The organism is Pedobacter cryoconitis (genome assembly GCF_001590605.1).
GTDB classification, from domain to species: domain Bacteria; phylum Bacteroidota; class Bacteroidia; order Sphingobacteriales; family Sphingobacteriaceae; genus Pedobacter; species Pedobacter cryoconitis_A.
Window position 1 is genome coordinate 5,650,852 of the sequence record NZ_CP014504.1, and the last position, 57,671, is coordinate 5,708,522.

General features: G+C 38.6%; 51 protein-coding genes and 1 tRNA gene (2 of these 52 only partly in view). 23 read left to right on the forward strand and 29 right to left on the reverse strand.

The genetic code is table 11. The annotated features are described in order from the left end of the window. The 4 genes in view from AY601_RS23925 to AY601_RS23940 are tightly spaced (at most 44 nt apart) and all read left to right on the forward strand, a layout consistent with a single transcriptional unit that may run on beyond the window. Nucleotides 1-1,032: the 3' portion of a RagB/SusD family nutrient uptake outer membrane protein gene (locus tag AY601_RS23925; RefSeq protein WP_157288083.1), read on the forward strand. 402 nt of this gene lie to the left of the window's left edge; the window shows 1,032 of its 1,434 coding nt (coding positions 403-1,434); the start codon falls outside the window, past its left edge; its stop codon occupies nt 1,030-1,032. A gap of 13 nt (nt 1,033-1,045) precedes the next feature. Further along, complete coding sequence (locus AY601_RS23930) at nt 1,046-1,777, forward strand: DUF4843 domain-containing protein (RefSeq protein WP_068406176.1); 732 nt, start codon at nt 1,046-1,048, stop codon at nt 1,775-1,777. Between the two features lie 10 nt (nt 1,778-1,787). Then, complete coding sequence (locus AY601_RS23935; protein ID WP_068406179.1) at nt 1,788-3,212, forward strand: PKD-like family lipoprotein; 1,425 nt, start codon at nt 1,788-1,790, stop codon at nt 3,210-3,212. Nucleotides 3,213-3,256: 44 nt separating this feature from the next. Next, nucleotides 3,257-4,432 carry a TlpA family protein disulfide reductase gene (locus AY601_RS23940; RefSeq protein ID WP_068406182.1) on the forward strand — a complete coding sequence of 392 codons (1,176 nt, stop codon included), beginning with the start codon at nt 3,257-3,259 and terminating at the stop codon, nt 4,430-4,432. A gap of 1,356 nt (nt 4,433-5,788) precedes the next feature. On the opposite strand, the gene AY601_RS23945 is transcribed toward AY601_RS23940, so the two are convergent. Next, entirely contained in the window at nt 5,789-6,238 is a 450-nt protein-coding gene (locus AY601_RS23945; RefSeq protein ID WP_068406185.1) for a VOC family protein, read from the reverse strand. A 568-nt stretch (nt 6,239-6,806) separates the two neighbouring features. On the opposite strand from AY601_RS23945, the gene AY601_RS23950 reads away from it, so the two are divergent. Continuing rightward, entirely contained in the window at nt 6,807-7,463 is a 657-nt protein-coding gene (locus AY601_RS23950; RefSeq protein ID WP_068406188.1) for a hypothetical protein, read from the forward strand. Between the two features lie 282 nt (nt 7,464-7,745). On the opposite strand, the gene AY601_RS23955 is transcribed toward AY601_RS23950, so the two are convergent. Then, a tRNA-Met gene (locus tag AY601_RS23955) sits at nt 7,746-7,819 on the reverse strand. A gap of 104 nt (nt 7,820-7,923) precedes the next feature. Between AY601_RS23955 and AY601_RS23960 the strand changes: the two genes are divergently transcribed. The 3 genes from AY601_RS23960 to AY601_RS23970 all read left to right on the forward strand — a co-directional run bounded on the left by AY601_RS23960 (nt 7,924) and on the right by AY601_RS23970 (nt 11,138). Next, on the forward strand, nt 7,924-8,304 hold the full coding sequence (locus AY601_RS23960) for an START-like domain-containing protein (RefSeq protein WP_041882351.1): 381 nt from the start codon (nt 7,924-7,926) through the stop codon (nt 8,302-8,304). A 39-nt stretch (nt 8,305-8,343) separates the two neighbouring features. Beyond that, nucleotides 8,344-9,780, forward strand: a complete 1,437-nt coding sequence (locus AY601_RS23965) for an LptF/LptG family permease (RefSeq protein WP_068406191.1) — start codon at nt 8,344-8,346, stop codon at nt 9,778-9,780. Nucleotides 9,781-9,926: 146 nt separating this feature from the next. Then, nucleotides 9,927-11,138 carry a bifunctional 3,4-dihydroxy-2-butanone-4-phosphate synthase/GTP cyclohydrolase II gene (locus AY601_RS23970; RefSeq protein ID WP_068406193.1) on the forward strand — a complete coding sequence of 404 codons (1,212 nt, stop codon included), beginning with the start codon at nt 9,927-9,929 and terminating at the stop codon, nt 11,136-11,138. Here AY601_RS23970 and AY601_RS23975 read toward each other — a convergent pair. Beyond that, complete coding sequence (locus AY601_RS23975) at nt 11,122-15,513, reverse strand: translocation/assembly module TamB domain-containing protein (RefSeq protein WP_232324661.1); 4,392 nt, start codon at nt 15,511-15,513, stop codon at nt 11,122-11,124. The two genes, AY601_RS23970 and AY601_RS23975, sit on opposite strands and share 17 nt — an antisense overlap. Nucleotides 15,514-15,641: 128 nt before the next feature. On the opposite strand from AY601_RS23975, the gene tsaD reads away from it, so the two are divergent. Together tsaD and AY601_RS23985 are read left to right on the forward strand one after the other, a co-directional pair. After that, complete coding sequence (gene tsaD, locus AY601_RS23980; RefSeq protein ID WP_068406200.1) at nt 15,642-16,643, forward strand: tRNA (adenosine(37)-N6)-threonylcarbamoyltransferase complex transferase subunit TsaD; 1,002 nt, start codon at nt 15,642-15,644, stop codon at nt 16,641-16,643. A 58-nt stretch (nt 16,644-16,701) separates the two neighbouring features. Next, the gene (locus tag AY601_RS23985; RefSeq protein ID WP_068406203.1) at nt 16,702-16,881 is read left to right on the forward strand and encodes a hypothetical protein; all 180 of its coding nucleotides are present in this window, start codon (nt 16,702-16,704) and stop codon (nt 16,879-16,881) included. Nucleotides 16,882-16,989: 108 nt separating this feature from the next. Here the strand turns inward: AY601_RS23985 and recA are convergent, their stop codons facing one another. The 4 genes from recA to AY601_RS24005 form a co-directional block, all read right to left on the reverse strand. Further along, a complete protein-coding gene (gene recA, locus AY601_RS23990; protein ID WP_183868471.1) occupies nt 16,990-18,003 on the reverse strand; it encodes a recombinase RecA in 1,014 nt (337 codons plus the stop codon). Between the two features lie 124 nt (nt 18,004-18,127). After that, on the reverse strand, nt 18,128-18,796 hold the full coding sequence (nth, locus tag AY601_RS23995; RefSeq protein ID WP_068406206.1) for an endonuclease III: 669 nt from the start codon (nt 18,794-18,796) through the stop codon (nt 18,128-18,130). 61 nt (nt 18,797-18,857) lie between these two features. After that, nucleotides 18,858-19,055 (reverse strand): hypothetical protein, encoded by a 198-nt coding sequence (locus tag AY601_RS24000; RefSeq protein WP_068406209.1) that lies wholly within the window; start codon nt 19,053-19,055, stop codon nt 18,858-18,860. Between the two features lie 186 nt (nt 19,056-19,241). Next, nucleotides 19,242-19,817, reverse strand: coding sequence for an RNA polymerase sigma factor (locus AY601_RS24005; RefSeq protein ID WP_068406212.1), 576 nt, complete (start codon nt 19,815-19,817; stop codon nt 19,242-19,244). Nucleotides 19,818-20,083: 266 nt separating this feature from the next. On the opposite strand from AY601_RS24005, the gene uvrA reads away from it, so the two are divergent. After that, the gene (gene uvrA, locus AY601_RS24010) at nt 20,084-22,897 is read left to right on the forward strand and encodes an excinuclease ABC subunit UvrA (protein ID WP_068406216.1); all 2,814 of its coding nucleotides are present in this window, start codon (nt 20,084-20,086) and stop codon (nt 22,895-22,897) included. 85 nt (nt 22,898-22,982) lie between these two features. Next, nucleotides 22,983-23,603 (forward strand): LysE family transporter, encoded by a 621-nt coding sequence (locus tag AY601_RS24015; protein WP_068406220.1) that lies wholly within the window; start codon nt 22,983-22,985, stop codon nt 23,601-23,603. A 1,166-nt stretch (nt 23,604-24,769) separates the two neighbouring features. Here AY601_RS24015 and AY601_RS24025 read toward each other — a convergent pair. From AY601_RS24025 to AY601_RS24070, 10 genes are all read right to left on the reverse strand, one after another. Continuing rightward, entirely contained in the window at nt 24,770-26,017 is a 1,248-nt protein-coding gene (locus tag AY601_RS24025; protein WP_068406226.1) for a S41 family peptidase, read from the reverse strand. Between the two features lie 214 nt (nt 26,018-26,231). Then, nucleotides 26,232-27,269, reverse strand: coding sequence for a DUF2157 domain-containing protein (locus AY601_RS24030; RefSeq protein WP_068406230.1), 1,038 nt, complete (start codon nt 27,267-27,269; stop codon nt 26,232-26,234). Between the two features lie 92 nt (nt 27,270-27,361). Beyond that, a complete protein-coding gene (locus tag AY601_RS24035; RefSeq protein WP_068406233.1) occupies nt 27,362-29,590 on the reverse strand; it encodes a cation:proton antiporter in 2,229 nt (742 codons plus the stop codon). A 51-nt stretch (nt 29,591-29,641) separates the two neighbouring features. Continuing rightward, complete coding sequence (locus AY601_RS24040) at nt 29,642-29,986, reverse strand: hypothetical protein (protein WP_157288085.1); 345 nt, start codon at nt 29,984-29,986, stop codon at nt 29,642-29,644. A 94-nt stretch (nt 29,987-30,080) separates the two neighbouring features. After that, the gene (locus AY601_RS24045; RefSeq protein ID WP_068406240.1) at nt 30,081-31,016 is read right to left on the reverse strand and encodes a bifunctional riboflavin kinase/FAD synthetase; all 936 of its coding nucleotides are present in this window, start codon (nt 31,014-31,016) and stop codon (nt 30,081-30,083) included. Between the two features lie 11 nt (nt 31,017-31,027). Beyond that, a complete protein-coding gene (locus AY601_RS24050; RefSeq protein WP_068406243.1) occupies nt 31,028-31,891 on the reverse strand; it encodes a YitT family protein in 864 nt (287 codons plus the stop codon). 5 nt (nt 31,892-31,896) lie between these two features. Further along, nucleotides 31,897-32,649 carry a tRNA pseudouridine(55) synthase TruB gene (gene truB, locus AY601_RS24055; RefSeq protein ID WP_420480565.1) on the reverse strand — a complete coding sequence of 251 codons (753 nt, stop codon included), beginning with the start codon at nt 32,647-32,649 and terminating at the stop codon, nt 31,897-31,899. Between the two features lie 24 nt (nt 32,650-32,673). Then, nucleotides 32,674-33,468, reverse strand: a complete 795-nt coding sequence (locus AY601_RS24060; protein ID WP_068406250.1) for an undecaprenyl-diphosphate phosphatase — start codon at nt 33,466-33,468, stop codon at nt 32,674-32,676. 6 nt (nt 33,469-33,474) lie between these two features. After that, complete coding sequence (locus AY601_RS24065; RefSeq protein ID WP_068406252.1) at nt 33,475-33,699, reverse strand: DUF3098 domain-containing protein; 225 nt, start codon at nt 33,697-33,699, stop codon at nt 33,475-33,477. Between the two features lie 6 nt (nt 33,700-33,705). Next, complete coding sequence (locus AY601_RS24070; protein ID WP_068406256.1) at nt 33,706-34,584, reverse strand: cell division protein FtsX; 879 nt, start codon at nt 34,582-34,584, stop codon at nt 33,706-33,708. A gap of 186 nt (nt 34,585-34,770) precedes the next feature. Here AY601_RS24070 and leuS point away from each other — a divergent pair, with 186 nt between their 5' ends. Together leuS and AY601_RS24080 are read left to right on the forward strand one after the other, a co-directional pair. Then, nucleotides 34,771-37,566 (forward strand): leucine--tRNA ligase, encoded by a 2,796-nt coding sequence (gene leuS / locus AY601_RS24075; protein WP_068406259.1) that lies wholly within the window; start codon nt 34,771-34,773, stop codon nt 37,564-37,566. Nucleotides 37,567-37,779: 213 nt separating this feature from the next. Next, on the forward strand, nt 37,780-40,206 hold the full coding sequence (locus tag AY601_RS24080; RefSeq protein ID WP_068406262.1) for an outer membrane beta-barrel family protein: 2,427 nt from the start codon (nt 37,780-37,782) through the stop codon (nt 40,204-40,206). 79 nt (nt 40,207-40,285) lie between these two features. On the opposite strand, the gene AY601_RS24085 is transcribed toward AY601_RS24080, so the two are convergent. Continuing rightward, nucleotides 40,286-41,917: an ABC transporter substrate-binding protein gene (locus tag AY601_RS24085; protein ID WP_068406265.1), complete on the reverse strand. Its 1,632-nt coding sequence runs from the start codon at nt 41,915-41,917 to the stop codon at nt 40,286-40,288. A gap of 45 nt (nt 41,918-41,962) precedes the next feature. Here AY601_RS24085 and AY601_RS24090 point away from each other — a divergent pair, with 45 nt between their 5' ends. Beyond that, nucleotides 41,963-42,418 (forward strand): hypothetical protein, encoded by a 456-nt coding sequence (locus AY601_RS24090; RefSeq protein ID WP_068406268.1) that lies wholly within the window; start codon nt 41,963-41,965, stop codon nt 42,416-42,418. Here the strand turns inward: AY601_RS24090 and AY601_RS24095 are convergent. Beyond that, entirely contained in the window at nt 42,415-42,936 is a 522-nt protein-coding gene (locus tag AY601_RS24095; protein ID WP_068406271.1) for an NADPH-dependent FMN reductase, read from the reverse strand. The two genes, AY601_RS24090 and AY601_RS24095, sit on opposite strands and share 4 nt — an antisense overlap. Before the next feature lie 179 nt (nt 42,937-43,115). Here AY601_RS24095 and AY601_RS24100 point away from each other — a divergent pair, with 179 nt between their 5' ends. Genes AY601_RS24100 through lepB form a run of 5 tightly spaced genes read left to right on the forward strand, consistent with a single transcriptional unit; the run spans nt 43,116 to nt 47,450 of the window. Then, nucleotides 43,116-43,919, forward strand: coding sequence for a ParA family protein (locus AY601_RS24100; RefSeq protein WP_068406272.1), 804 nt, complete (start codon nt 43,116-43,118; stop codon nt 43,917-43,919). Nucleotides 43,920-43,929: 10 nt separating this feature from the next. Further along, on the forward strand, nt 43,930-44,847 hold the full coding sequence (locus tag AY601_RS24105) for a ParB/RepB/Spo0J family partition protein (protein ID WP_068406275.1): 918 nt from the start codon (nt 43,930-43,932) through the stop codon (nt 44,845-44,847). Next, nucleotides 44,847-45,464 (forward strand): DUF5683 domain-containing protein, encoded by a 618-nt coding sequence (locus AY601_RS24110; protein WP_068406278.1) that lies wholly within the window; start codon nt 44,847-44,849, stop codon nt 45,462-45,464. The genes AY601_RS24105 and AY601_RS24110 overlap by 1 nt, the downstream gene beginning before the upstream one ends. A 43-nt stretch (nt 45,465-45,507) precedes the next feature. Further along, nucleotides 45,508-46,248 (forward strand): 4-hydroxy-tetrahydrodipicolinate reductase, encoded by a 741-nt coding sequence (gene dapB / locus AY601_RS24115; protein WP_068406281.1) that lies wholly within the window; start codon nt 45,508-45,510, stop codon nt 46,246-46,248. Between the two features lie 8 nt (nt 46,249-46,256). Beyond that, on the forward strand, nt 46,257-47,450 hold the full coding sequence (gene lepB / locus AY601_RS24120) for a signal peptidase I (protein ID WP_068406284.1): 1,194 nt from the start codon (nt 46,257-46,259) through the stop codon (nt 47,448-47,450). Between the two features lie 68 nt (nt 47,451-47,518). On the opposite strand, the gene AY601_RS24125 is transcribed toward lepB, so the two are convergent. The 7 genes from AY601_RS24125 to rpmB form a co-directional block, all read right to left on the reverse strand. Next, on the reverse strand, nt 47,519-48,601 hold the full coding sequence (locus tag AY601_RS24125) for an Ldh family oxidoreductase (protein ID WP_068406287.1): 1,083 nt from the start codon (nt 48,599-48,601) through the stop codon (nt 47,519-47,521). A gap of 9 nt (nt 48,602-48,610) precedes the next feature. Continuing rightward, entirely contained in the window at nt 48,611-50,197 is a 1,587-nt protein-coding gene (gene bshC / locus AY601_RS24130; protein ID WP_068406289.1) for a bacillithiol biosynthesis cysteine-adding enzyme BshC, read from the reverse strand. Between the two features lie 46 nt (nt 50,198-50,243). Continuing rightward, a complete protein-coding gene (rimO, locus tag AY601_RS24135) occupies nt 50,244-51,578 on the reverse strand; it encodes a 30S ribosomal protein S12 methylthiotransferase RimO (protein WP_068406291.1) in 1,335 nt (444 codons plus the stop codon). Nucleotides 51,579-51,610: 32 nt separating this feature from the next. Then, nucleotides 51,611-52,573 carry a signal recognition particle-docking protein FtsY gene (gene ftsY / locus AY601_RS24140; RefSeq protein WP_068406294.1) on the reverse strand — a complete coding sequence of 321 codons (963 nt, stop codon included), beginning with the start codon at nt 52,571-52,573 and terminating at the stop codon, nt 51,611-51,613. A gap of 73 nt (nt 52,574-52,646) precedes the next feature. Beyond that, nucleotides 52,647-52,808 carry a DUF4295 domain-containing protein gene (locus AY601_RS25465; protein WP_082036098.1) on the reverse strand — a complete coding sequence of 54 codons (162 nt, stop codon included), beginning with the start codon at nt 52,806-52,808 and terminating at the stop codon, nt 52,647-52,649. Between the two features lie 23 nt (nt 52,809-52,831). Further along, the gene (gene rpmG / locus AY601_RS24145) at nt 52,832-53,014 is read right to left on the reverse strand and encodes a 50S ribosomal protein L33 (protein ID WP_008242799.1); all 183 of its coding nucleotides are present in this window, start codon (nt 53,012-53,014) and stop codon (nt 52,832-52,834) included. A gap of 38 nt (nt 53,015-53,052) precedes the next feature. Then, nucleotides 53,053-53,286 carry a 50S ribosomal protein L28 gene (gene rpmB, locus AY601_RS24150; RefSeq protein ID WP_037437638.1) on the reverse strand — a complete coding sequence of 78 codons (234 nt, stop codon included), beginning with the start codon at nt 53,284-53,286 and terminating at the stop codon, nt 53,053-53,055. Between the two features lie 295 nt (nt 53,287-53,581). On the opposite strand from rpmB, the gene acs reads away from it, so the two are divergent. Both acs and AY601_RS24160 read left to right on the forward strand, forming a co-directional pair. Further along, on the forward strand, nt 53,582-55,477 hold the full coding sequence (gene acs / locus AY601_RS24155) for an acetate--CoA ligase (protein ID WP_068407924.1): 1,896 nt from the start codon (nt 53,582-53,584) through the stop codon (nt 55,475-55,477). 77 nt (nt 55,478-55,554) lie between these two features. Continuing rightward, nucleotides 55,555-55,740 carry a CsbD family protein gene (locus AY601_RS24160; protein ID WP_068406300.1) on the forward strand — a complete coding sequence of 62 codons (186 nt, stop codon included), beginning with the start codon at nt 55,555-55,557 and terminating at the stop codon, nt 55,738-55,740. Nucleotides 55,741-55,786: 46 nt separating this feature from the next. Here the strand turns inward: AY601_RS24160 and AY601_RS24165 are convergent, their stop codons facing one another. After that, nucleotides 55,787-55,996, reverse strand: coding sequence for a SymE family type I addiction module toxin (locus AY601_RS24165; RefSeq protein WP_068406304.1), 210 nt, complete (start codon nt 55,994-55,996; stop codon nt 55,787-55,789). A gap of 162 nt (nt 55,997-56,158) precedes the next feature. Between AY601_RS24165 and AY601_RS24170 the strand changes: the two genes are divergently transcribed. Continuing rightward, entirely contained in the window at nt 56,159-56,296 is a 138-nt protein-coding gene (locus AY601_RS24170) for a CsbD family protein (protein WP_232324662.1), read from the forward strand. 62 nt (nt 56,297-56,358) lie between these two features. Here the strand turns inward: AY601_RS24170 and AY601_RS24175 are convergent, their stop codons facing one another. Beyond that, nucleotides 56,359-56,784: a MauE/DoxX family redox-associated membrane protein gene (locus tag AY601_RS24175; RefSeq protein ID WP_068406305.1), complete on the reverse strand. Its 426-nt coding sequence runs from the start codon at nt 56,782-56,784 to the stop codon at nt 56,359-56,361. Next, on the reverse strand, nt 56,774-57,671 hold the 3' portion of the coding sequence (locus AY601_RS24180) for a hypothetical protein (protein WP_068406310.1). Its footprint extends 134 nt past the window's final position; only the last 898 of its 1,032 coding nucleotides appear in the window; the start codon falls outside the window, past its right edge — the gene reads right to left on this strand; it ends in the stop codon at nt 56,774-56,776. Before AY601_RS24180 ends, AY601_RS24175 begins: the two co-directional genes overlap by 11 nt.

A 57,671-nucleotide genomic window follows, 5' to 3' on the forward strand; every position in this document is an offset into this window, starting at 1 on the left:
AATAATTCATATGGACTTCTGCGTGGTGAAGCTTTGGCTTTAAGGGCATTTATACATTTTGATTTATTACGGATGTTCGGGCCTGAATATACTGCGGGTACCAATTTAAAAGCCATCCCTTATAAAAAGGACGTTAATGAAAATGCAATTAAGCCGGCAACAACCGCAGATGTGGTGAAATTTGCCCTGGCTGACCTGAAAGAAGCGGAGAGCTTGCTACTACCGGTTGATCCAATTGTGACCAGCGGTTTACGAACCAGGCGGAATAAGCTTAATTACTATGGTGTAAAAGCACTGGAAGCAAGAATCAGGTTATTTAGTGGCGATAACATCGGGGCTGCTGCCGCTGCAACCGTGGTGGTCAACTCGGCGAAATACAATTTTATAACCCAGGCAGAAGCTAGTAATGTTGGCTCCGGAATAGTTGCGCGTGACCGCTTGTATTTTAATGAACAGGTGTTTATGATCAGGGTGAGGGATATACTAACCAATGTGCAGAGTTATTTTAGATTCAGAGGGACTGCAGACCAGACTCTTACCCGTTCTGAAAGTGACTTTTCTACCCTTTACGAAACCAAATCAGGAGGCGTTTCAGACATCAGATGGGCATACCGCATTGAGCGCGATGCAGGAGTCTTGTTCCCTTCTAAATTCTGGCAGACTTCCAACTCTACAACTACAATCACCGACAATTTACTCGATCAGTATGTACCAGGCATACGTCTTTCTGAGATGTACTATATACTGGCTGAAACTGCGTCAACGCCTGCAACCGGCGTAGACTATTTAAATACGGTACGCCTGAACAGGGGAATTTCAATTTTGCCAAATACGATTACGGCCGATGCGCTTAAAGCAGAGATCACCAAGGAGTATCAGAAGGAATTTTATGCGGAAGGGCAATTGTTCTTTTACTATAAGCGCATCAAAGCCTTAAGAATGCAATTCCGCAGGATAAATATGGCACCAGAGCAGTATGTACTTCCTATACCAGATTCTGAACTTCAATTTAATCCGAATTATGCTAACTAATCAAACTTGTATCATGAAATACTTATTATATGTGACGGCGGTCATCTGCCTTTTTTCCTGCAAGAAAGAAGCGTTAGAAACCTATCAGGGAAAGGATGGTGTTAGTTTCTTTGCCTATACCTACCAACAACTAAATACCACAGCAGTGAGAAGCTACTCTTTTGCTTTACAAAGCACTGAAAAAACAAGGGACACGATGTATATACCCTTAAGGATTACCGGAAAGTTGTCTGATGGCCCGCGTACAGTGCTGCTGAAAACAGCTGAAGGAACAACGGCAACCTCAGGCGTGGATTTTGAATTGAAAGAAGCTATCATTCCACCTGGAGTTTACCTGTTTAATTATCCTCTTGTGCTGATCAACTCTGCCGGAATGGCAAGTAATGTTTATAGAATTGTGCTGGAGCCAGCAGAAACCAAGGACTTTACTTTAGGGACTTTTGGTCAGACTCCTGGCAATGACGAGATTACTGAAGAGAACTTCAGATATTTGAAGGTTGATGTGACCAGCCAGTATATTGAACCTGCTTATTGGGGTAATCTCCTTACGGATTTTGGAGAATTTAGCGCTGTGAAATACAAGTTCATGGTGAAGGTCCTGGGAATAACAGATTTTTCTCTCGAGAAGATAGGTTCTGATGGTTTGCTGAACTACCCGGTTACCTTAAGAAATGCGCTGGCCGCTTATGAAGCTGCAAATGGTCCATTGTTAGATGAGAAAGGTCAACAGATTTCTTTCCCTTAATTTAAATATTATGCATTTAAAATACTTTTTAAAGCTTAGCCTGGCTGTGCTGATCATGCTAACATTTGCCTGCCGTAAGGACAATCAATCGTTTAAATATGAGCAAATCAACGACATTAAGATTACGGATACAAAAACCAGCTTTACGTTACCTCAACTGGATTCGCTGATCATCACACCAACATTAGCAGAAACATTGCCTGCAGGTGATTCATTTACCTACAGTTGGAAGATTGATTCAAATGTGATTGCTGAATCTAAAAATTTGCGTATCAAAGTAACCTTAAGTCCAGGTACCTATCAGATGATTTATAAGGTAACGAGTAATAGAAATGGTATTTTTACGCTACAGCGTTATACTATTATCGTGACCGGAGCCTATCCGGATGGTTGGTATATCGTCAATAACAAGAATGGAAAAGGTAAGGTTTCTTTGATCCGGACGGATGATGTGATTTTTGACAATCCTATGGAAGTGGCCAACAATAAAAGCTATCCGGGTAAGGCATTAGCCTTATATAATTTTGGGAAGGGTGGTTTCTTCTACTACTTCACAGATCAGAATGTGTATCGGTTTAATATGAACGATTGGCTGGAGCTTGGTGATAAAAGTTCGGTACTTCCAGGTTTAGCTACACCACTTCCGTTCAAAACGGCACCAGTATTTATGATGAACACTTCAAAATTTGAACAGTTTATTGTTGCGGACGGTGGTTTGTACGTTGGCGTTTCCGGTACAAACTCTGATAATGTTAAGCCGCTCACCCAACGCATTCCTGGCAGTTATGATTTGTTCCCTGGTGTTTTTCCCAGCACTTTTAACCTGACCTATTTCTATGATAACACCACAATGAGCTTCATGCAGATGGAGATTTTGTCAAGATTTCTGAAATATGCACCTGCAACCACCACACCATCCGACTCTTTTGACATGGCAAATGTGGGTAAAAAAATGATTGCTTATGACCGCGGCGTAACTACGTTAGGCGATGAAGGAATTGAATGGTATTACATTATGGAAGATAATGCCGGTCGCTACTTAATGTCCATCACAAGTGACTCTAACAACAGCGCCACCGGGGTTAATCAAAAAATGGAGAATAGTCCGGAAATTGGTAGCGCAACTAACTTTGCAACATCATCCATCTTAAAACAACTCTATTATACTGTTGACAATAAGGTGTATTTATACGATATGCTTGCGCAATCAGCACGCCTGATTTATACATTCCCCGGAAGCTATGTAATTAAAGATATTGAAATGCTACGTAGCACCAGTAAACAACTGGTGATCGGTGTGAATAATGGTACAGCAGGTGAGGTTTATTATTTCGACATCAATGGACAGGGACAATTCAGCAATAATACTTACACCAAAAAATTTACCGGCTTTGGCGAAATTGTACAAGTTGCCGCTGCCCGTCAAAATCTATAGACTATACACTCAATTTAAAGAAGGTCACTTAATTTTTAATCGAAATGAAAAAACTATCTATACTTATTGCTATCCTGTTTATAGGATGCGCAGCATACAGTCAGCAGGCAGAACCACCTTATAAAGCAAGTCTTGATTCTTTGAAGATGTTAATTGATCTTTCAAAAAAAGAAGCTATTCTTACGCGCCTGATCAAAGCCCATCCGGCTGATAATTTTGACCAGTACAGAGCCACGCTCGTAGATAATTTCGTTATGGCGAAAAACTCAGCGAAAGCTTTATACTATTTTAATCAGATTACAGAAACTGCACGTATCATGTATGTTGGATCAGTTGCAGAGGAACTCATGACCTATGATTTGAAGGCTGCAGAAATATTAATTCAGCAAGAATTAGCGAATAAAACTAATATTAAGGATGACCGGCTGTTCTTGTTAAATGTATATAGCGAGGTGATGGATAGGCTGGGGGACCATAACAAAGCCTTTGCAGCTATTAAGGAGTGCTATGAGCAGATGGCAGGAAAAAGTGCCGGGATGACTGCAAAATACTATTATTTGATGAGTAAAACGGGGCGGTACCAGGAAGCACTTCCAGAGATGGAAAAAACAGTGATAGCAGGTTTAGCTGATGATAATTTTAAGGACGAACTGAAAAATGCCTATTTAAAACTGAACCCTGGGAAAGATGCAAACGCTTACCTCACCGGGTTAACCAGTCAGTTTGAAGAAAAGTTTAAGGGTAAATTAATAGCTAAAATGATAGCCGAACAGGCACCTGATTTTAAACTTAAAGACGTAAATGACAAAGAAGTGTCACTGTCAGATTTTAAGGGGAAAATTATTGTTCTTGACTTTTGGGCTACCTGGTGCGGGCCATGCAAAAGATCTCTTCCGGCAATGCAGCTGTTGGTCAACAAATACAAGGATGATCCGAATGTGAAGTTTCTGTTCATTCACACCTGGGAGCATGTTGCTGATCCTAAATCGGACGCTGTGAACTACTTGTTGACCCATAACCTGGATCTGCCCTTGTATATGGATGTTAAAAATCCGGAGACGAAAAAGAACCCTGTGGTATCTGCATTTGGTGTAGAAGGAATCCCTACAAAGTTTGTAATTGACGGTAATGGTAAAATACGCTTTAAAACAAGTGGATTTGTGTCGCCAAATGAAGCTGCGGTTAAGGAACTTTCTGCCATGATAGAATTGTCCCGCTAATCAAGTCAATATCTGGTTGACTAAATTTACTTTTAAAATTGGAGGCTGGTTTTGTTTTTATAATTAAAACTCACCATTTTTTGGTAATCAGCCTCCTTTTTTATATGCTTTGCGCTCCCTGTTTTCTAATTTTTGTTCCACGGAATTGATTTAGGTCTGTAGCAGTTTTTTAGGGGCGCACATTATTGTGAAGTATTCCCTATTTATTGTTCTGATAAAAACACTGGATCTGAAGTACGATTACGATCAAATTGCTCAAAATATGTTTATTCTGCTTGTTTCTCAGTTATTATACTATATTTGAAATAGGCACATGGTGGTAGATAGCGCACGGAAAAGGAGTATTTGAATACCTTAAGACATAAAAAAAAACCTAGAGTGTTTCATCTAAAAGTTTGATTATCAAGTAGCCGTCACTGGACAGATTTCGAATTTTTTCTTGTCTGATTTGCAGGAATTGGCGAAAGTCGCGAATCATTTTCAAATCTAGAGGTGGGTCGCTGGTCAATTGTCGAACTAGTTTATCTCTCTCAAGAGAGGATATATATGGTGTGATCTTTCAGTTATAAATTTACTCATTTTGAATTAGATATAATTCTTGGTTTATTGGCGGTAAGTAATCGGTGTTTGATTAGGTAACTACCATAAATTGTAAATAGATCAAAAATTGGTAAGTATACCACTTTTCTGATAGACAATTTTTCAAATTTATTTATTGTACTTCACATATGTATCTACTTTAGTGTAAATCATCGTTTTTTGAGACACTTTTCTTGCTCTATTTGGTGTATGGAAATTTACAACTAAATAAAGGCTTGAAGCTAATTTTTCGGGCACACATAACGAAAATAATATTAACCGTTCTTTCTTAATCAGGGTATTATACAAACTAATAATCCAATTTTATTATCAGGACATCACAATCTTTCATATTTTTTTATACTATATAAAAGCGTGTTTTTGAACACAAGAAAACTGGATATGAACACTTGCCATGTAATAAATTGACTGAAATTTACATCATAATTAAATGGTGGAATATTGATATTCCACCAAGGAAATTACTTAGCTCATTGGGTGTCTTCAGCTTTAAGTCAAGGAAAATTAAATTAGCAAAATGTCTTTCGTTTAATATTCTTCAGGTAGCTACTTCTGACTTTACAAATTTCTAAGCAATGAGGGATTTCAGGAATTGGAGAATAGCAGGTTTTAAAATAAAATGCCCAGTCTTAAGCATTCTATTGAAATGTTAGCTCGAAATCTCTCCAATAATTATAATATTTAGGCCGCAGATGGCTGAAGATTTCTAACCAACAAACCGTTCGATTTCAAATTTCTAAGTTTGCGAAATTAATATCAACTCCAGTTTAGGAGTTCTATTATATTCCCGTCCGGGTCTGAGATGTAAATAAACCTAAATACACCGATATTATCAAAATGATGTTCGCTTAGCTCTCCAATTTTCGATGCTCCATTCTTTAATGCTATTGCTAAAACCCCCGCAATATCCTCTACCTTAAATGCGATATGTCCAAATCCTTTTTGATTGGCTAGTTGTCTTTCAGCATTAATCATTTCTGAATACTGATAGATTTCTAATGTGGGTCCATTATCCCCATAGCCAGGTAGCCGTAATTGTACCCCTTGTAAATTCGCACCAAAGACGCCGGTGCCTTTTTCAAGCCACTCCCCTTGATATTTTCGTATAGGTGGAACCGCTATGCAATTAAACACGATTTCATAGAAACGTGCAAGTTCCTTCCAATCCTTTGTTATAATGTTGGTATGCGCATACTTTATGTTCATGATGTAAATTTTGACTTGATTGTACGTAACGGTATTAAAGGTAAGATTTTTTTGCAATTTGTAATTTCCTGGCGTGATAAAATTTTTTGTTCTTTAAGCCATTTAAAAGTATTGTTTTGCCTTCAAATTTCCTGCAATAAACCAACAAGAAATATCAAGTTTATTGCCTATTGTGTTCTCCTGAAATTGCCACCTAAAATAAACTATTCTATATTACCATTAAAAAATGCTAAATGTAGATTACATTTTTTCCTAATTATAATATTCGATTTGTAAACAACTTCTGTCCTGGCCTTATTGATGCATATAAAGTCTCACTTGAAAGAAAAATATCAGATAGGGGATGGATACCTTGGTTCTGTAAGACATTTTCTATCTAGGGCATAATGTGTAAATATACCTTTCAGCTGAAGAAAGGTATATAAAAGGGCATAAGCGACTTTATTAAAAATCGGTTCCTTAATGTTTGAAAGGTTAAAACTGCCTTATTAAGCTTTGACTCAATTGGGGAAAATGGTTCAACTAAAGCTCTTTGGGTTTACTGTTAGCGTACATTTAACAAGCGTAAATGCTATTGCAATTATTTGATCAAGGGCATAGAGCAATAATTTGGAACCTTATTATAGAGCAAGTTCTAACTATCGGAGATTACCATAATGATACTTGGCCGCATCTAAGTGTTACAGATTATGGAAGCGCTATTATTGGGTCTGTAAAACCAGTTCCAAATGATCCTGCTGGCTATTTAAATAGAATAAAAAAAGAAATCCCCGAATTAGATCCTATTATTGAGACATATCTTGCGGAAAGTGTTAGAACCTATAATATTAATCAGTTGTTATCAGCGACGATTACTTTGGGATGTGCATCTGAAAAAGCCCTCTTAATTCTCATAGATTCCTATGTGAATTCATTTCATGATGAATCGGCAAAGAATGTTTCCCTAAAGAAAATAGAGGGAAGATTTATAAAAACACAATTTGATGAATTTGATAAATCGATCAAAAGGCTATTAGTTAATTTGCCCTATTTATTGAAAGATAAATATGCAAATACTTTAATTGGGGTTTTTGAGATGATTCGAAGTAATAGGAATGGTGCAGGACATCCAACTGGGAAATTGGTGGATAAAGAGACCTTATTTGCCAATTTGCAGGTATTCATTACCTACTGTAAATATATTTATGATCTAAAAGAATACCTTGATACAAACAAACATGATTAGTTACTATCAGCCTTTGTCATCATTTTGATATACAGATAACAGCAAAAAACTCTTATTTTGAGTTGAAGTGTCAGGAAGACTATTCCAAACAGAGCATAAGTTCTGCGCCACTTAATGCGCCAAATGAAGGAGATTTAGTTTGAATATCTTATGAAAGATGGTTTGATTTATCTATATTCGTCATGAGCAGACATTTACTGTTAATAATTAAAAACAGCATTTAAACCCATTTAAAAGCAAAAATCCCTTAGATTTTTAAGTCTAAGGGATCGATAATCAAAGTAGCGGGGAGCAGGATCGAACTGCCGACCTCAGGGTTATGAATCCTGCGCTCTAACCATCTGAGCTACCCCGCCGTGGGCTTCTTATTTTTTAAGAGTTGCAAATATAGAATAAAATACTTTTCTTTAGGAAAAAAAATAAAAATAATTTACAAATAACAAGATATAAGCGATTTAAGATGTCAGAAAAGAAAAAATTTACCCTGGAATATGAGTTGAAGTCGTCTCCGCGTATTTTGTTTAGCTTTATAAGTGAGCCAAATGGCTTGTCTCAATGGTTTGCTGATGATGTAGTTTTCCGTGATCAGGTTTATACCTTCACCTGGGATGATGAAGTGCAGAAAGCAAAAATGTTAAGTTTTAAAGAAAATAAGATGGTGAAGTTCAAATGGATTGATGATGAACCACACTGTTATTTTGAAATGGAAATTGTACAGGATGAATTAACGAACGATGTAGCCCTGTCTATTACTGATTTCGCAACTGAAGAAACACTTAAAGAAAGAACCCAGATTTGGGATAACCAGATTACTTACCTCCATAGTGTAATCGGAGCATAGTATTATAGTATTTGAGTTGCATTGCCTACATTTGTAACATTGAAAAAGATACACATACTACTTCTTAAAGCATTCATAAGACCATTTATCGTCACTTTTTTTATAGTGATGTTTATTTTGCTTATGTTTTTCCTGTTCAAATATGTAGATGATCTGATCGGAAAGGGATTTGAATGGTATACGATTGTGGAGCTGATGTTTTATGCCTCAGCTGCAAATGTATCGATGGCTTTGCCATTAGCGATATTACTGTCCTCTATCATGACTTTCGGGACATTAGGGGAGAACTATGAGCTGGTGGCAATTAAATCGGCAGGGATCTCCTTACAAAAGGCTATGCGGCCATTACTCGTACTAATCATTGGCATTGCTTTTTCATCTTTTCTGTTTTCAGAATACATGCTGCCAAAAGCCAACCTTAAATTTGGCTCCCTGCTATGGGATGTCAGGAATAAGAAATTGTCTTTTCTGATTAAAGAAGGTGTATTTAATAATAGTATCCCTGGTTATTCAATTCGTGTAGATGAAAAAGGAGCGGATGGTACCTCTTTAAAAGGGATCATGATATATGACCATACCGGAAATCAGGGTGTAGCAAAAATCATTGTGGCTAAGGATGGCACAATGAATACCACTAAAGACAAACAATACCTGATTTTAAAGCTGAATGACGGGGTCAGGTACGAAGAGTCCAGCGGACAAAATAAAGGGTATGATCCAAGGCAGCAATTAACCAGGATGCGCTTTGGGCAAACAGAACAGAAATTTGATCTGTCCAGTTTTAAAATGAACCGGACAGATGAGAATAGTTTCAGGTCAAATAACCAGATGCTCAACCTTAAGGGGCTGACCCATAAATCAGATTCCCTGACGAAAGAGCTGGATAGTGTAAACCGGTATGCAAGGGTTAATATTGGCAACTACTATAAACAGAACAATTATACTAAAGGTTATACCAAAGCTAAAGTTGCGCCGGCAAAAATTAATGCAGATATCCTGACTGAATTTCCCGAAGCTAAAAGGATGAATATCGTTCAGGCCGCATTAGATCAGGCCAATTCAATTAAACAGACTGTAGAGGGCAAGATTCCGGATCATGAAGATAAGGTGGCAAACCTGATCAGAATCAGAATAGAATACCAGCGGAAATTTACATTAGCAGTTTCCTGTTTGATGTTGTTCTTTATTGGTGCTCCGCTAGGGGCCATTATCCGCAAAGGCGGTCTGGGTTTACCTGTAGTTATGGCCATTATCTTCTTTCTTTTTTACCATATCATTTCTACGGTAGCAGAAAAGTCTGCCAATCAGGGTAATATACATCCTGTGGTTGGTATCTGGATGGCAATTATTGTCTTATCGCCAGTTGGGGCATTTTTAACCTATAAAGCCACAGTCGATTCCGCACTCTTTGATCTTACTTACTATAAGTCACTGGTCATGAGACTTTTCAAAAAGAGCAAGGCCTCCGGTAAATAACAGTTTACAGAATAATAAGCCTTTAATCAGAGTCTTACTTAACGATGATATTTTAAATATATATTATCCGGGGAAGGTTGTAACTTTGTTTATGAATCTCAAATCGGATTTAATTATATATCCTTTGTTGAAGGTCTGATCATAAAATGGAAATTAAACTGAACGCAATAGAAGATGCTGTTGCAGCTATAAAAGCCGGTAAAGTTGTTATTGTTGTTGACGATGAGGATCGTGAAAATGAAGGCGACTTCCTTACTGCCGCTGGTAATGCAACACCTGAAGTTATCAACTTCATGGCAACACACGGAAGAGGCCTGATCTGTGCCGCAATTACTGAAGAAAGATGTGATGAATTAAATCTGGAGCTGATGGTCGGTAAAAACACTGCAGCTTATGAAACTAATTTTACGGTCTCTGTAGATCTGATAGGACATGGTTGTACCACCGGTATTTCTGCGTCTGATCGTTCTAAGACAATCCTGGCATTAATTAATCCTGATACGAACCCTGATGAACTGGGCAGACCCGGACATATATTCCCTTTGCGTGCTAAAGACGGTGGGGTACTGAGACGTGCAGGCCATACAGAAGCAGCTGTAGATTTAGCGAGATTAGCTGGCATGGTACCTGCAGGAGTGCTGGTCGAAATTATGAAAGAAGACGGGGAGATGGCAAGATTGCCTGACCTGATCAAAATAGCAGCACAGCACAATTTGAAAATAATCTCTATTAAAGATCTGATTGCTTATCGCCTGAAAAACGATAGCCTGATTAAAGAAGAGGTTACGATTAATCTGCCTACAGAATGGGGAGATTTTAAAATGACTGCTTATACACAACTGGAAAACAATGCTACGCATTTAGCCTTAAGCAAAGGCGAATGGACAGCAGATGAAGCTATATTAGTCAGAGTGCACAGTTCATGTGTTACCGGTGATATTTTTGGCTCCTGCCGATGCGATTGCGGCCCTCAGCTGCATAAAGCATTACAGATGATTGAAAAAGAAGGTAAAGGAATTGTAGTTTATATGAACCAGGAAGGCCGTGGTATCGGTCTGGTGAATAAACTGTTGTCTTATAACCTTCAGGATGCTGGTTTTGATACCGTAGAAGCGAATATTAAATTAGGCTTTAAAGGTGATGAACGTGATTATGGGGTAGGTGCACAGATTTTAAGAGCACAGGGCGTTCGTAAAATGCGCCTGATGTCTAATAACCCTACTAAAAGAGCCGGGCTGATTGGTTATGGTTTAGAAGTTGTAGAGAATATCCCGATTGAAATTGTGAGCAATTTACATAACGAGACTTACCTGAAAACAAAAAGAGATAAAATGGGCCATACTATAATGAAGGGGTAGTCAATACCGCTTCTTTAAGTAACCTTTTTTGTTCTTCGGTGACCGCATCTTTATTAACAGATTGTTTTTTATGCTGACGCGTGTCATCTTGTTTATTCTTTAAGTTCTTGCGGTATTTTCCCGTAACCTTTTGAACAAACTCTCTGAAATTATCAAATTGCTGTGAATAAATCAGACCGAATGAAGTTACATTCACGTTCTGATTTATTCCAGTATTGACAAAAATACTTTGTTGTGTAGGCGGTTTATTGGCCAGCTTACCAATCAGCGTACCATCCTTGCGGATGAGTGCCAGGACTTCAACCTCACTACCCACGCTATTTCTTGAAAATCCGATAGGCGAGAGATCACTCGTACTTCTGTTATCTATAACGCCTGCATTGACAATGATCCGGTTATTGAAAAACTTGAACGAAGCACTGGCTTCACTGAGTGACCTGATATTAATATCTACAAAATCAAGGTTCAGTGAAGATAATACATTGTTAAACTGGTTAAAGAGCAGTTCTGTTGCAGTACTGGCAACACCAGAAGTTACTTGTTTACCTAAATCTTCTTTACCTCCTCCGGGAGCAAAACTTCTCCTGATAATTAAACTGAATGCCTGAAGGTTCAGATTGTTCGGATCACTAAAGTAAGCCTGAAGCTCTTCTTTAATCGATGGGTTAGAAGGGAAGAAAATATCCAGCTTAATATCTGGTTTCAATAAAAGACCACTTAATCCCATCTCTACTTCTACAGGCACCCTTAATAGAGAGTTACTGCTATTATCTCTGTTGGCAGCAGCATACAGATCAGAAAGACCTGCTCTAAGCTCATAGATCGCCTTAAGCTGTATTTGGGCTTGTGTCGGATTTCCAGTCCACCTGATTGTCCCCCCTTGCCTGATGTTGAATTTCTTATTAATAATCTCCTGAGCGGTAAAATCAAAACTACCCGATTCAATAATATAATCTCCTGACATCTCAAAGTCTCCAAGACTATTGATTTCCAGGTTAAGATCGGCATTCCCTTTTCCACTTAAGTTCCCCAGATTGGTAAACAGGTTAGCCGTACTATTAGGGTCAACCTGTAGTTTAAAGCTCATGGTGATCCCGTCAAAGCTTATTGCTTTCTTAACATTTGCAGTGGTATCCCTGCTCAAAAAGGTAATGAAGTCTTTACTGGAAACGGTTTCTGAACTATTTAATGGAAGATTGAATACTGTTCCTTTTTCTGTTTTGGCATCGATTCCAATGAATAACTTGTTTGTCGGGCCTTTGAAGATGAAAGTACCTGTGGCAAAAGCTTGTCCGAAATAGAGTTCGTTATCTTTGATCGTCGTATTTAAAGCCATGAAGTTTTTGGCTTTAATGTTAATGTCCAGCGTTGGCGTATTGATATTGTTCATATCTACCGAACCTTGAGCGGTTGCAATATTACCGCCGGAGTCTTTTAATTCAAGATCGTCAATGTCGATTACACTTTTATCTACACTCACTTTCTGCGATATCGTATAAGCAGTTTTTAAGTAGTTAACGGTTAATTCTGCTTCATCAAGCGTAATATCCCCATCAATCTGCGGGGAATTAAATGCACCTTTAATGGTCAGGTCAGTAGAAATGTGCCCTTTAAGGTTAGAAACCAGATCACTTACAAATGGAGACAATACAGTCAGTTCGCTTTCATCCATTTTCACGGTAAGGTCTATGTTTTTCTCCTTCAGATCCAGACGCCCGTTCACTTTAAGGGTTTCTTTCCCATCTCTGTTGATCCGCGTAAATACATTGGCAAGATTGGACTCCTGATTATAAGAAGAAGTATCCGTCAAAGAGCCTATGTAAGTATCATTGAAGTTCAGGGAGTCAATTTTAATATCATCATTGATCTTTGGTGATTTCAACAGGCCGTAAAGTTTCGTATTACCGTTTACACGACCAGATAATTGTACACCAATTGTTTTAAGGAAAGGGTTTAGTGTTTTTAAGCTGAAGTCTTTAAACCCTACTTTAACAACATCGTTAACATCTTCGGATAAAATTCCATCAACAGTTAACAGCTGATTGCCATTTCGCAGATCAAAATTACTAATCTCAGTTTTACCATTTTTAAAACCTATTCTTACTTTATCCTGAATAGCCCAATCCTGACTGTTAATTTTTAATATAGAAGGAAGGACACTGATACGGGTTGTGTCTTTTCCAAATTCTACCAGTCCGTTTAAATCCAGCTGATTCGCATCATCTGCATTGGATAGTTTGATGTTGAGTGCAAGACTATCATTACGAAGTACATTTGAAATGTTGACATTTTTGATATATAAACTATCATTTAAGTCTACACGATCGGAAGTAATAATTGCCTGCAACTGATTGGTAGTCGTGTTTTCATCGATAATAATATTGTTAGCGATGACCCCTTTATATTTCAGTTTTTTGATGAATCCGTTCAGTGTGGCTATTTTCTTTTCGGAATCAAAATTTCCTACTAATTCTGCCTGATCTTCTATTTCCAGACCTGGGGCAATTAATTCGGCAACAGGCTCAAAACGTTTGATCTTAAGCTGGAACTTAAAGATCTGGTTTTTGAAATTTACAATGTCTGCTTTAAGAGAAGGGATGTAAGTTTTTGCAAGTGATTTATAATAGGAAGGAAGGGTATTCAGATCATACTGACCTTGAATACTAGCTTCCAGTACGTCAGAATTAATTCTTAACATCCTGTCTGCACCAATTCCTTTTGCTTGTAATTGAACCGAGTCAATGTTATAGATTCCTTTTACATTGTTAAGTCTTATTTTCTCAATCAGTAAATCACCTTGAATATTGTTCAGGTTAGTCCCTGAAAAATTGGTCTGGAAGGTCGCATCTACCATCAATGAGTCTTTAAACAAATGGAGATTACGGAGTTTGGCATTTTTGATAGAAGCCTTAAAGTCGAATACAGGAAGTTTGGGATTTAAGTTGACCCCACCGTCAAAGTCAAGTTTTATATTCTTATCGTCAATACTCAGTTTCCCGTCGAAATATTTTTTGTCAAACTTTCCATCCACTTTAACATTGGTATAACGGTAGTTATTGAAGTCGATATATTTTACGTCGCCATTGACCTGCTCGGTCAGGCTATTCAGTTCTATACCTTTACCTTTCACATAAACCGAGGCGGTTATCTTTCCAATACTATTTTCATCAATCAGGTTTCCTAAATTAAAGTCGTATGTTTTTACATTTCCGGAGTAAGAAGGGACTCCCTGCTTACTGATTTTCATGTTTACATCTGAAACGATTCTGCCTAATTTGGTTTTAAACTCGCCAAAAGCAATAAAGTCATTTTGAAAACCTGTAAAGTTCCCATTGAAATAAATAGTACCGAATTTCTGAACGATCACAGGGATTGCTGTTTTACGATTCCCGGTTATACCAGTCAGCAGTTCATCTAAATCCTTTTTATTAGTGGAAGCCATCTCAACCTTCATCTCCATAAAAGTTTCATCGAGTTCAGGCAGGCCTTTCAGGTTAAAATCACCTTTGATGTAGGTTGCCTTACCGGCTTTAACAGAGAGCTTTTTTGCCCTCAGGTTATTCACAAGTCCAGTAATCTGTCCATCGATGTCAATGTTCAGGTTCATCTTTGCAACTTCAGAAGTGAAATAGGCGACATCTTTTGAATCCAGGTGACTGTTTTTGAAATGAGCCTTCATTCTCACCTTATTTACATAGTCGCTGAAGTCTTCAAAAGCATGGAACTTCATTTCGAAGTAGTCCGACAGATGACTTTTATTGGTCACCAGGGTTAACTTTTTAAGTTCAATACGGTTGGTATCTACCGTCGTAAATGCGGATAGGTTCTTCAGGTAAAAACCACTTTTTTCTTTAAAAGTCAGATTTTTTATATCCGCTTGCATCAGGTGATCGGTCGTATTCAGCTTTTCGAAAATACCGTTCAGGTTCGTCAGTTCCACATCCTCAAAGTTCACCCCGTTCATTACGGTATCGACATTCAGGTTTTTATATTTTAATTGCAGGTTATTCAGGATTATCCGGTTAAAGGTAATCTTGTAAGGCTTCTTTTTCTTTTTAACAGTGGTTGAGGGACCTGAATCAAAATAATCAATGATAAAGTCAAGATTTGTTCCCTTATCTTTTCCTTTATATTTTTTCAGGAAGAAAGAGCCATTATTCAATTGTACTGTATTGACGTCAATGATCCGCTTTTCAAAAGACAGCATGTTGAGGTCTACAATAAATTTAGGCGTACTTAGCAGGGTATCTTTTTGCTGATCAAGTACCAAAAGGTCTTCAATGACCAGATATTTGAAAGGTTTAACGTAAATGCTTTGTAAAGAAATCGTCGTGTTTAATTCTTTAGACAGGTAATCTGCTGCTTTTTTTGCCACAAATGTCTGCACAGGCCGGAACTGAAGCGAAAATAAGATAATCGCGAGCAGCAGCAGAATCGATGCAATAAACCAAAGAAGTATTTTTAATAGTTTTTTGATAGTTTTGTAGCTTAATAATAATCAACGTGTCAGTAATACTTGCTATCGAATCCTCTTGTGATGAAACTTCTGTTGCTATTTGTAATAACGGCAAAATTACTGCCAATGTTATTGCAAACCAAACTATTCATGAAAATTATGGAGGTGTAGTTCCAGAATTAGCATCAAGAGTCCACCAACAGAATATTGTACCAGTAATTCAGCAGGCATTAATCGACGCTAAAGTTAGCAAAAAGGATATAAATGCCATAGCTTTTACCAGGGGACCGGGATTATTGGGATCTTTATTGGTAGGCGTGTCCTTTGCGAAATCTTTTGCACTGGCTTTAGACTTGCCGCTTATCGCTGTGAATCATATGCACGCACATATTCTTGCGCATTTTATTGATGATCCGAAACCTTCATTTCCATTTTTATGTTTAACCGTTTCTGGCGGGCATACACAAATTGTTTTAGTGAAAGACTATTTTGATATGGAAATTGTAGGGGAGTCACTGGATGATGCTGCGGGAGAAGCGTTTGATAAAACTGCCAAGATTCTGAACCTTCCTTATCCTGGCGGGCCACTGATTGATTTGCATGCAACAAAGGGTAATCCGCTGGCTTATAAATTTCCTGAACCTCAGATCAAAGATTTGAATTATAGTTTCAGTGGTTTAAAGACTGCAATATTATATTTTATCAGGGCGCAGGAAAAGATGAATCCTGATTTTATTCAGGAGAACCTGAATGATATTTGTGCTTCTGTACAGCATAGCATTGTACATATTTTATTAAACAAGGTGAAGAAAGCAGCAAAGCAGTATAATATTAAAGAGATTGCAATTGCTGGTGGTGTTTCTGCAAACACCGGGTTGCGTAAGGCGCTGGAAGAGAAATCTGAAGAACTGGGCTGGAAAGTCTTTATTCCTGCTTTTCAATTTTGCACCGATAATGCAGCAATGATTGCGATTGCCGGCCATTATAAATTTATCAATCAAGAGTTTGTTGGTCAGGATATTGCTCCTGCATCAAGAATGGAGTTTTAAGCTGTTACTTCGGGTAACAGGCGTATATTTAATATTAAAGACACTAAAATAATTTGTTATGAATTCAATGAGTTTTTTATTTTTCGGCATGATGCTGATCCCTTTTATTTTGCTTTTGATCTGGATGATCAGACAGGATAAAAATAAGAACTATATCGGTCTTGTCGTACTGGTTGCAGCTATATTTATAGCCGCTTATGTGGCGGTTAACGTGGATATGAAGTTTATGAACCCGTAAGTTATTTTCCGGGTTAAAAAAAAGGTGTGCCCCTGGTCTGCCCAAAAAGTTAAACACTTTCTGAGGCAGACCAGGGGCACACCCTTTTTTTATTTAGTGATGTTGACCTTACAACAATTCTTCTAATTTCTCACCAGTTACTTCTTCTCTGATTTTTCTTTCGATTTCGTCAGCTAGTTCTGGATTGTCTAATAATAACTGTTTAACAGCATCTCTTCCTTGTCCTAATTTAGTTTCACCGTAAGAGAACCATGAACCTGCTTTTTTAACAATATTGAAGTCTACACCTAAGTCAATGATCTCACCAACTTTAGAGATTCCCTGACCAAACATAATATCGAATTCTGCAATTCGGAATGGAGGCGCTACTTTGTTTTTAACGATTTTTACTTTTACTCTGTTACCTGAAACTTCATCAGCATCTTTAATCTGAGAAGTTCTGCGGATATCAAGACGTACAGAAGCGTAGAATTTCAAAGCATTACCACCAGTTGTTGTTTCCGGGTTACCGAACATCACACCAATTTTTTCACGTAACTGGTTGATGAAAATACAGCAACATCCTGTTTTAGCAATTGTTCCTGTTAGCTTTCTTAGCGCCTGAGACATTAAACGTGCCTGAAGACCCATTTTAGAATCACCCATTTCACCTTCGATCTCTGCTTTTGGTACTAAAGCTGCAACCGAGTCAATCACGATGACATCAATAGCCCCTGATCTGATCAGGTTATCAGCGATTTCTAAAGCCTGCTCACCGTTATCTGGCTGTGCAATTAAAAGGTTGTCTACATCTACACCTAATTTCTTTGCATAGAATTTATCAAATGCATGTTCTGCATCAATAAATGCGGCTACACCACCTTTTTTCTGTGCTTCAGCAATGATATGGGTTGCCAAAGTAGTTTTACCAGAAGATTCCGGACCGTAAATCTCGATCACACGTCCTTTTGGTACACCACCAATACCTAAAGCGATATCTAAGGTAATAGAGCCGGTTGAGATAGACTCAATAGATTCGGTAGGTGTATCACCTAATTTCATCACGGCACCTTTACCGTAAGATTTTTCTAACTTATCTAATGTAAGTTGTAATGCTTTTAATTTATCTGGGTTTGGGATCATCTTATTTAATTAGGTCGTAAATATAAAATATTTAAAACTATATACAGTAGTAATTATACTAATTTATTTAGCAAAAATAAGTAATTATTTTCAATAAATAATAAAATATCTTAAAATATTGAATTTAATGCGCTTCCTGGCTAATAGCTTTAGCGGGCTTGTTCAGTTTTTCAAAGTATTTGCAGATCGAAGTGATTTCACAAATATTACATTTCGGGGAACGTGCAACACAAACATACCTGCCGTGAAGGATCAGCCAGTGATGGGCCACATGAATAGTTTCCTGTGGTAAATACTTAACCAGATCTTTTTCTACTGCCAGTGGTGTTTTTCCTGTGGTTAATCCAATCCGATTGGCTACACGGAATACATGGGTGTCTACGGCCATGGCTGGTGCGTTATAGATTACTGAAGCAATTACATTGGCAGTTTTCCTGCCCACTCCGGGCATTTTCTGCAATTGATCGATATCTGAGGGGACTACATTGTTAAATTCGTTTAACAGTATGTTAGCCATACCTACCAGGTGTTTCGCTTTATTGTTCGGATAACTTACACTCCTGATATAATCGAAAACAATATCGGGGGTAACCTCTGCAAGTGCTTTCGCATTCGGAAAGCGTTGAAATAAAGCGGGGGTAACCTGGTTGATTCTTTTATCGGTGCATTGTGCGGATAAAATTACAGCGACCAGCAGCTGAAAAGGATTATTGTAATGAAGTTCTGTTTCAGCATCGGGCTGTTTAGCAGAAAAATAGGCTACAAATTGTTTATACCTTTCTTTTTTAAGCATAGTGGGACAAAGATAAAACAAAAAAAGCTGCCATCACTGGCAGCTTTGTCTTTTAGATTGATTACAGAGACTTGGAATAAGCCAGGATTTTGGAAATAGTTTCCTCATCAGGGTTTCTGTTCAACAAGTCCATCTGAGATTTAATGCTTTCATAAAACATTAAATCAAGGTCGTTGAAAAACTCACTGCTTATATTTTCAGCATGCTGATTTAAGCAGTGGGAATTTGTGATAGGAGTAGAGGTTGTTATCATAAGCATTAAACTGTTTTCGTTTTCTAATTTAACGAAACAATTTAACATTTATTTTCATCAGAGCATATTGTTTTTTCCGTTTGTCTGTTTTTATTGAACTTATGAGCACTACGGGGTTTCAGCAGATTAATTCTGGCCTGATAGGGACGCTGCTAAAACGATAAACACTATAACACTGACTATTTCAGCCGATTAGGTCACTTCCTTCACTTTCATCATTTTACGAAGATTACTCAAGGCATATCGCATCCGGCCTAATGCCGTATTGATACTTACATCGGTAAGATCCGCTATTTCTTTAAAACTAAGGTCTGCATAATGGCGCATAATCAGTACTTCTTTCTGTTCATCGGGCAAAAGCTGGATCAATACACGCAGGTCAGTATGGGTTTGTTCTCTCAGTAATTTATCTTCTGCATTTTCTTCGTGAATTTGCAGCATATTGAGTATATCAGTCCCATCTGCACTGGTAATTACCGGCGCACGCTTTTCGCGTCTGAAATAATCGATGACTAAATTGTGGGCAATACGCATTACCCAGGGTAAAAATTTACCTTCTTCATTGTACCTTCCTGAACGGAGTGTATTGATGACTTTAATAAAAGCATCCTGAAAAATGTCTTCTGCTAAATACTGATCTTTGACCAGTAAGTATATAGAGGTGTATATCTTGGATTTGTATCTGTTCAGGAGTTCTTCAAGAACTGATTCATTTCCTTTCAGGTATAACTTCACTAATTCCTGATCACTATATGATTGTAACTTCATAGGATTATCTAAACTAAATTCCCTTGCTTGGTGTGCTAAAAAAAGATTGAGTAGATGTTTTTGCTATAGTGGTTCTCCTATGTTTTTTAAAAATGGTTATTTAATCGATTGTGTTACAACTCCAAAAGAAGCATTTTTTTATCAGATTACAAGAATAAAAGTAGTAAAAAAAATTAAATTAGTTTAAAGAGCCGTATTTTTGCATTCTCCCTACAAACTAATTTTGTGTTTTTTGGGTTATATTAGCAAATCCTATAAGGAAGTCAATGAGTAAGGAAACGGAGAAAGATCCACATAAAAACATTATTATCAAGGGTGCCAGGGTACATAACCTCAAAAATATTGATGTTGCAATACCGAAAAACAAGCTGGTAGTCATTACTGGGATGTCGGGTTCAGGGAAATCTTCCCTTGCCTTTGACACGCTGTACGCCGAAGGACAAAGAAGATACGTAGAAAGTCTTTCTTCTTATGCCCGTCAGTTTATGGGCCGGATGAACAAGCCGGATGTTGATTATATCAAAGGTATTGCCCCTGCCATCGCAATTGAACAGAAGGTAATTACATCCAATCCGAGATCTACGGTTGGTACTTCAACAGAAATTTATGATTATCTGAAATTGCTTTTTTCAAGAATTGGCAAAACTATTTCTCCGGAATCCGGGGTAGTAGTGAAAAAGGATACCGTAAGTACGGTTGTTGATTTTGTAGCTAAACTTGGAGAGGATAGCGTGGCCACAATTTTCTGCCCGCTTCATCCGCACAATAACAGATCTGTTAAAGAGGAATTGGCTGTATTGCTGCAGAAAGGATTTTTAAGGGTTTATCTTGGAGATACAGTTCATAAAATTGAAGCTGTGCTGGAAGATGAGCAGTTTAAGGATACTGAACTTAAAGATTCTGATACGATCAAGATCCTGATTGACCGGATTGTTTTCCATGACGATGATGAAACGATGAGCCGCCTGGCTGATTCTGTTCAGACTGCCTTTTTTGAAGGTAAGGGTGATTGTTATGTAGAGCATGAGGGGAAAGTCACTCATTTCTGTGATCGTTTTGAGTTGGATGGGATTCGTTTTGAAGAGCCTACACCGAATTTCTTCAGTTTCAATAATCCTTATGGTGCTTGTAAGCGTTGTGAAGGGTATGGAAATGTGATTGGGATTGATGAGGATCTGGTCGTTCCTGATAAGAGCAAGAGTCTTTATGACAATGCAATCGCTCCGTGGCGTGGTGAAAAAATGCGGGAGTGGTTGAATAAGCTGATTAAAAATGCATCGAAGTTTGATTTTCCTATTCACAGGCCTTTCAATGAGTTAACAGAGAAGGAACAGCGGTTAATCTGGACCGGTAATAAATATTTTGAAGGACTGGATGCATTTTTTGAGGAGCTGGAGCAGCAGACTTATAAAATCCAGTATAGGGTGATGTTGTCTCGTTACCGCGGAAAAACTATTTGTCCGGATTGTAAGGGTTCGAGGTTGCGTAAAGATGCTTCTTATGTTAAGATTGGTGGAAAGTCAATTGTAGACGTAGTATTAATGCCTTTGTCGATTATCCAGGATTTCTTTGATAAACTGGAGCTATCTGACACGGATGTTAAGATCTCAAAGCGTTTATTGGCAGAAGTGACCAGCCGTGTGCTTTATCTGAATAATGTTGGTTTAGGGTATTTAACTTTAAACAGGTTATCTAATACACTATCGGGTGGAGAATCTCAGCGTATTAATTTAGCAACTTCATTAGGCAGCAGTTTGGTGGGCTCTATTTATGTATTGGATGAGCCTAGTATTGGTTTGCATCCAAGGGACACGAATAAACTGATTGAGGTGTTGCAGTCTTTGCGTAATGTTGGAAACACAGTGATCGTGGTTGAGCATGAGGAGGAGATGATGAGGGCTGCGGACCATATTATTGATATTGGTCCTGAAGCAGGTACTTTAGGAGGGAATCTTGTTTTTACAGGTACTTATAAAGAGATCATTAAGGATAAAAAGAGTTTGACGGGGAAATACTTGTCTGGTGAAGAAAATATAGTTATTCCTGTGGTGAGAAGAAAGTGGGCTGACCATATTCTGATTAAGGGGGCAAGGGAGAATAATCTTAAGAATATTGAGGTGAAGTTTCCGCTTGGTGTTTTTACGGTTGTGAGCGGGGTTTCCGGATCGGGCAAAACGAGTTTGATCAAGAAGATTTTATATCCTGCGTTACAAAAGGCAATTGGTAATTATGCTGGTGAACAAACTGGTTTATATGATGGGATATTCGGCAATTATGAGCTGATCAGCCAGGTAGAAATGGTGGATCAGAATCCTATTGGCCGTTCTTCGCGTTCTAATCCTGTAACGTATGTAAAGGCTTGGGATGATGTTCGTGCTTTGTTTTCTGCTTTGCCTGCTGCGAAGGCGGCTGGGTTAAAGCCTGCTGCATTTTCTTTCAATGTGGAGGGTGGCCGTTGTGATGTTTGTCAGGGTGAGGGTGAGGTGAAGATTGAGATGCAGTTCATGGCGGATATTTACTTGCCTTGTGAGGCTTGTGGTGGCCGCAGGTTCAAGCAGCAGATTCTTGATATTACTTATCAGGATAAAAATGTGGCTGATATTCTGGATCTGACGATTGATGAGGCGGTAGGGTTTTTCAAGAATGAGCCTAAAATTTTAAATAAGTTGCAGCCGCTTGTTGATGTTGGGTTAGGGTATGTTCATTTAGGACAGAGTTCTAATACTTTGTCTGGTGGTGAGGCGCAGCGGATTAAGTTGGCTTCGTTCTTAATTAAGGGAAATAGTGCGAGTAAAACGATGTTCATTTTTGATGAGCCGACTACTGGTTTGCATTTCCATGATATTAAGAAGTTGTTGATTGCTTTGAATACGTTGATTGAGCAGGGAAATACGATTTTAGTGATTGAGCATAATATGGATATGATCAAGTCTGCGGATTGGGTGATTGATATTGGGCCTGAGGGTGGCGATGGGGGTGGAAATGTTGTTTTTGAGGGAACTCCTGAGGATCTCATTGGTGTGAAGGGTTCTTATACTGCAAAGTATTTACTGCCGCATTTGAAGCCTTCTTTGGTTTAATCATGATTTTTTAAGGGCTGATGTTTGTTCGTCAGCTCTTTTTTTTGATAAATAATACGGATTAATTAAATTTTTATATTAGCGCATGCTTTTTCTAACCTTATTCCTCGGGATAATTCTAAATTCGATAGGGTATATTCCACCTGGAAATATCAACCTTACGGTGGTACAGATTACTATTACACGTGGGATAAAACAGGCTTTGTATTTTATTCTTGCTTTTTCTGCGGTTGAGGTTTTGTTCACGTTTGGTGTAATGAGGTTTGTGCAGTGGTTGTCGAGTGAGATCAAGGTTGGCAATTATATTGATGTGGTGATGATTGTGATGTTCACTGTTTTGGGGGTGATTACGTGGCGTTCAAGGAAGGAAATGCCTAAGGCTGATTATTCGAAGAAGGATAGTATCAGGTATGGGATGTTACTTGGGGTGCTGAATCCGATGCAGATTCCTTATTGGTTGTTTGTGGGGACTTACTTGATTTCTCATGAGTGGATTGATATTGGGTATTTGTCTTTGACGGTGTTTAGTATCGGGTCGGGGATTGGCGCTGCTGTGGCTTTGTATGGTTTTGCAAGGTTTGCGCAATATATTCAAACTAAATTTGCTTTAAGTAGTTATGTGGTTAATAGGGCGATCGCGTTGCTATTTTTCGCACTTTCCGCTTATCATGTTGTTAAACTGGGGCTCGTGTACTTAGGGAAATAAAAAACCTGGTATGTGTTTTCCGACTGGCATTCCCCGAACGGGAATGAGGTCTGGAAAACACATACCAGGTTTTTTATTTTCGAAAAGTAAGGTTATATGGGTTAACAATAGGATTGCGCTACAAGGAAGACAAGCGTGACGACGCGGTTGGTTTGCTTGTTGGAGAGCTATCAGGTTTGCTTGTTTGATCTTTCCTGCCTGCAAGAAATAACTATTTCTTCCTGTTTTCTGATTTCACAGAAAACATCTTTTATACTCCTTTCTGAAATACTTTGTCTTTATGCCTGTTTACAGCTGTTCAGCTGTATTTCTGTTACTATTCAGGTACTAGTCTGCATTCTTTTAAAACAGGTTTTAAGCGGGTTACTGGCTATGTTGTCCAGCAGTTTGAAGCGGGTTTGATACGGGTTTGATACGGGTTTGAAACGCCTCGACCCGTATCAAACCCGTATCAAACCCGTATCAAACTGCAACCAGACACAGCCAAATACCTTGTTGTAATAGGATTCTTTTATAATCAAACTATTATCTGTCTGGTTAGTGTATAAAGTTATTACAGATTTAAAAATCAGAACTATGGTGATATTTAAAGCTCTGATGATAGCTATACGGGATAAAAAGGTAATCGAATTGATTCCTGCCTTTCAAGATTGTTAAGGAGTTTTACCGTTGGATTGCTTTAAGACTTGCTTGTTGGATCGCTATTAGGATTGCTGTCAGGATTGCTTGTTGATCACATTATAAAGTAATATAAAATTGAAATCATCATCACTGTATTAAGTAAGAGATATCTGAGGACATGATTTCTTAAAAAAATTATGGCTAAAGTACTTGATAATAATAGCAGCAAATTGGATTGATGTAATCCTTTGTTTTGTGGATCTTTCGTATAGAGATAGATGTTGAACCATACTAATAAGATTCCAATGATGATTAAAATTCCTAAAACTATATTTTTCTTGTTCATTAAATTTAAAATAATCCATGACCACTAGCAATGACATTACCATCACGATCTACTAATTCAACTATTGCAGTTCCGATTTGTGATGGAACAATATAGCGAATAGTTACAGTACCTTCATAACCAGGATTGCTTGTTGGATCGCCAGGAATATTATTTAATGGCTAACTATCGGGATCGCTTATTGGACTAATAATTTCAATTATTTTTTAGTTAGTTTCAGCGCATAATTTAATTGACTATCTGCTTTCCCGCTGATGTCTTGCTGGATTTTGTACTGGGGTATGATCCCTCTTGCTTTTTTTTTTGCGGGCTTTACTGCCATATCGTATTTGATGGTACCGAAGGAGATTTGGATTTTACTATGAGGGAGTGTAGACTCTATTTGTACACCGGATGTATTGCCTTCGTAAGTGCCGCCGGTCTCTTCTCCGATAAATTTCCCGCGGTTGTTACTGGATACTATAGCACAGAATTCTGCTGTTGTTGAAAATGATAAGCCATCGATTAAGAGCCAAAGTTTTCCTTTGTAGTTATTTGGTTGTGGATGGGTATGCTGTAGGTTAGGGTGAGCTGTGTTTTTTAGCTGATAGTTGTGCGGGCTGGTTTTTAATAACATCTCTTTGTTGAGGTTATTGTAGGAGGATATACTGCTTTTAAATTCATCGTATGGAAGGTCTGTTGTGGCTGCAGTCAGTCTTTTATAATATTGAAATGGTTGTTGTGTTAAGTAAGAATAGAGTAGCGGGCCGTAGGTATCTCTGCCTCCTGTGTTTCCACGTAGGTCTATAATAAGTTTTTTTATTCCTTTTTGATGAAGGGTAGCAAAGGATTTTTTCAGGAATTCCGGGAAGTTTTCTCCGGTTTTTTCCAGTTGTGATTTCTCAAAGCTTTTAAGTGTAAGGATGGCTGTGTTATTGTCTTTGATTGCTAATTGCAGGTGTTTTGCAGGTTTATTCTCATTCTCATCGCCGACGAGCTCTTTTTCTGGCTTCCCAGTAATTTTGATTTGCTTTATGGCTCCGTCCGGGGTTTTGATTTTAATCGCGTAAAGGGATTGTTCACCTTGGGATAAGTAATAGTAGAAGTAAAAGAAGTCATTTAATATTTTTAATTTTTTGGTCTGAATGTTTCCGTCAGAAACGATGTATTCCATTACGTTTTTTCTGATCAGTTCAATTGATTGATTGTTTATGGTCAGGATTTCTGAGCCTGCAGGTATTTGAGCATTGCCAAGGTTTGCCTGGTAGGTATGGTATTCGGTGAAGTAGAGTCTCAGTGGAAAGAATCTGGCTTTTTCTTTACGGTATTTTTGCAGGGTTGGTGGAAGGCTACAGTATAAATGACCGTCTTTAATAGTACTGAGTATCTTTTTTAAGAGTTTATAAAATTCAAAATCTGTAGTGCCTGGTTGAATGGTGTTATAGGTGCTGTCAAGTAGAGCATCCATCTTTGACTGGTTGTTGTAGCGATAGAGGGATGGATAATTGTTTTTTAAGAGCTTAATGAAGATTGTAAAGTCTGTTTTTAAGCTGTCAGTATGTTTTTCCTGTGCGTTTAAGGCAGTTGATTTACTGCATAGGGTTAGGATCAGGCACAGGATGAATAGTAGGGAGGATCTCCTGCTTTTATAAGGACTGGTTATAGGGGGGATTTTCAATGGGTTATTTTTTTAGGAATTCAACGTTCCAGATCTTTTCGGCTTTACGGCCGATCAGCCAGAAGGATGCAGCAAGAACACTAAAGAAAAGGGCTTTATGCCAGCTGTCCCAGAAGTATTCAAAGTAACGGGTGTAGAGGTTGATGAACAGGAAGGTAATTCCGAATTCACGGGCAATGTCGTCACGGTATTTGAGTCCAATGAAAATGCTGGCGACACAGGCAACAGCCGAAATAATGGCCCAGTAGAAAAGGCTGATTTGTTTGATGGCATACCATTTATCGAGGGTGCCGAAGTTACCGAATACAGAGATTAGCCATAGGGATACGAAAAGGTAGACCATACCACAGATGTAGGTGGTATCGTAAAATTGCCTGAAGATTTTTACGTTTTTCAGGGATAAAGAGATTGCTGTCAGGACAAGCCCGAAAGCGACAAAACGCAGGGGATAATTCATGCCCAGGAAGTAGAGGTTGTCACGTGACATGTAGCCGGTTTCAGTTCCAAACCAGGCACCAAGGGAAATTAATACGAAGATCCAGATGAGGCGGGATTTGAAGAGGTAGGCCAATATACCGTAGATGAATACGGAGAGCAAGATCAGGATGGAGAAGTGTCCGTCCCCTTTATCGAAGGTTTTACCGAGGTAGGCAATGGCATTGGCAGTGAGCATGACAGCGGTGAAAATAATGGCGTCATTACTGAATACCTGCATGGGCATGGTCTTCTTTCGGGTAAAGCTTATTTTGTAAAGGATGCCCGCGCCTACGGCAGAGAGTAAGCTGATAATACTGTCGGGGGTATCGTAAAGATTTTTTAAGTAGTCGAGGAATTTATTGTCAATTAAGAGGGCTCCGAGTGAGATGACACCACAGGCCATTGCAACCCAGAAAGAGTATTGTGCCAGCCTTCGCCAATCAAATGACTTCGCCTCATAGCTAGCTTTCAGCTTTTGGATGTCGGCAGGGGTGAGCAGGTTTTCTTCCTGCCAGTGGTCAAGCATTTCATCTAAAAAGTCACTCTTTTCCTGGTCTATTTTCATTGGTTAGTAGTTGAGCCTGAATCCTGTTCTTGAGCAGGAATCAGGCTTAACGAATCTAGTTTTTTAATTGAACAAACGGAAAATTAATTGGTTTAAACTTTCTTGAGCAGGTCGGGGATCTTTTTATTGTTCCCTACAATCCATACGATATCCTCATTCTCAAATACGAGATCTGAATCGGGATTAAGGATCCTGATGCCATTTCTCTCGATGCCAACAACCAGGCCTTGTGTTTTTTCGCGGATACCGGATTCCCGGATGGTTTGGGCAAATACGGGGGAAGAGGCATTGATCACAATTTTCTGAAGTGTCATATCCTTTTTGGGGAATGCGCTTTCCTGGTTATCATTGTTTGTACCCTTAAAGAGCTCTCCGACTGCTGCCAGCTGGTCGTCTGTACCAATCAGCATGACTTTGTCGTTTGGATAAAGCCGCTCATCACGCCCGGGAGTCGGGATCATCATATTGCCTCTCTCGATCAGTGCAATGTTTACACCGTACTTTTCTCTGACTGCTAATTCAATCAGGGATTTTCCAACAAGAGCGGATTCAGGAGCTATGGTCAATTCTGTTAAGTGGGTATCCCAGGGTAATATTTCGGGCTGTTTATTCTGTTCTTCTCTTGCATTCAGGTTGTATAGGAAGCGGTGTTCTAAACGGTCATAAAAAGCTTGTAGTTTCCTGCTGAAAATGATCATCCCGCTAACAATCAGGATCAGGGCAATCACCATAGCGACCCAGGTATTGTAGAATTGGAAGATCAGGAAGCATACGGCAAATATTGCCAGGGCGACTCTTAAAACTTCCAGCGCGATGAGTGGCCCGCGGGTGTATTTTTTATTCAGCCATAAGTGAGAGTGTGCTTTCCTTTCAATTCTCCGGATGGCCAGTGCCCATAAAAAGGGAGCCATGAAGATCAGGGAAATAATCAGACTGATGATAATACCTTTATTGCCGTTAATGAGGTTTTTTGTGATAAAGGGATGCAGATACCGGGAGCCTAAAAAGATAATGGCAATCAAAATTACAGAGTGGATAATTGTATTGAAAGTATATGACTTTAACAATGTTTTCCAGTCACTCATAGTCGTGATCCCAGCAGTACTGGAACTATATCTGTTGATGGCAGCTACCCAGCTTTTTGGAAGGGTACGCTCCAGGAAGAGGTAAAAGGGCTCTGATGCTTTGATCAGGTATGGCGTGGTAAAGGTCGTAATGGCAGAGACAGCTACCGCGATTGGATAGAGGAAATCACTGGTTACCTTCAGGGTAAGCCCAAGGGTCGCGATAATAAAGGAGAATTCACCGATCTGAGCTAAACTCATCCCGGTTTGTACAGATGTTTTTAAGGGCTGTCCTGAAAGTAATGCGCCTAATCCTGAACTTAAGAATTTTCCCAGAACAGTAGCGATCGTGATGATCAGGATAGGTACAGCATAGTCGATCAGGATACCCGGATCAATCAGCATTCCCACAGAAACAAAGAATATAGCTGCAAAAAGGTCTTTTACAGATTTAGTAAGATGCTCAATTTTTTCTGCTTGCGTAGTTTCAGCAAGGATAGATCCCATGATAAATGCACCCAAAGCCGGAGAGAACCCAACTTTAACGGCAAGTAATACCATCAGTAGACATAATGCGATGGAGACAATCAGCATCGTCTCGTCGTTCATGAGTTTTTTTGTGGCTTTCAGGAAGGTAGGAACCAGGAAGATACCACCGATGAACCATAGGATCAGGAAGAACAATAGCTTCAGGATAGAGAAAAACATCTCTGCTCCGGCAAATTGCTGGCTCACGGCCAATGTAGAAAGCAGCACTAGTAAAAGGATAGCAACGAGGTCTTCTACAATCAGGACACCGAAAACCAGGCCGGCAAATTTCTTATGTTTAACGCCGAGCTCTTCAAAGGCACGGATAATGATGGTTGTGGAAGAAACAGATAGAATCCCACCAAGGAAAATACTATCCATTGTTTTCCAGCCCATGGCCTTTCCTGCAACAAAACCGATGAGCAGCATGCAAACGACTTCGACAATAGCGGTAATGGAAGCTGATCCGCCTACTTTAACCAGTTTCTTGAAACTGAACTCCAGCCCAAGACTAAACAGCAAAAAGATAACCCCGATTTCAGCCCAGATATGGATACTTTCATTGTCGGTTACGGTAGGGATAAAATTAATATGGGGGCCAACTAATAAGCCGGCAAGAATATAACCGAGTACGAGTGGTTGTTTGATTTTTTTGAAAAGCAGGGTTGTAATTCCAGCTGCTGCGAGTATTAAGCCTAAATCAGTTATTAATACGGGTAGGTGTAGCATACATAATATTTAATTGTAAAAAAACGGGGTTTTGGTATCGTGACGAAGACGCTACCAGAAAACATGGTTAGGATACAAGAAATCGTATATGAAATTATAATGGAAGCAGGTTTGTCGGTTATAAGCCCGGAAAGGCGTATTCCTGACCGTTTTGCTCTCGGGCAGACGAAACAACTGTAAACTGACTACAGATTGTTTATTTAAGCTTTGTTGTACGACAGTAGGATGTTTAAAATCATCTCCATTTAAGTTCGATACGTCTTCGTGTTGTGTTTTATTGAACTGATGATGAAGCGAAATCGCCTTAATTTCTAAAGCTGGTCTACAGGCAGCCTGAATACGATCAGGCTTTAAGGCAAAGCATAAATTTGTAATGAAAAAGATTGTGATAATCATTAAAAAACGCCTCATTATTGTAAATATACAAAAAAAGAGGCGTTTTCTTTAATGAATTGACGTTTATTTTGAGTAAAGATGACACATATTTGAATTAGCGCTGCTGTGCAAAATAAGCTAATGTATCTTCTTTATCTTGCTGTAGTTGTATTTTAAGCGCTTCCAGTCCGGTGAATTTCACATCATGTCTGAGGAATTCCATGAAGTTCATTCTGATATACTGGCCATAGATTTCCTTGTTAAAATCAAAGATATTGACTTCTATATTCCTGGTCATTCCATTAATAGTTGGGCGCTGACCTATGTAAGCCATTCCTTTATAAGTCTCATTTTCCATTTCAACGGTCACGGCATATATCCCATCGGATGGAATGATTTTATAAGGCTGTTCAATAAATATGTTCGCTGTTGGAAAGCCAATGGTACGTCCTATTTTATCTCCTTTAATTACTGGTCCGTATAAAGAGAAATTATAACCCAGGTATTCTGCCGCTAAACCAACTTGTCCTTCTAGCAATGATTTCCTGATTTTGGTAGAGCTGACAGCAACATCATTAATATCCTGCTCCTTAATTTCTTCAATCTCATAACCATAGGGTTTTGAAAAAGCAACTAAGTCGAGCATACCTCCTGAACGGTCTTTTCCGAAACGGTGGTCGTAACCAACAATCAGTTGCTTGATGCCAATGGTGTCTACCAGGATATTCTTGATATACTCCGCCGGATTCATGTTGGAAAAATCACGGGTAAATGGAGTAATGATCAAATGGTCAACGCCCAGGGCCGCTAATATTTCTGCTTTTTCTTCAATGGTATTGATCATTTTCAGGTCCTGATTTTCAGGATCGATAATCAACCGGGGATGAGGAAAAAAGGTTAAAATTACACTTTCGCCATCAGTATTTTTAGCAAGTTCGCAAAGCCTGTTAATGATTTTCTGATGCCCGAAGTGAACGCCGTCAAAAGTGCCAATGGTTGCAACTGCGTTGTTCAACCTTTTAAATTCGGAAAGGTGGTTATATATTTTCAAAATCTTTAGTATTAATGCAAGGCATGTCGTTTTACTACGCCACCCTTGAGGTCAGAAATCTGCTGCTGCACAATAAAAGCATCCGGATCTAACTGGCGGATTTCATTTTGCAGTTTACCCATTTCAAGTTTTGTAACTACAGTATATAAGATGTCAATTTCTTTTTTCTCTCCGTACCCGCCTTCACCTTTATAAATAGTCACGCCCCTTTTCATATTATTGATCAGGAATGACTTGATGTCTTCTTTTTTCTCAGAGATAATGGTTACTCCAATGTATTGCTCCAGTCCGTTGACTACAAAATCGATGGTTTTGGAAGCTGATAAATAAGTTAGAATGGCATACATCGCTGTTTCTATATCCAGGAAAATTGCTGCAACCCCAAAAATGATAATGTTAAGGATCAGGATAATATTTCCAACAGTCAGCATGCTATTTTTACTGATGTATAAAGCGAGTACTTCTGTTCCGTCAATGACACATCCGCCACGCATAGCCAGACCAATACCTCCGCCTAAAAACAAACCACCAAAAAAAGCGATCAGTAATTTATCATGGGTAACAGGCTGAAAGGGCAGGATAATCAGGAAAACAGCAAGCGTGATAATAGCTAGCGCTGTTTTTATGGCAAACGCTTTACCTATTTGTGAATAACCTAAAATCACAAAAGGAATGTTGATCAGCAGGATCAGATAGGAAAGTTTAAATCCTGTCAGTGTGCTGATCAATAAAGATATACCCGTTACACCGCCATCTATAAACTCACTTGGCATTAAAAAGCTTTTAAGACCGAAGCAGGCAGAAACTATACCCAGTCCGATTAAGGTAAAGTCTTTTAAATGACGTAAGTAAGTATTTTTGAGGTGATTGTGCATGGTCGCTATTGGATATTTGTATCAGCTTGTTCAGCTGCGGCAGCTTCTCTTTTGTTTTTAAGGTATTCAACCAGATCAGTTACTTCAAAAGCGTCTTCTAAGAAGAAATTTCCGCTTCTTGTGCGGGTAAGTTTAGATAAATAGGCGCCGTTTTCAAGATGTTTTCCGAAATCTGAAACCAGTGATCTGATATAAGTTCCTTTACTGCAAACGATTCTGAAATCAACTTCAGGTAAGGCAATACGGGTAATTTCAAAAACGGGTACGGATACAAAACGAAGCCTCAATTCCTGTTCTTCACCTCTGCGGGCTTTAACATATAAACGTTCTCCGTTTACTTTAACTGCGGAATGGGCTGGTGGATATTGTTGTATATCACCGGTAAATGGTGCAGCAGCAGCATAAATTGCTTCTTCGGTTAAATTAGTCAGCGGATATTCCTGATCCACTACCGTTTCCATATCAAAAGAGGGTGTTGTAGCCCCCAGGATCATCGTTCCAGTATATTCTTTGTCTTCTGCCTGAAAGGTGTCGATCTGTTTAGTCAGTTTTCCTGTACATAAAATCAATAAACCTGTGGCCAATGGGTCTAATGTACCTGCATGGCCAACTTTTAACTTCAGGGGTTTTAATGAATTCCTGATCTTCCCTACTACATCAAAACTCGTCCACTTATAGGGTTTATTGATGAGTAATAACTCTCCTTCGGCAAAATTGAAGGTTCTTTCCAGTAACTTTTGTGCGCTCAAAATGGTAATCTAAATTAAGCTGCAATTTACACATTAAATTATTTGCAGGTTATGCCCGCTATATATTAATACAATGATGATCAATCCAGCAATGATACGGTACCATCCAAACACTTTAAATCCGTGTTTGTTCAGGTAACCGATAAAACTTTTAATAGCGAGTAAGGCTACAATAAATGCAATAACATTAGCGATCACAAGCAGTTGAATCTGATCGTGGCTGATGGTATTGCCTTCTTTATAAAAATCAAATAGCTTTTTTCCTGTTGCTGCAAACATAGTAGGGACAGCCAGAAAAAAAGAGAATTCAGCAGCTACTTTTCTGCTTAATTTCATGGACATACCACCAACGATACTTGCACCAGATCTTGATGTACCTGGTATCATAGCCAGACATTGAAAAAATCCGATTTTTAAAGCGGTCAGATAGCTGATTTCTTCTTCTTCGTGGATAGTTGGCTGATTAAACCATTTGTCTACGAAAAGAAGGATTACGCCTCCGGCTACTAATGATATGGCAACTGTCATTGGGCTTTCCAGCATCTGGTCAATCTTCTTGCTCAGCAGTAATCCAAAAATAGCTGCGGGAATAAAAGCAACCAGCAGTTTAACGTAGAAACCAATTGTTTTGAAGAAACGTTTAAAGTATAATACGACTACCGAAAGGATTGCCCCTAGCTGAATGGCAATGGTAAATAATTTCACGAATGGATCGGATGCAATTCCCATAAAGGAAGAGGCAAGGATCATGTGGCCGGTAGAAGAAACTGGCAAAAACTCAGTCAGTCCCTCTATTACAGCGAGAATAATGGCATCTATAAGAGTCATGTAAACTTACTTTTTCAGGATTGCGTAAATACCAAATCCAAATCCAAAAAGCACGACCATTGGCGCAAGAAGGGTTTTTCTAAAATCATAAATGTCAGTTGTTCCAATCATCAGCATAAACCCGGCAATAACAATAGCCATACTGATTAACAACAGCTGATAATTCTTTTTTGTAAAAACCATTTCATTTTTAGGGTCTTGCGTTGCAGGACTAGTTTTTTTCTCGATCATTTGTTATTATCTGTAAAGGTCGTAAATTTTTAAACGTAAATATTTGCTTACTGCAAAGGTTGTACTCAGCGCGGTCAGGAAAATCCCCAGTCCGACCAAACCAAGCAGAACGATACCAAATTCGGTATAATTTCTTAAAATAATGATTTCAGGAATTTCTTTTTGTGCGTAATATAACAGCCCAAGCAAGATCAGGATCGCGATAAATGAAGCAATTAAACCATGAAGCATGGCCCAGAATATAAAGGGTTTGCGAATAAAGTTTTTTGTCGCACCTACAAGTTGCATGCTTTTGATCAGGAAACGCTGTGAATAAATTGCCAGTCTGATGGTGTTGTTGATTAAGGCAACGGAGATCACCAGTAATATAGCCGCAAATCCCAATACAATTAAACCAATGGTATTAATGTTTTTATTCACCATATCAATTAGTGAACTCTGATAGATCACTTCTTTAACTACCGGGTTTTTACTGATGGTAGCTTTCAGTGCATCAATACTTTTATTGTTTGCATAGTCAGCTTTAAGGTAAACATCAACGGTAGAAAGCAATGGGTTGTAACCCAGGAAATTCACGAAATCTTCGCCTAAATCTTGTGTAAGGTTTTTTGCAGCGACTTCTTTGTTCACATATTCTGTCTGTTTAACGGCAGGGTTAGCATCAAGTTCTTTCCTGAACTGAATAACATCAGGTTCTTTTGCGCCTTCGTCAACTATGATATTTAATACAATATTCTCTTTTACATAGTTAGAAAGATTCTTTGCATGCACGAGTAGTAGTCCCAATACGCCAAGCATCAACAAAACCAGGGTTATACTAAATATAGTAGAGATATAAATGGTTTTCGTCTTCTTAGAAGCATCACTAACTTCAAATTCTTCCATATTTTATGAGTTGGGTGTATTTTATGTTCTGCGAAAATAAAAAAATATATGCAAACTAGATGCCTTTTAAACGGGTAAAATATCTTGTTTGGTATGATTATCGTTTATATCGCTAAAGTTCTTTTGATAAGGCTTCTAAAACCTCCTTAATTTCTTTATTTTCGCCGTATATAAAGGATTTTTGTAATGGATTACCAATTTAAAGAAATAGAACAGAAGTGGCAGGGGTTTTGGGCAGCACACCAAACGTTTAAAGCAGAGGCAACATCAGCCAAACCTAAATTTTATGTGCTTGATATGTTTCCATACCCATCGGGTGCAGGTTTACATGTTGGCCACCCACTGGGCTATATTGCCTCCGATATATTTTCAAGATACAAAAGATTAAAAGGTTACAATGTTTTACATCCGATGGGATATGATTCATTTGGTTTACCTGCTGAACAATATGCAATACAAACAGGTCAGCATCCGGCGTTAACAACTGAAGCGAATATCAGTACTTACCGTCGTCAGCTGGATCAGATTGGTTTTTCTTTTGACTGGAGCCGCGAAGTACGTACCAGCGAACCTGAATATTACAAGTGGACGCAATGGGTGTTCATGCAGCTGTTCAATTCCTGGTATAACCTGGAAACAGACCGCGCCGAAGATATCAGCACTTTAATTGAAAAATTCAATGCTTCGGGCAGTGCTGATGTAAAAGCAGCAAGTGATGAGGACGTGAAAAATTTCATGCCAAGTGACTGGGCAAACATGACCGCAGAAGAAAAGCAGGAAGAATTGTTGAAATACCGTTTAACATTTTTGAAGGAAAGTACAGTAAACTGGTGCGCGGCATTAGGAACGGTACTGGCCAATGATGAAGTTAAAGATGGGTTCTCTGAACGCGGCGGTCATCCGGTAGAACAGAAAAAAATGATGCAATGGAGCATGCGTATTTCTGCTTATGCGGAACGTTTGCTGCAAGGCCTGAATACGATTGACTGGCCGGAACCGGTTAAAGAAATGCAGCGCAACTGGATTGGTAAAAGTGTAGGGGCGAGTGTCCGCTTCAAAATCGAAACCGATGCAGCCATCAATACGGATTACATTGAAGTGTTTACCACGCGTGTGGATACGATCTTTGGTGTTTCTTATGTGGTCTTAGCTCCGGAACACGAACTGGTCGCAGCATTGACTACACCAGCACAGGTAAGTGAGATTAAGAATTATATAGAACAGACTAAAAAGAAATCTGAGTTAGACCGTATGGCGGATACTAAAACAGTTTCTGGTGCTTTTACGGGTACTTATGTAGTGAACCCGGTAAGTGGTGAGCGTATCCAGTTATGGATTGCTGATTATGTGCTTGCTGGTTATGGAACTGGTGCAGTAATGGGCGTGCCGAGTGGTGATCAGCGTGACTGGTTATTTGCAAAGCATTTTAATTTGCCAGTGGTTCAGATTCTTGATGCGCAAACAGCTATTGATGTACAGGCTGACAGTACTAAAGAAGGTAAATATATCAATTCTGGTTTCATCAATGGCATGACTTATACGGAAGCGGTCACTACTTTAAATAAGTGGCTGGAAGATCAGGGTGCAGGAAAAGCGAAAGTGAATTTCCGTATGCGTGATGCAATATTTGGTCGTCAGCGTTATTGGGGGGAGCCTATTCCGGTTTATTTTAAAGACGGTCTGCCTTATTTGATCAAGGAAGAGGAATTACCTTTATTGTTACCTGAAGTTAATAAGTATTTACCAACAGAAACTGGTGAGCCTCCTCTGGGCAGAGCCGAAAACTGGACTTACGAAAATCAATATCATTATGAGTTGAGCACCATGCCGGGATGGGCAGGTTCAAGCTGGTACTGGTATCGTTATATGGATTCCAATAACGAAACTGCTTTTGCTGGTAAAGAAGCGATTGAATACTGGAAAGACGTAGATTTATATATCGGTGGTGCTGAACATGCTACGGGCCACTTGCTTTATAGCCGTTTCTGGAATAAGTTCCTGAAAGATATGGGATATGTCAAAGAAGAAGAGCCTTTCAAAAAGCTGATTAACCAGGGAATGATCCAGGGCAGGACTAATTTTGTTTACCGGGTAGCAGATGAATCGGGCAAAGGGACGCATACTTTGGTTTCTCATGGTTTGAAGAACGATTATAAAACTTCGGCATTACGTGTCGATGTCAATATTGTAGAGAATGAAATCCTGGATATTGAAAAATTTAAGTTGTTCAGGCCTGAATTTGCCGACGCAGAATTTATTCTGGAAAATGGTAAATATATTTGTGGGGTAGAGGTAGAAAAAATGTCTAAGTCTTATTTCAATGTCGTGAATCCTGATGTACTGATTGCCAGTTATGGTGCAGATACTTTAAGGATGTACGAAATGTTCTTAGGGCCGCTTGAACAAAGTAAACCTTGGAATACCAATGGCATTGAAGGAGTGTTTAAGTTCCTTCGTAAATTCTGGCGCTTATTTCACAATGACTCCTGGGAATTTACGGTATCGGATGCTGAACCTTCAAAAGCTGAGTTGAAGGCATTACATAAAATTATTAAAAAGGTACAAGATGATATTGAGCGTTTTTCTTTCAATACCTCAGTATCCAGTTTTATGATTGCCGTCAATGAGCTGACAGACCTTAAATGTAATAAACGCAGTATTTTACAAGAGCTGGTTGTTGTTCTTTCTCCATATGCACCGCATATTACGGAAGAATTATGGGCATTGTTAGGGAATACAGAAAGTTTGTCTTATACTGCTTATCCTGAATTCAATCCGGCACATTTAGTAGAAGATGAATTTAGCTATCCGGTTTCTGTAAACGGAAAAACCAGGTTAAACTTAAACCTGAGTTTAGCGCTTGAAGCGAAGGAAATTGAAGAAATTGTATTGGCTGATGAACAGGTTCAGAAGTATCTGGAGGGTAAAACACCTAAAAAGGTAATTATCGTTAAAGGCCGTATTGTGAATATTGTGATTTAATCCAACAGGATATATTATTTATCGAATGGTTATTAAGGTGTAAAAACTTTAATAACCATTTTTTTTAAAGAAATCTTTAATAAATTACCGGTAAATTCCTGCTGTTCACCGGTTATAATTATAATACTGACAAAAAGAATTTTAAATAGCCCGTAACAAAGTTAAATTTGCGGCGACTAAACAACACACACAGAATCACACGACTACTAAACTATGAAAAAACTACTACTACTATTTGTCTTTCTGGGACTAATACAGCAGGTTAATGCCCAATTCACTCTTGGAGGGGGCGCACAAAAGGTCACCATAACCGGAAGGATCAGTGCTGTCATTATTGACTCTGCTACAAAACAACCTGTTGATTATGCAACGATATCCCTGGTGAAGGTTAAAGATAATAAATCGGTTAACGGTGGTGTATCTGATGCTAAGGGGAAAGTTGTATTGCAAAATGTGGCTCCTGAGCAGTATAAATTACTGATTGGTTTTATGGGCTATAAAAGTAAAACGATATTGGTGAAGACTACGCCTGAAAAGCCTGACCTGAATTTAGGGAATATTTTATTAACTGGTACGGAAAGCAATTTGAAAGAAGTCGCTATTGTTGGTAAAACACCGATGATAGAAACTAAAATTGATAAATTGGTTTACAATGCGGAGCAGGATGTAACCACAGCAGGTGGTAACGCGGGAGATGTAATGCGTAAAGTGCCAATGGTGACTGTTGATATTGATGGAAACCCTTCTTTGCGCGGGAGTTCTGCAGTCAGGGTGCTGATTAATGGAAAGCCTTCGGGAACGATGTCAAACAGTGTTGCTGATGCTTTGAAGATGATTCCTGCAGAAGAAATTAAAAGCGTGGAAGTGATCACAAGTCCTTCGGCAAAATATGATGCTGAGGGTGCGGGTGGAATTATTAATATTATCACCAAAAAGAAAACTGCTGAGGGGATAAATGGTAATGCTTCGTTATCAGTTGGTACACGCCAGAATAATGGGAATTTTAGTTTAAATGCTAAAAAGGGACGTTTAGGGATCAGTTCAAGCTTTGGTGGACAATATGCGATTCCTCAGGATACACGGGTTGTTTTAGAAAATGAGGTCTTCAGCCAGCAATCACGTATCTTTCAGGACGGGTTTAGTAAAGCAAAAAGACATGCTTATAATGGAAGTATAGGGCTGGATTATGATATTAATGCTTATAACAGTCTTTCTACGAATATCAAATACAATGATTTTTCGAATGGTGCAAAAGGAAGTTCAAATGTGACCAGCAGTATCATGGATACTATATTGAGGACTTATGTACGTTCTTCTGATAGCAAGAGCAGTTTGAATAACATAGACTGGAGTGCGGATTATAGAAAAACGACCAAAAAAGAAGGAGAAGAATTTACTGTTTCCGGTCAGGCAAGTTTTGGCAGGAATACAACTCAATTCAACACACGCCTGATTAATCCGGATGGATCGGCATTGGCTCCTGATGTCAATGGTGATAACACGGGTAAAAATAATGAGTATACATTACAAACGGATTATGTCTATCCTTTTAGTAAAACAATGTCATTGGAAACCGGTGTTAAAGGAATTCTAAGAGATATAAAAAGTAAGTATCAGAGTAGCGAACAGGATTTTGATTATAAACAAAATGTTGTTGCAGCTTATGGTGTTTTAACCTTTAAACTTGCAAAATTGCTTGATGTTAAAGGTGGTTTAAGAGCGGAATACACTGACATCAGCGGGGTTTCTGGTTCCTCACTTAATTTCAATAATAATTATACGAATTTGTTTCCAAGTATAATCGTCTCCAGGACACTGAAGGGGAATTCTACGTTGAAACTGAGTTATAACACCAGGATGCAAAGACCAAGTTTGTCTTATCTGAATCCTTTCTTAAACAGGAGTGACCCGGAAAATCAGCAGCAGGGTAATCCGAATTTAAATCCTGAAATCAGTGATATTGTGGAGCTTGGTTATTCGACCTTCATTAAAGGATCTGTAATTAATGCTTCTATATTTTACCGTACTACTACGGACGTAATTGAGAGTCTGTACTTTCCTGATCAAAAGCTGACTACTTATGCCAACGTAGGTAAAAATAAATCTTACGGTGCCAATGTGTTTGCGACCTATAATCCATTACCTAAATGGACTTTGATGGGGAATTTTAGCTTAAATACGTATGATTTAAGAAATTCACAGACAAATCAGAGTACTGGTGTATTTGTAAATTACTCGGTATTTGCCAGGTCTGCAATCTCTTTTAAAGGTGGATGGAATACGGAGATCTTCGGGGTGTACAATGCATCAAGAAGGACTTTTCAGGGTACTTCGGGACCAATGGCCTTTTATGGTGGTGCGTTCAAGAAAGAGATCATGAAAAAGAAAGCAACAATTGGTATCAATGTATTGAATGTCTTTTCAAGAGATCTGCATATTCATAATGAAAATACAGGAGCTGATTTTCGCCAGAATATGAATATTTATTATCCGTTAAGATCTTTTGGGGTTAATTTTAGTTACAAGTTTGGTAAGGTTACTTTTTCTGCTCCAAAAAAGAAAAAAGGGATTTCTAATGATGACTTGAAACAGGATGAAGGTGCTGGAGGATTAGGCGGAGGTGCCGGGCCGAAACAATAATCCCCATTTATTATAAAAGAAATAAGGTTAGCTTTTTCAATTTGTAATCCTTCAAAGATTGCGACTGAAAAAGCTAACCTTATTTCTTTTTAACCCGTTTCAGGATCATTACACTTAATGGATTAATTGGATAGCCGCTGATGTTATTTTGAAGCATGGTCACTGACTGATCATATAAAATAGGGACAATGGAGGCGTTTTCTATAACCATGTTATCCATTTTTTGATATAGTATGTAACGTTTTTTTGCATCATTCTCATAATAACTTTGTTCAAATAAGCGATCAAATTCTTTATTGAAATATCCGGTATAGTTAGGTCCATAGGGAACCCGGTTTTTGGAATAGAAAACAGAGAGGTAATTTTCTGCATCCGGATAATCGGCAATCCAGGAACCCCTGAAGAAATTGACTTCATTCTTAGACATCAATTCTCTTAAGCTGGAACTTGGTGTAACGTCAACCTTGATTTTTATGCCCAATGCGTTTAATTCACCCTGTATAAATTCGATCAGATCTTTGTACGTTGTAGAAGTACTCAAGGTGACTTCCGGCATCCCTTTTCCATGGGGGAAGCCTGCTTCAGCCAATAACTGTGCAGCTTTTACAGGATCGTAATGGTAACCTTTTACTTTAATACTGTCAAAGCCAGGCATGCCTTTAGGTACAAAACCAGAGGTTGCAGGAGTCCCTGTGCTATTGCGCAAATATTTGATCAGCTTGGCTTTATCTATGCCATAATTAATGGCCTGCCGTACTTTTTTAAATCTTAAAGGTGAATTTCTGACAATGGATTTTGAGGTGTCTACTAGTATCCCAACATATTCCGTACATAGATAGGCCCCTTTGATTAACTGGAATTTCCCTTTATACTTGCTGGTCATATGGCCGCTTTTGGTTAAAATATCATCACGGTAGCTTCCATCAACACTGTAAAAGAAATCGAGATCTTTTTTGATAAAGGACATGAACGCGCTTTGTTTGTCTGTGATGAACGAGACTTTAACGGCATCCAGGTAAGGAAGTTTTTTTCCTTTGTCTTTCTCCCAGTAATTTTCATTTTTCAATAGCACAAGAATTTCTTCTTCTTTCCAATATTTAAAACGGAAAGGCCCTGTGCCTATCGGATGGCTCCTGAAATCTTTTCCATAATAATCTGCTACTTCATGTGGTATAACTACACAGTATTGTGTAGTCAGGAGGTTGAGGAATGCGGGGAAGGGTTTCGTTAAATGGATAATTAACGTAGTATCGTTGAGTGCCTGGAAGCTGTTTTTGTTTTTCACCTTGTCGCTAAAGATCCAGCCTCCGGAAGAAGCTACTTTAGGATCTGACAAACGGTTAAAGCTATAGGCAAAATCTGCAGCAACAACTTTTCTTCCTTTTCCATGGATGAAAAGGGGATCATCATGAAAATATACATCACTGCGCAGATGAAAAGTATACTGGAGCCCATCCGGGGCTACTTCCCAGGATTTGGCGATTGCAGGAACCGTATTTAGTGCACTGTCTGCCTGAACAAGGCCATTGAAAAGCTGGTTCATCATCCATATTGCAGGCTGATTACGTGCAAAAGCGGGATCTAATGAAGTCAGGCTCTGGTCAAAATTCAGGTTAAAGACTTTTTTATCGTTGTCCTGTGTACCGGAATGGCAGCTATAGAGCGTAATCAGGCATAAAGTGTAAAATATATTTTTTATAATTCGGGGCATCAGATCAGGAATATTACTTTTGCACAAAGTAATAAATTAATCGATATGTCTTTTTTAAATGCACTTATAAATAATGTTGGGGATGAAACGCTGCGCGAAGATTTGCAGGAGCGTGTGGATATTATTCTGCATAAGATTAAATTTATGGACAAAGTGCCCGTCATATGCCTGGATACCAATAATACACCTAACCACGTTTTGAACGTGCTCCTTGAGACTGTTGGTGGCGAAGTGCTTGAAATTGTTGAGCAAGCTAAAGTACTGATCTATCATCAAACCAATACTGGTATGGGGCAATTGATGGGAATGGTACCTGCTCTTTTAGAAAAGGAGTGGCCTGCGGTAGCTTATAACCGCGTTTATCTGATGGAAGACACTTCTGCCTTTTTGAGTGATCCTGTATCCTTTGTAGAGGCTATGGAAGACATGGCAGAAATGCTTTATCCTGGTTATTTTATTTTTGGTAATGAAGGGAAAAACTGGACATCCTTCGCTGTTTAGTAAGCAATAAGCTTGTCTATCTGCTGTCCCGTAAATTTTAAAGTATCTTCTTTATAGAAATTACCGTGCTCGTCCAACTCAGTTTTGATGACCGGAATATGTAAGCGCAGCGGCAGGACGTTCAGGTGCAGATAGCTGCATACGCCGCCAAAATGATCAATTCCTCTGATATTGCCATATTTACCAGATGAAATCCCAACCAGGCAGGCTTTTTTATCATAAAAACTGTCCGGAAAGTCACAAGCATCTATCAATGTTTTCAAAACACCAGGAAAACTTCCGTTGTATTCAGGAATAATGAATACAAATTTTTCTGTTGCCGTAATTTTTTCTTGTATCTTTTTAAATTCCGGAGATCTTTTTCCGTATAAATCGGAAATGATTAATTCAGCGGGAAGATCTGTCAGACTTAGTATATTAGCCTCTTGTCCTTTTTTAGCGAGCGTGTCTCTATAATATTTTGCGACTTTCAGCGTATTGCTATCAGGTCTGTTTGTGCCGGAAATGATCGTGATCATGTAAAAATTGTTAATAAGATGTTTAAAACAGTCTATTGTTTAACACTAATATTGTCATTTAGTTTGTATCTTAGCTAATTGTTAAAAAGCCCCTAAATGTAGGTAAAAATAGCGTTTTATACCTAAAGGATCTAATTCACAAATTCTCAGGAAATAATTGGTAATTATTAAAAAGATAAATGAGTAAAATTATTGCATTGGCAAATCAGAAAGGTGGGGTAGGTAAAACAACTTCATCTATAAATTTAGCCGCCAGCCTGGCCGTATTAGAATACAAAACTTTATTAGTAGACGCAGACCCTCAGGCCAATTCAACTTCAGGAATTGGGTTTGATCCAAGAAGCATCAAAAATAGTATCTATGAATGCATCATTAATGATGTAGAACCATCTGAGGCTATTCAGAAGACGGAAACGCCTAATCTTGACTTATTACCAGCACATATCGATCTGGTTGGGGCAGAGATTGAGATGATCAATCTGACCAACAGGGAGTATAAAATGAAAGCCGTTCTGGAGAAAATTAAAGACCAGTATGATTTTATCATTATTGATTGTTCCCCTTCACTGGGCCTGATTACAATCAATGCTTTAACCGCTGCGGATTCTGTTATTATACCGGTTCAATGTGAATATTTCGCATTGGAAGGACTTGGTAAACTATTGAATACCATAAAAATTGTACAAAACAGGTTAAACCCTGAATTAGAGATTGAAGGTATTCTGTTAACGATGTACGATGTACGTTTACGTTTATCTAACCAGGTTGTAGAAGAAGTAAGAACGCATTTCCAGGAGCTTGTATTTGATACAATTATACAAAGAAATACCCGTTTAAGTGAAGCACCAAGTTATGGGATTTCGGTCATCATGCATGATGCAAATTGTAAGGGAGCAATAAATTATCTGAACCTTGCCCGTGAGATTGTCCGTAAAAACGGATTGGTCAAAGAAAATCAGGGTTTGACTTCTGCAACTATTTAAATATAACTTAATGACATCGTTTCAGCGAAAAACAGGTTTAGGTAGAGGATTAAGTGCTCTTTTAGATGATTCGGATTCGGCTCATCCACAAAAGAATGCAATTAACCCGGTCAGTGAAACTGAACAGAAAACGCAATCAGGTAATATTGGCAATATCAAAATCAGTGATATCGAGACCAATCCTTATCAGCCGCGTTCTGAGTTTGATCAGGTTGCATTAAATGAACTGGCTGATTCCATTAGGGTACAGGGGTTAATCCAGCCGATTACTGTCAGAAAAGCTGCAGCAGGAAATTATCAGTTAATTTCAGGAGAGAGGCGTTTAAGAGCGTCTAAACTAGCTGGGTTGACGGAGATCCCTGCCTATGTCCGGGAGGCCAATGATCAGCAGATGCTGGAAATGGCCCTGATCGAGAATATTCAGCGTGAAAATTTAAATGCAATTGAAGTTGCACTGAGCTTTCAGCGTATGCTGGAAGAATGTAACCTGAAGCAGGAGCAGTTGGGAGAGCGCGTTGGTAAAAACCGGTCAACAGTTACCAATTACCTGCGTTTGCTAAAATTACCCCCTGCAATACAGATCTCGATCCGTGATCAGAAAATCTCTATGGGACATGCACGTGCGCTGATTAGTGTGGAAGAAACAGACAAGCAATTGTTTATCCATCAGGAAATTCTTGACAAGGGGCTTTCTGTACGTAAAGTGGAAGAACTAGTTCGCAGTATCAATAGTCTTCAGCTGAAACCTAAAAATGCAAGACAGCCATCAGGCGTGTCTTTCGAATATCAGAAATTACAAAAAGACCTGGCTTCAAGATTTGCGACTAAAGTGAAACTTAAAGTTGGTGAGAATGGCAAGGGTGCAATTGAAATCCCCTTTGTCTCTGATGATGACCTGAGCAGAATATTAGAATTATTAGATTGGTAATGCCAAAAAACCTACTGTTATCGGTCTTGTTTTGCTGCACTGTTTTTGCAGTTAGCGGACAGGAAAAATTTAGTGTAAAAGGTGATAGTCTTAAACGTACTCCGGTTAAAGCGGATACGGGTTATGTAAATCTTGGCCGTATTGCTGGCAGAAAGGCAGCAATCAGATCTGCACTGATCCCAGGCTGGGGACAGTATGGAAATGGATTAACTGTCTATCGCGGTATAAAAATAGCTGCAATTTATACAGGTGGTACATTACTGGCTATATCTTTCATTCAGAATAACAATAAATATCACGAATACCTGACTGAGCTTCAGTTCAGGGCAGCAAATAATGACCAGCCTACACAAGGTAGCCCGCTTGCGAATATCAGTACTGCGGGACTAATAACCGCAAAAGATGTATACCGGAGAAATAAAGAAGTTATTATTTTCTCTTTCGCAGGTTTATATGTCGTGAATATTGTTGAAGCTTATGTGGATGCAAGACTTTCCTATTTTGATATAGGGGATAACCTGGCTATCAAGATTTCTCCTACTGTAATCGGTACACAATCACTTATGTATGGATACAATGCTTTCAACCCTGGTCTCAAAGTCGCCTTCAGATTTTAATTTCAATATGATTTACCAACCATCTTTTTTAAAATATAAATAAATGAATATAGCTTTAATCGGTTACGGTAAAATGGGTCAGATCATTGAACGTTTTGCTATAGAAAGAGGACATGAAGTTGTCCTGAAAGTAGGCATAGATAACCTGGCCGACCTGACTGTGTCTAATTTAAGAAAAGCAGATGTAGCCATAGATTTCAGTACGCCTGATGCTGCTATTAATAATATATATACTTGCTTTGATGCAAATGTACCTATCGTTGTAGGTACAACGGGCTGGTATGGGCAATTGCAGGAAATAAAGGACGAATGTCTGCGCCGTAACAATACACTGTTATACGGGTCTAATTTCAGTATTGGGGTTAATTTGTTTTTTCATATTAATGAAGTGCTTGCAAAAGTGATGAACAATTACCCGGTATATGAAGTACAGGTAGAGGAAATTCACCATACGCAGAAACTGGACTCACCAAGTGGTACAGCTATGACGCTTGCAGAAGGAATTATCGAAAATATGGACCGTAAATCTGAGTGGGTAAATGAACTGGATGGCAATCCTGCGTTAGAAGTACTTAAACAAGAACAAGTTTTGATCGCTTCGCAGCGGATTGAAAATATACCAGGTACACATACAGTGATTTATAGCTCAGAAGTAGATGAAATAGAATTGAAACATACTGCGCATAGCCGTGCTGGATTTGCATTGGGTGCAGTAGTAGCTGCTGAATGGCTGCAAAATAAACAGGGATTCTATAATATATCTGATATATTTAATTTAAAATAACAAAACATATGAATTGGAAGTTCTGGCAAAAGAATAATACTGAGCCGAAAAAGAAAAAGACCAAAAGCAGAGAATGGTTTGATGCCGTTGTTTTCGCTGTAATTGCCGCAACTGTTATCCGCGTATTTTTTATTGAAGCTTATACTATTCCTACGGGTTCCATGGAGAAGTCGCTGTTAATCGGCGATTTTTTATTTGTAAGTAAAGTGAATTACGGTGCAAGGATACCTATGACCCCGGTTGCTTTTCCTTTCGCACACCATACGATGCCTGTGACGGGAACAAAAGCTTATTATGATGGCATACAATGGAAATACCGCAGACTACCTGGAATGCAGGATATCAAAAGGAATGATGTCGTAGTTTTTAACTTTCCGGATGGTGATACTGTAGCATTAGAGGCTCAGGATAGAGATTATTATGACATGGTACGCGCAGTTGGTAAACAAGCGATTCAGAACCAATATACAATTGTCAGCAGACCAGTAGATAAAAGAGAGAATTATATCAAACGCTGTATTGGTATCAGTGGTGATATCTTAAGTATGTCAAATGGATTGGTTACGATCAATGGTAAAGCTGAACCCATGAAAAATACCGGACAAATCGACTATATGGTGAAGTTTAAAACCAGTGATGTCAATTTCCAGGTATTTGAAGAAATGGGCTTTGTGATTGACAGAGACATCAGTGCTTTATCTCAGGATACCTATAATTTTGTGGGTACACCTATAATGATGGATAAAGTAAAGAAACTTGATTTCGTTGCTGCTGTGAATACACGGACTGCGGCACCAGGAGCAGTTGAAGCGAATGTATTTCCACAAGATCCAAACAGAAAATGGAATGCTGATAACTGGGGCCCTATTCAGATTCCTAAAAAGGGATGGACTGTAAAGCTGGATAGCGTATCTATGCCTTTGTATCAGCGTGCAATTTCTACTTATGAAGGTAATAAAGTAGAGAAAGTTGCTGGTGGATGGTTAATTAATGGGGTGAAAACTGATAGTTATACTTTTAAAATGGATTACTTCTGGATGATGGGAGATAACAGGCATAATTCACTGGATTCAAGATATTGGGGATTTGTACCAGAAGATCATATTGTAGGAAAGGCTTTATTCATCTGGATGAGTTATGACACCAATGGTTCTTTCTTTAGTAAAATCAGATGGGGCCGTTTATTTAATGGTATTCATTAAGCCAGGATTTATAATCAGGTATTAATAATAGAAAGGGTTGCTATGTTTCTGACATGGCAACCCTTTCTTTATAACCGGCTAATTTGTAATTTATCTGCCAGTTCGTTCAGATCGTTTACAATTGGTTCGACTAAAGGAATTCCAGCTATCCTGCGCTCTTGTTCAAATGCATATTCAGGTTCTCCCGGAATAATTACCCGTTTGGCGGGATCGATGGTTTTAGCATTTTGAAAGCGCTCGATCCAGTTATCCAGGTGATCCTTGAAATCTTGTGCAGGACGAAATCCATCTATGCGCATTGCGCCGAAGAAATGACCTAAGCCTTCTCCTACAGGATTTGCTGAAGGTTCAAGAAAAGCTACAAAAGGAGGCACCCACGGGCCATAATTAGCTCCTGAGAGTACTGCTGTTAAAATATCAACAGTTGCACTTAAACCGTACCCTTTATGACTACCATGGTCCTTATCACTTCCCAGTGGCAATAAAGAACCACCATTTTTCAGTGCATTGGGATCTGTTGTTCCCTGACCATCTTGATCTTGTGCCCAGCCATCAGGAATTGGCTGGTTTGCGCGTTGTGCAATTTCCAGTTTTCCATTTGCAGCTGCTGCGGTTGCCATATCAACAACTACCGGAGGATATTTGCCAGCAGGAAAAGCGTAACACATAGGATTTGTCCCTAATAACCTCTCATTGGCATAAGTAGGAGCAACCAATGGACTTGCATTAGTCATACTAATACCGATCATATCTTTTTCTACAGCCAGTAAAGCATGATAGCCGGCAATACCGAAATGATTGGAGTTCTTTACTGCAACCCATCCGCTACCGTATAGCGCAGCTTTTTCCATCGCTATTTTCATTGCGAAAGGAGCAACTACCAGGCCAAGGCCAGCATCGCCATCTACAGTGGCTGTGGTTGGCGTTTCATGTACTACCCTGATATTTGGGGTTGCATTAATTCTTTCTTTCTCCCATAAGCGGATATAACCGCTTAACCGGGCTACGCCATGAGAGTCTATTCCTCTGAGATCAGAGCGTAACAATACGTCTGTGGCGAGATCTGCATCTGTGGCAGAACAGCCCATTCTTAAAAAGACGCTTTTGGTAAAATTCCGTAAACGCGTCTCTGTAAAAGTATGAAAGGTCATTTGATTGAGTTAAGCGTATAAAACCGTAAATTTATAATCGAGCGGTTTGAATGCAGCTAATAAACCCTCAATAAAATCTTCTCCGTAAAGAACATACATCGGTGCAATATTCAGTACACGTTCCTGCAGTACGCCTGATGGAAATAATTTATTTTTTAGGGTATCAATTTGCTGTAAAGAGGTAGTGTGCTTTCGCTTTTCAGCTCTCAAAAGTTTTTTTTCCAGGTTAGTGACCAGTTTTAAAGCTTTTGTTTTAGCAGCTTCGGCAGACATAGAAAGCGTTTTATCTATTTTATAGGAGTTTAACTTAATCTGATCAAAAACAGCTCTTATGGCACGTTGCTCATCGTCCAGACAAAGAGAGTCACCAACATGTGCTTTGATCCACTGGTTTTTCAATTGCTCGTCACTATCAAATAAAGTGATCGGACTGATATCCAGGATTTGCATTTTTCTGGCACTTCTATCGTCTATAACTAACGCTGAATTTCTTAGGATCAGGATAGGATAAGGGATTTTATAGAAATCAAAATTCGCTTTTAATTGTAACCAATACGTCACTTCAGCTCCACCACCAATATAAGCAAGGTTAGGCAGAATTAATTCCTGGTAAACCGGACGCATGACTACATTGGGACTAAAACGCTCAGGATGGTTGTCTATTTCTTGCTTTAAAGTTTCTTTTGTGAAACTGATTTCGGTGTTCAGGACCTTATATTCGCCATTTTCTTCTACAATACGTTCACGAAGCTGGTTGTCCATATAAAAGAAATTGATCTCTCTTGGATTCACCTGGGGTTTATAACCCTTTGCTTCTAAAGCCGCACTGCTTGTATTAATCTGTGCAAAACTGTTTTGCTCAACAATATCCTGGTAGACAATTGGTGAAAACTGCGCTTTTAATGTGGCATCATCCGCATCCACACAAACTAAGCCTTTTTTACCAAATAAGGTATCTACGAGTTCGCGTGTCGCATCAGAAAGCGTTTTATTGGAAGTATAGGCCTTTTCAACTATTTGTGAAAATTCAGTACCGTTTTTACTAATACCCAGATAGCCTTTGTAGCCAACAAGTGCTTCCGTAATATCAGCAGTCGTTAATCTGCCGGTAGCACCAGCAGCGTTTTTTTTCCAGGTCAGCATTTTATCCTCTACTTTCACATGATTGATTTCTTCAAAATCATGATCCTCTGTAGCCATCCAGTAGACAGGCACAAAGTTATAATCAGGAAAACGTTGTTTGAGGTCCGCCGCCAGTTTAATCGCAGTAACGATTTTATAGATAAAATAAAGGGGGCCTGTAAAAATATTTAGCTGATGACCTGTGGTTATGGTAAACGTACGGTCATCAGCTAATAAGTTGATATTTTCAAGAACTAAAGCAGAAGGCCGTAAATGCTGATACTGCTTGTGCAGGCTGTTTACTAATAAGCTGCGGTCACCAGAATATTTCCGGTCCCCGATTGCTTTTTTAAAACCTTCTAAAGTAGGGGAGTGCTTATAAAAAGACTCCAGATTATCCTTTCCATCTATGTAATCCAATACAATGGATGAAAAAGCGTGTGTTTGCTGATAAGAGATGTACTTGGCCTGCATTGCTACGAAATTAAGTTAATAAACCATAATTCAGCAAAACGCAATATTATTTTACAATCTGTCCATATAGATCAAAATCCTCAGCACGGTCAATTGCGACATTTACGAAGCTGCCATTTGCAGCATAACCCGTGTTAGCATCGATTAAAACCTCATTATCAACTTCAGGAGAGTCAAATTCAGTACGTCCGATAAAGAAATCACCCTCTTTACGATCTACCAGGACTTTGTAAATCTGACCTACTTTATCCTGGTTGATTTCATAAGAAATTCCTTGTTGTAATTCCATGATCGCATCAACACGTTCTTGTTTTACCTCATCAGGTACATCATCGACTAAATTATGTGCATGCGTTTTTTCTTCATGAGAATAAGTAAAACAACCTAACCTGTCGAAACGGGTATCTTCTACCCAACGTAACATTTCTTCAAAATCCTGTTCAGTTTCACCAGGGTAACCGCAAATCAGTGTGGTACGCATCGCAATTCCAGGAACTTTATCCCTGATCTGGTTAACGATATCAATAGTCTTTTGTTTCGTGATTCCACGGCGCATAGACTTTAGCATATTATCAGTGATGTGCTGTAAAGGCATATCCAGATATTTACAGATGTTTTCTCTTTCGTTCATTGCATCCAGGATTTCCATTGGGAATCCTGAAGGATAAGCATATTGTAACCTGATCCATTCGATACCATTAATATCAGAAAGACGTCTTAACAATTCGTCCAGATTACGTTTACCGTAGATGTCCAAACCGTAATACGTTAAATCCTGAGCAATCAGTATTAATTCTTTAGTTCCGTTAGCAGCTAATATTTTTGCCTCTTTGACTAAAGCTTCCATTTCAGTCGATACATGTTTACCACGCATCAAAGGAATCGCGCAAAAAGAGCAGGGACGGTTACAGCCTTCTGCAATTTTAAAATAAGCAAAATGTGAAGGTGTGGTTAATAAACGTTCTCCAATCAATTCATGCTTATAATTTGCACCTAATGAGTGTAATATATTTTGCAGATCGTTAGTACCGAAAAAGGCATCAACGTTTTTTATTTCTGATTCCAGTTCAGGCTTATAGCGTTCAGAAAGACATCCCGTTACAATTACTTTACTGATTTTGCCTTCTTCTTTTAACTGACTGTATTGAAGAATAGTATCAATAGACTCCTGTTTTGCATTGTCAATGAAGCCGCAGGTATTGATGACAATGATATCATCCTTATTGATGTCATTAGCTTCATGCACTACATTTAAGCTATTCCCTCTTAATTGTCCCATCAAAACCTCAGAATCGTAAATGTTTTTGGAACAACCCAGTGTAATTACGTTAATTTTTGGTTTCTTAACAGGGATAATTTTAGAAGTCGTTTTCGTATTCATCTTGTGTGTATATATTGCTTTTAAAAGATGGCTTATTTAAACAGGCCGTCAACAAAAGCTTTTTTATCAAATAATTGAAGGTCATTCACACCTTCGCCAACCCCAATGTATTTAACAGGGATTTTAAACTGATCAGAAATACCAATGACTACACCACCTTTGGCTGTGCCATCCAGTTTAGTAATTGCCAGTGCATTTACATCTGTAGCTTCTGTAAACTGTTTACATTGCTCAAATGCATTCTGTCCGGTTGAGCCGTCAAGTACCAGTAAAATCTCATGTGGTGCATTAGGGATTACCTTCTCCATCACTTTTTTGATTTTTCCCAGTTCGTTCATCAGCCCGATTTTGTTATGTAACCTTCCGGCTGTGTCAATGATCACTACATCTTCTCCGTTAGCAACGGCAGATTGTATGGTGTCAAATGCAACAGACGCCGGATCAGAACCCATTGCCTGGGCTACTACTCTTACATCAATGCGTTCGCCCCATAATTTAATCTGTTCAACAGCTGCAGCCCTGAAAGTATCTGCAGCACCCAATACCACTTTCAGCCCTTCAGCTTTAAGTTTATGGGCAAGCTTGCCAATGGTGGTAGTTTTACCCACACCATTCACACCAACTACCATGATTACATAAGGTTTATGATCACCGTACTCGAAATTACGGAAATCATTGCTGTTATTTTCAGCCAGTAAAAGCTGGATTTCATCGCGGAGGATCAGATTCAATTCTGAGGTGGACAGATATTTGTCTTTTGCCACCCTGTCCTGAATCCGGTCAATGATTTTTAAGGTAGTAGTTACACCAACATCAGAAGTAACCAGTACTTCCTCCAGATTATCCAGTACATCATCATCAACTGTTGATTTTCCGGCAACAGCTTTCGTGATTTTGTTAAGGAACCCGTTTTTAGTTTTCTCTAAACCTTTATTTAATACTTCCTGAGCTTCAGGAGCAGTTTCCTTTTTCTTGAAAAAATCGAATAGTCCCATAGAAATGTAGATGAAAACAAAAAAAGCCCTCCCATAAATATAGGGACGGCTTTAATATCATTAAATATTAAAATTACTTGCCTTGTCCAGCAATAGCATCTTTAACGTGATCGTTATGAACGATAACTTCTTTGAAAGAATATGCACCAGATTTTGGTGATTTAGTCATCGTAATAACTTTTGAATATTCTTTACCTTTACCCGTTTTAAGGGTTGCAACTACCTTTTTTGCCATGATCTAAATAGATTGGAAATGTATTACTTAATTTCTTTGTGTACAGTTACTTTCTTCAATACCGGATTGAATTTTTTCAATTCTAATCTCTCAGTAGTGTTTTTACGGTTTTTTGTAGAGATATATCTAGACATACCAGGCATGCCGCTAGTTTTATGCTCTGTACATTCTAGAATAACTTGTACTCTGTTACCTTTTTTTGCCATTTTATTAATAATTTAGTTGATTCACATCAACAATGTTTTTACAAAAATCCTTTTTTTACGAAACGGTTAATAGCTTCAGTAATACCAATTTTATTGATGGTTTTGATAGCTGAAGTAGAAACTTTCAGTGTTATCCAACGGTCTTCATCAGGAATATAAAATTTCTGAAGTTGTAAGTTGGGATAAAACTTACGTTTAGTTTTAACGTTTGAGTGAGAAACATTAAAACCACTCATAGCCTTTTTTCCGGTTAAATCACAAACTCTAGACATGCCTTTAATATATATTGTTAAATTGTTCTTCGCTTAATTTTTTAAGAGTGTGCAAATATCACGAAAATATTTGTAACGATCAAGAGTCCATGTGATTATTTTTCAAATTTTATGGATTAACTCTTGTTGCTCTTCCGGCAAAGATACATAAATAGCCCACAAACACGAATCTTGCACTATTCATTGCGTTATTACGCTGTATGGTAACGAACTGACAACATATATTTTGCTATAATAATCTTTTGACTACCTTTCAAATAATTTATATTAGCTTAAAATTATTACCAAATATATGATGCAAATCAAATCTTTAGCCGAGTACGAGGAAACCTATAAGTTCAGTGTCGAGCATCCAGAAGAATTCTGGGCTGGAATAGCAGAAAAATTTCTATGGAAAAAGAAATGGGATAAAGTCTTATCCTGGAATTTCACTGACCCACAGATCAAATGGTTTGAAGGTGCGAAGTTGAATATTACTGAAAACTGCCTTGACCGTCACCTGGAGAAAAGTGGTGACAAACCTGCGATTATCTGGGAGTCGAACGACCCTGAAAAACCAAGTGTGACGCTGACGTATAAGATTCTTCATGAACAAGTATGCCGGTTTGCTAACGTGCTAAAGAAAAATGGTGTAAAAAAAGGTGACCGTATTTGTATTTATATGCCGATGGTGCCAGAACTTGCTATTGCAGTACTGGCCTGTGCACGTATCGGAGCAGTCCACTCTGTTATATTCGGTGGGTTTTCTGCTAAATCAATAGCTGACAGAATCAATGATTCAGCTTGTAAACTGGTTATTACTGCAGATGGCTCTTTCCGTGGAAGTAAACAAATTCAGCTGAAAGAGGTTATTGATGACGCTTTAATCGGATGTCCGACAGTAGAGAAAGTGATTGTCCTTACCCACACACGTACTCCTGTTTCGATGCTGAAAGGCCGTGATTTATGGTTTGAAGATGAGATTAAATTGGTAGATACTATTTGTCCTGCCGAAGAAATGGACGCAGAAGACATGTTGTTTATCTTATATACTTCAGGGTCTACCGGAAAGCCAAAAGGTGTAGTACATACCGTAGGGGGCTACATGGTTTATGCAGGGTACACTTTTGCCAACGCATTTAATTACCAGCCAGACGAAGTATTTTTCTGTACTGCCGATATCGGCTGGATTACCGGACACTCTTATATTGTTTATGGTCCGCTTTCACAAGGTGCAACGACTTTGATATTTGAAGGGATTCCTACTTATCCTACACCATCAAGATTGTGGGAAGTCGTAGAAAAACATAAAGTTAATATCCTCTATACTGCTCCGACTGCCATCCGTTCATTAATGAGTTTCGGCAAAGAACCTTTAGAAGGAATAGACATGAGCAGCCTGAGGGTTTTGGGCTCAGTAGGAGAGCCTATCAATGAAGAAGCATGGCACTGGTTTGATGAAGAGGTCGGTCATAAAAACTGCCCTATCGTAGATACCTGGTGGCAAACTGAAACTGGTGGATTAATGATTTCTCCAATTGCTTTTGTAACCCCATTAAAGCCGGCTTGTGCAACGCTGCCTTTACCAGGAATTCAGCCCCTGCTGGTTGATGAAAATGGAAAAGAGATTGAAGGGAACGGCGTGAATGGTAATCTTTGTATTAAATTCCCGTGGCCAGGTATATTGCGTACTACTTATGGTGATCATGAAAGATGTAAACAGACTTATTTCTCGACCTATCCGAACCTTTATTTCACAGGTGATGGCTGTATGCGCGATGAAGATGGGTATTATAAAATCACTGGAAGGGTAGATGATGTCATCAATGTTTCAGGACATAGAATTGGTACGGCCGAAGTAGAGAATGCAATCAATATGCATGCTGGTGTAGTTGAAAGTGCTGTTGTCGGGTATCCTCATGAGGTAAAAGGGCAGGGGATATATGCTTTCGTAATCTATCCGAAGCTGCACGATGAACCTGAATTAACCAAGAAAGATATTCTGCAGACAGTAACCCGTGTAATCGGTGCTATTGCGAAACCAGATAAGATTTTATTTGTAACTGGCTTGCCGAAAACACGCTCAGGGAAGATCATGCGTAGAATACTTCGTAAAATTGCTGAAGGGGAAACTACGAATCTTGGGGATACAAGTACATTGTTAGATCCTGGAGTTGTAGAAGAAATCATTGCTTCTGCACAGCAATTGTAAAGAATCATACCCTTCAAAACAATTTTTAAGCTTCGGCTGTTCCTTATCGAAACGATCATTAATTTAAAACAAATACTATGGACAGTTTAGAGTTAAAAGGAAAATGGAATGAGTTAAAAGGTAAAGTGAAACAGGCCTACGGAGATCTTACAGAAGACGACTTGAAACATGAAGAAGGTAAAGACGATGAACTTTATGGTAAATTACAGCAGAAAACAGGTAAAACCCGTGATGAAGTAATCACCTGGTTAAAATCTTTATAGAATTATATAGAAAAGGGCTCCTCAAACTAGTTTGAGGAGCCCTTTTCTATTTTGCCAGATCGATAACCAATGCGTTATTAACCATAGTAATATTTACTCTCTGATCTGGAGTGAAACCGATTTCACTAAGCCAATGGCCTGAAAGTTTGATTTCGGGGATTATTGTCCGGCTCCGGCGATTAATTCTTATAATGGATTGGATTTTTAAGCTTCTGCTCCATGGCAGGCTGCTTATACTGGTATCTGTTACTTGCATAGCTCTTTTGATATATTTAAACACTTAAGGTAAATATACTTTCTTTAAGTTAAATTTTTGTCTAAAGTTATAAACAAAATAGCCGCTCCGGATTTTCAAAACGATCATTAATTTAAAATATATACTATGGATAGTTTAGAGTTATAAGGAAAATGGAATGAGTTGAAAGGTAAAGTAAAGCAGGCAGATGGAGATCTTACAGAGGATGATTTGAAACACGAAGAAGGTAAAGATGATGAGCTTTACGGTAAATTACAACAGAAAACAAGTAAGATCCGCGAGGAAGTGATCACTGGTTGAAATCTTTATAATTCAACCTGATAAAAATAGAAAAAGAGAAGTCTGAAAAGGCCTCTCTTTTTTTATTTTAGAATAACTGGCTTTTTAACACCCACCAGTATGGCGGCAGCTGACATTACTGTAAATACAGCATTAAAAATAATATGTGTTGGATAGGACATTTTACCTAGTATACCTCCGCATGAACAAGGGATATTTGTATAAAGAAAGTAAAGTGTACTTAAATATAATGTAAATAAGAGCATGACAAAAAAAGAAAGAAATAGTCCGGCTTTCCTTGTTAAAGTAAAGCTCAGTAAAACTACGATCAGGAATTCAGTGCCGAGTACCATAGGCGCCAATAAGGTTTTATCGTATTTTACCAGTAAAGGTGATTTGCTGAGGTCTGAAAGAAATAACTGATAATCCATAGCCTTGAAAATCCCTGCATAAATAAAAAGTATACATAAAAGTATAACTACGGCAGTTTGGATATAATTACTTTTCATAAATATTGAGCTTGAAAATTAAGATGTTATTCTCATATACTGCTATCAGTTTGTCAGCATAGCGGGCCAGTTGTATGACAGGTCTGTTTTCGAAACCAGGCAGTCTGAAGCTACCTTCATAATTTCCTGTTTTTGTATGGTATACATCTATTGCAGGGCCCCGGTATCCACTGGCTGCTGCATCCTGTGTCAGTACGTAAGATAGTATATAAAGATATTTGGCATCAACAGCAGCTGTAGAATTAATTACAATAGATTTACTTGAACGCGTATATATCTTTCCGGTCTTTACTGTAATGTTGCCGGATTTTGTTTGATCAATGGTATGAAATGAAGATATTTTATTAAGCTGATCATCGTATTTGATAATTTTTCCATTATAAAACGGGATGTAAAAATGTTCATGCGAATGAAGGTTCCTGACAAAAAATCCGTCTGCTGAAAGTCCGCCGTCTTCGAAGAAAGGAAATTGATGAAGTACAGAGTCTTTACCTGGGAATGAGAAATTTCTGAGTTTTAACTGCAAGATTTTTTTTGTAGTATCATAGTCAGAAGAAAGAAAAAAGTTGTTCTCTAAACTGTCTCCGGACACTCCTTTATTATTTTTTCGAAAAAGAATACTGTCAATCTTATTTTTATCCGGCTGGTAGGTAATTACCTTATTACCTGTGTCATCAAAAATATAAAATTTATTAGTAATTGTGTCAATTTCCAGTCTGGTGACAATATTTACCGGCAGGTTTTTCTTTGCAAAAAAGGTGTCAGTTTGATGACTGAAAGAATTATAGCGGAATATGCTGTTTTGGTTATATACATAACCATAGATATTACCCTGATCGGCCTTCATGATGCTTACCCTGCCAGGAAAAAGAATAGTATCAATAGGA

Bases quoted from the DNA above. Each gene is read 5' to 3' on its own strand.
- bshC (WP_068406289.1), bottom strand. From the start codon at position 50,197: ATGCAGGCCAAGTACATCTCTTATCAGCAAACACACGCTTTTTCATCC.
- AY601_RS24035 (WP_068406233.1), bottom strand. From the start codon at position 29,590: ATGCTACACCTACCCGTATTAATAACTGATTTAGGCTTAATACTCGCA.
- AY601_RS24025 (WP_068406226.1), bottom strand. From the start codon at position 26,017: ATGGATGCTCTACTTGACAGCACCTATAACACCATTCAACCAGGCACT.
- acs (WP_068407924.1), top strand. From the start codon at position 53,582: ATGCAAATCAAATCTTTAGCCGAGTACGAGGAAACCTATAAGTTCAGT.
- AY601_RS24040 (WP_157288085.1), bottom strand. From the start codon at position 29,986: ATGATTATCACAATCTTTTTCATTACAAATTTATGCTTTGCCTTAAAG.
- AY601_RS23930 (WP_068406176.1), top strand. From the start codon at position 1,046: ATGAAATACTTATTATATGTGACGGCGGTCATCTGCCTTTTTTCCTGC.
- AY601_RS23945 (WP_068406185.1), bottom strand. From the start codon at position 6,238: ATGAACATAAAGTATGCGCATACCAACATTATAACAAAGGATTGGAAG.
- AY601_RS24060 (WP_068406250.1), bottom strand. From the start codon at position 33,468: ATGACTCTTATAGATGCCATTATTCTCGCTGTAATAGAGGGACTGACT.
- AY601_RS23940 (WP_068406182.1), top strand. From the start codon at position 3,257: ATGAAAAAACTATCTATACTTATTGCTATCCTGTTTATAGGATGCGCA.
- AY601_RS24000 (WP_068406209.1), bottom strand. From the start codon at position 19,055: ATGCTTATGATAACAACCTCTACTCCTATCACAAATTCCCACTGCTTA.
- lepB (WP_068406284.1), top strand. From the start codon at position 46,257: ATGAATTGGAAGTTCTGGCAAAAGAATAATACTGAGCCGAAAAAGAAA.
- ftsY (WP_068406294.1), bottom strand. From the start codon at position 52,573: ATGGGACTATTCGATTTTTTCAAGAAAAAGGAAACTGCTCCTGAAGCT.
- AY601_RS24065 (WP_068406252.1), bottom strand. From the start codon at position 33,699: ATGATCGAGAAAAAAACTAGTCCTGCAACGCAAGACCCTAAAAATGAA.
- AY601_RS24005 (WP_068406212.1), bottom strand. From the start codon at position 19,817: ATGAAGTTACAATCATATAGTGATCAGGAATTAGTGAAGTTATACCTG.
- AY601_RS24050 (WP_068406243.1), bottom strand. From the start codon at position 31,891: ATGCACAATCACCTCAAAAATACTTACTTACGTCATTTAAAAGACTTT.
- AY601_RS24175 (WP_068406305.1), bottom strand. From the start codon at position 56,784: ATGAAAAGTAATTATATCCAAACTGCCGTAGTTATACTTTTATGTATA.
- AY601_RS24125 (WP_068406287.1), bottom strand. From the start codon at position 48,601: ATGACCTTTCATACTTTTACAGAGACGCGTTTACGGAATTTTACCAAA.
- AY601_RS24160 (WP_068406300.1), top strand. From the start codon at position 55,555: ATGGACAGTTTAGAGTTAAAAGGAAAATGGAATGAGTTAAAAGGTAAA.
- AY601_RS23950 (WP_068406188.1), top strand. From the start codon at position 6,807: ATGCTATTGCAATTATTTGATCAAGGGCATAGAGCAATAATTTGGAAC.
- AY601_RS24105 (WP_068406275.1), top strand. From the start codon at position 43,930: ATGACATCGTTTCAGCGAAAAACAGGTTTAGGTAGAGGATTAAGTGCT.
- AY601_RS23935 (WP_068406179.1), top strand. From the start codon at position 1,788: ATGCATTTAAAATACTTTTTAAAGCTTAGCCTGGCTGTGCTGATCATG.
- AY601_RS24100 (WP_068406272.1), top strand. From the start codon at position 43,116: ATGAGTAAAATTATTGCATTGGCAAATCAGAAAGGTGGGGTAGGTAAA.
- rimO (WP_068406291.1), bottom strand. From the start codon at position 51,578: ATGAATACGAAAACGACTTCTAAAATTATCCCTGTTAAGAAACCAAAA.
- AY601_RS25465 (WP_082036098.1), bottom strand. From the start codon at position 52,808: ATGGCAAAAAAGGTAGTTGCAACCCTTAAAACGGGTAAAGGTAAAGAA.
- uvrA (WP_068406216.1), top strand. From the start codon at position 20,084: ATGAGTAAGGAAACGGAGAAAGATCCACATAAAAACATTATTATCAAG.
- AY601_RS24090 (WP_068406268.1), top strand. From the start codon at position 41,963: ATGTCTTTTTTAAATGCACTTATAAATAATGTTGGGGATGAAACGCTG.
- nth (WP_068406206.1), bottom strand. From the start codon at position 18,796: ATGCTTAAAAAAGAAAGGTATAAACAATTTGTAGCCTATTTTTCTGCT.
- AY601_RS23985 (WP_068406203.1), top strand. From the start codon at position 16,702: ATGAATTCAATGAGTTTTTTATTTTTCGGCATGATGCTGATCCCTTTT.
- AY601_RS24015 (WP_068406220.1), top strand. From the start codon at position 22,983: ATGCTTTTTCTAACCTTATTCCTCGGGATAATTCTAAATTCGATAGGG.
- rpmB (WP_037437638.1), bottom strand. From the start codon at position 53,286: ATGTCTAGAGTTTGTGATTTAACCGGAAAAAAGGCTATGAGTGGTTTT.
- recA (WP_183868471.1), bottom strand. From the start codon at position 18,003: ATGATCCCAAACCCAGATAAATTAAAAGCATTACAACTTACATTAGAT.
- dapB (WP_068406281.1), top strand. From the start codon at position 45,508: ATGAATATAGCTTTAATCGGTTACGGTAAAATGGGTCAGATCATTGAA.
- rpmG (WP_008242799.1), bottom strand. From the start codon at position 53,014: ATGGCAAAAAAAGGTAACAGAGTACAAGTTATTCTAGAATGTACAGAG.
- AY601_RS24165 (WP_068406304.1), bottom strand. From the start codon at position 55,996: ATGCAAGTAACAGATACCAGTATAAGCAGCCTGCCATGGAGCAGAAGC.
- AY601_RS23960 (WP_041882351.1), top strand. From the start codon at position 7,924: ATGTCAGAAAAGAAAAAATTTACCCTGGAATATGAGTTGAAGTCGTCT.
- leuS (WP_068406259.1), top strand. From the start codon at position 34,771: ATGGATTACCAATTTAAAGAAATAGAACAGAAGTGGCAGGGGTTTTGG.
- AY601_RS24095 (WP_068406271.1), bottom strand. From the start codon at position 42,936: ATGATCACGATCATTTCCGGCACAAACAGACCTGATAGCAATACGCTG.
- AY601_RS24070 (WP_068406256.1), bottom strand. From the start codon at position 34,584: ATGGAAGAATTTGAAGTTAGTGATGCTTCTAAGAAGACGAAAACCATT.
- AY601_RS24085 (WP_068406265.1), bottom strand. From the start codon at position 41,917: ATGCCCCGAATTATAAAAAATATATTTTACACTTTATGCCTGATTACG.
- AY601_RS24110 (WP_068406278.1), top strand. From the start codon at position 44,847: ATGCCAAAAAACCTACTGTTATCGGTCTTGTTTTGCTGCACTGTTTTT.
- AY601_RS24030 (WP_068406230.1), bottom strand. From the start codon at position 27,269: ATGAAAATAGACCAGGAAAAGAGTGACTTTTTAGATGAAATGCTTGAC.
- AY601_RS23970 (WP_068406193.1), top strand. From the start codon at position 9,927: ATGGAAATTAAACTGAACGCAATAGAAGATGCTGTTGCAGCTATAAAA.
- AY601_RS24080 (WP_068406262.1), top strand. From the start codon at position 37,780: ATGAAAAAACTACTACTACTATTTGTCTTTCTGGGACTAATACAGCAG.